Raw genomic sequence first — 56522 nt, 5'->3', positions numbered from 1 at the left:
AGGGCGTGCGGTCGCAGGCGGCACTCGCGGACGAACTGGTGGCGCGCAGCGGCCTGCGGGACCTGCAGCGGGTGCTGCACACCCAGTTCAGCGAGCGCCGCGACCTGCTGAAGGCCCGGTCCGCGCTGCTCGCGCTGGACCGGGTCGCGCGCACCTCCGGCGGCGGCCGCCTGGCCGGTGAGGTGGAACGGATCTTCGCGGCCACCCACGAGTTCACCGAACTGCGCCTGCTCTCGGCCCTGCGGTCCGGCGTCGTGTCCCTGCCTGCGCCGATGGTGGACGAAGCAGAACGCCTGCTGGGCGATTCCGGGATCGCCGCGGCCGCGCGACTGGGCCTCGCCCCGGACGCGGCGGCCGGCGAGGTGCGGCAGAGCGCGTTCGCGGCGCTGCGACGGTGGCAGGCGCACGCGGAGAACCCGATGCTGGGCCGCAAGTCGGCCGACGCCTGCCGCGTGCTGGTGCGGACGTGCGAGGGCCTGCTGGCGGAGCGGCGAGCCTGACTCACCGCTCCCCCACGTGTTGCTAGTGGGCGGCGTCGTCCCAGGAGCGGCCCACGCCCACCGAGACCTCCAGCGGCACCCGCAGCGGGTAGGCGTTGCCCATCTGGTCGCGGACCAGGGCTTCCACGGCCTCGCGCTCGCCGTCCGCGATCTCCAGCACCAGTTCGTCGTGGACCTGCAGCAGCATGCGGGAGCGCAGGCCCGAGGACTCCAGCGCGCGGTAGACGCCCAGCATGGCGACCTTGATGATGTCGGCCGCGCTGCCCTGGATCGGGGCGTTGAGAGCCATGCGTTCGGCCATCTCGCGGCGCTGGCGGTTGTCCGACGTCAGATCCGGCAGGTAGCGGCGGCGACCCAGGACGGTTTCGGTGTAGCCGTCCTTGCGGGCCTTCTCGACGATCTCGTTGAGGTAGTCGCGGACGCCGCCGAAACGGGCGAAGTAGGCCTCCATCTGCTCGCGGGCCTCTTCGGTCGGGATGCGCAGCTGCTGCGACAGGCCGAAGACGGACAGGCCGTAGGCCAGGCCGTACGACATGGCCTTGATGCGGCGGCGCATCTCGCCCGTCACCTCGGAGGTGGGGATCGAGAACGCCTGCGACGCCACGTAGGTGTGCAGGTCCTCGCCGCTGTTGAACGCCGCGATCAGGCCCTCGTCGCCGGACAACGTGGCCATGATGCGCATCTCGATCTGGCTGTAGTCCGCGGTCATCAGCTCCGCGTAGCCGTCGCCGACGACGAAGGCCTGGCGGATGCGGCGGCCCTCGTCGGTGCGGATCGGGATGTTCTGCAGGTTCGGGTCCGTCGAGGACAGCCGGCCGGTGGCGGCGATGGTCTGGTGGAACGTCGTGTGGATGCGGCCGTCGTCGGCCACCGACTTGAGCAGACCGTCCACAGTGGACTTCAGGCGCGTGACGTCGCGGTGCGCGAGCAGGTGCTGCAGGAACGGGTGCTCGGTCTGCTCGAACAGGTTCTGCAACGCGTCGGCGTCGGTGGTGTAGCCGGTCTTGGTCTTCTTCGTCTTCGGCATCTTCAGCTCGTCGAAGAGGACCGTCTGCAGCTGCTTCGGGCTGCCGAGGTTGATCTCCTTGCCGATCACCGAGTACGCGTCCTGCGCCGCCTGCTTCACGCCCGCCGCGAAGTGCGCCTCCAGCTCGGACAGGTGCTCGACGTCGATCGCGATGCCGACCGCCTCCACCTCGTCGAGGACGTTCATCAGCGGCAGTTCGAGGTTGGCCAGCAGGTCGGCGCCGCCGATGGTGACGAGCTCCGAGTCCAGGCGGTCGGCGAGCTCGGCCACGGCACGCGCGCGCAGGATCGCGCCGGTCGCGACCTTCTGCGCCTCCTCGGCCTCGTCGGTCAGCAGCGACAGCTGGCCGTCGCCGGACTCCTCGGCGCGCAGCTCGCGCTTGAGGTAGCGCAGCGCCAGGTCGTCGAGCGCGAACGACCGCTGGCCGGGACGCACCAGGTACGCCGCCAGCGCCGTGTCCGAGGTGAGGCCGCGCAGCTTCCACCCGCGGGCGCGCACGTGCCGCAACGGCAGCTTCAGGTCGTGGCCCGCCTTCGCCGCGCTCTCGTCGGCCAGCCACGCGGCCAGCGCGTTCTCGTCGGCCTCGGTCAGCTCCGCGACGTCGACGTAACCGCCCTCACCGGTGGCCGTGCACAGCGCCACGCCCTCCAGCTCCTTGCCGATGCGCAACGCCACGCCGACCCGCGTCTTGCGCGCGTTCGCGTCGAGCCACTTGCCGAGCGTGCCCGCGGGGATCGCGCCGCCGGACACCTCGAAACCCTCCTCGGCCTCGGGCTCGGCGGTGCTGAGCGTCTGGAACAGCCGGTCGCGCAGCACCCGGAACTCCAGCTCGTCGAACAGCCGGTGCACGGCGTCGCGGTCCCACGCCTGCGCTTCGAGACCGTCGATCGTGTACGGCAGCTCGACGTCCTTGATCAGCTCGGTGAGCTGGCGGTTCATGATGATGTTCGCCAGGTTGCCGCGCAGCGCCTCGCCGACCTTGCCCGGCACCTCGTCGATGCGGTCGACCAGCTCGTTCAGCCCGCCGAACTGGTTGAGCAGCTTGATGATCGTCTTCGGACCGACACCCGGCGTGTTCGGGAGGTTGTCCGACGAGTCGCCGCGCACCGCCGCGTAGTCCGCGTACTGGTCGGGCCGCACGCCGTGCTTCTCCTCGACGTACGCGGGGGTGAAGCGGCCCATCTCCGAGACGCCCTTGACCGGGTACAGCACCGTGACCTGGTCGTTGACCAGCTGGAACGCGTCGCGGTCGCCGGTGACGATCTCCACCTGGAAGCCCTGGGCCACGGCCTGCGTGGTCAGGGTGGCGATGATGTCGTCCGCCTCGTAGTTCTCCTTCTCCATCGTGGGGATCCGGAGCGTGGCCAGCACGTCCTGGATCAGGGAGACCTGGCTGCGGAACTCGTCCGGCGTCTTGGAGCGACCGGCCTTGTACTCGGGGTACTGCTCGGAGCGGAACGTCTTGCGCGAGACGTCGAACGCCACCGCCACGTGCGTCGGCTTCTCGTCCCGCAGGATGTTGATCAACATGGACGTGAACCCGTACACGGCGTTCGTGACCTGGCCCGTCTTCGTCACGAAGTTCTCTGCGGGCAGGGCGTAGAACGCTCGGTAGGCCATCGAGTGACCGTCGATGAGCAGGAGCCGCTTCACGTCTGAGTTAGTCACGAGCCCGAGTCTAGGGTGGGGGTCTGACAGTTTCGCTTGAGCCCTACGCCCTGCGTCTAATCATTTTGGGAGCACGTGTGATCCCCGACCTGCCAGTGGAGTTCGCCGACGAGCAGTTGCACGTCCGCATGGGCATTGAAATCACCCAATGGGATGTCAACGAGATGATCGGGACGATGCCGGTCAAGGGCAACCGCCAACCGTTCGGGCTGCTGCACGGCGGCGCGAACGCGGTGCTCGCCGAACAGCTCGGCTCGCTCGGCTCCGCCCTGCACGCGGCGCAGCACGGCTCCATCGCAGTAGGACTCGAACTGTCCTGCACCCACCACCGGGCCGCGCGCGAAGGCGTCGTCACCGGTGTGGCCCGCCCCATCCACCTGGGTCGCAGCACCACGACGTACGAGATCGTCGTGACCGACGAGGAGGGCAAGCGCACCTGCACCGCCCGCCTCACCTGCATCCTGCGCCCCAAGGCACCCGGAGCCTGAAACGATGAACGGCGCATTTGTCCACGTGAGGTGAACAAATGCGCCGTTCATCAATCAAGCGGAGGCTAGTGCGCCTCGCCCAGGTACGCGTCCCGCACCCGCTGGTCGGCGAGCAGCGCGTGCCCCGGACCGTCCAAAGTGGTGCGGCCGAGGTCGATCACGTAGCCGTGGTCCGACAACGCGAGCGCCGCCAGCGCGTTCTGCTCCACCAGCAGAATGGTGGTGCCCAACGACTGCAGCTCCTTGATGGTGTCGAAGATCCGCTGCGTCATGATCGGCGAGAGACCCATCGAGGGCTCGTCGAGCATCAGCAGGCGGGGCTTGGACATCATCGCGCGGCCGATGGCGAGCATCTGCTGCTCACCACCGGAGAAGAGCCCGGCCTTGTTGTGCCGCCGCTCCCCCAGCACGGGGAAGAGGTCGTACACGCGCTGCATGTCGGCCGTGACCCCGTCGTCCTTGCGGACGTACGCGCCCAGCTGGAGGTTCTCCTCCACGGTCATCCGCGGGAAGAGCCGCCTGCCCTCGGGGCAGTGGGCGATGCCCTCGCCGAGGATGGCGTGCGCCGGGTCGTTGTGGATCGGCTTGCCCTGGAACAGGATCTCGCCGGACGACGGCCGCAGCAGACCGGAGATGGTGCGCAGGGTGGTGGTCTTGCCCGCACCGTTCGAGCCGATCAGCGACACGATCTGGCCGGCCTCGACGGTGAACGAGACGTCGCGGACGGCCTCGATCGCACCGTAGGAGACCGAGAGGTTGCGGACTTCGAGCAGCGCGGTCATGCCTGCTCCTCCTCAGCAGAAGCAGCGGCGGCCTCGACCTCGTGCTGGACTTCCTCCGGCGGCTTGCCGAGGTAGGCCTCGACGACCCGCGGGTCCGCCCGCACGACCTCGGGGCTGCCTTCGACGAGCAGCTCGCCCTGCACGAGCACGGAAACCGAGTCGCACAGCCCGAAGATGAACTTGATGTCGTGCTCGATGACGACGACGGACACGCCCGTCTCGCGGATGCGGAAGATCAGCTGCTGCGTCGCTTCCGTCTCCTGCGGGTTCATACCCGCCGTGGGCTCGTCCAGCAGCAGCACCGCCGGGTCCGTCGCCAACGCGCGCGCGATCTCCAGACGGCGCTGGTCGCCGTACGGGAGGTTGCGCGAGAGCTCGTCGTCGAGGTTGTTCAGGCCGACGAACGAGAGCAGCTCCCGCGACCGTTCGCGCGCCGCCTTCTCACCCCGCTGGTAGGCGGGGCCGTGGAACAGCGAGGCCAGCGGGCCCTGCTTCATCCGGACGTGGCGGCCCACCATGACGTTCTCCAGCACGGTCATGCTGGGGAACAGGCGGATGTTCTGGAACGTGCGGGCGACGCCCGCGTCCGTCACCTGCGCCGGGTCGCCCGGCAGGACGTTGCCCTTGAGCAGCACCTGGCCGGTCGTCGGCGTGTAGAGACCCGTCAGGCAGTTGAAGAACGTGGTCTTCCCCGCGCCGTTCGGGCCGATCAGGCCGACGATCTTGCCTTCGTCGAGCGTCAGCGTGACGCCCTTCAACGCCTTGAGGCCACCGAAGACCATCGAGACGTCACGCGCTTCCAAAACCGGCGTGCTCATGCCTTCTTCGCCTCCACGTGCGCCTCTTCGGCGTTCTCGTCGGCACGCTCGATCATCTCAGCGCGCCTGTGCGCATCGGGGATCAGGCCGACCGGCCGGAACCGCATGATCAGGATCAGCGCGAGGCCGAAGATCATGAGGCGGTAGTCCTCGAAGTCGCGCAGCTTCTCGGGCAGCACGAACAGCAGCGCCGCACCGAGCACGGCGCCCGGGATGGAGCCCATGCCGCCGAGGATGACCGCCGCGAGGAGCGTGACCGACTCGAGGAACTTGAACGACTCGTAGGACACGGTGCCGTTCTTGTGCGCGAACACCGCACCCGCGAGACCAGCGAGCATGGCGCCGATGAGGAACGCGAGGATCTTCATCTTGCCGGTGCGGATGCCCATCGCGCGGGCGGCGTCCTCGTCCTCGCGGATCGCGATCCAGGCCCGGCCGATGCGGCTGAACTTGAGGTTCGCGAACACCGTCATGACCGCGGCCACGAGCAGCACGATCAGGACGTAGTAGAGGACACCGGCGGGCAGCTTGACCGCGCCGAGCGAGAGCGACTTGTTGAACTCCGCGCCGAACAGCGACAGCGGCGGGATGCCGGGGATCGCGTTGGAGCCGTTGGTCAGGCCACCGATGTTGTTCTGCGCGGAACGGGTGAAGATCTCACCGAACGCCAGCGTCACGATCGCCAGGTAGTCACCGCGGACCCGCAGCGTCGGCGAACCGACCACCGCGCCGAAGAGGCCGGCGATGACCGCCGAGATCACCGCTGCGACCGGGAACGGCAGCGTGATGCCGATTTTCGCGGCGGCCGCACCGGAGAAGTTCGCCGCCACGAGGGCGCCGATGCCCATGAACGCCACGTACCCGAGGTCGAGCAGACCGGCGAGACCGACGACGATGTTCAGGCCGATGGCGGTGGCGGCGTAGATGCCGATGTTCGCCGCGACCGTCATCCAGTACTCGTTGCCCGCGTCGGTGAACGGCAGGGCCAGCGCGCACACCAGCAGCACGATCACGCTGAACACGCGGTGCTGCTCGGACAGCACCGAGATCCAGCGCACGTACCCGACGCCGCTCAGCGCGCCGAGCACACCGCCGGCGAACCCGAGGAACGACAGGAAGATCGCGCCCGCGTAGGGGTTCGAGGAACCGACACCGCCGGTGGTGAGCAGCGCGGCCACCGCGTACAGCACAGCCGCGAACGACGCCAGCAGCACCACGTACGCGACCGGGGTCGAGAGCTTGAACTTCCACACGCCGACCGGCTCGATGCCGATGCCGTAGCCCGCGAGGATCGCCAGCACACCGCCGACGAGACCGACGATGCTGCCGAACGCGAACTCGCCGTCGAGCGCGGTGATGGCGGCGAGGCCACCACCCTTGACCGTGATGTAGATGGCGTTGATGAGCGACACGGCGGTGAGACCCCAGCCGAGCGCGCGGACGACGCGTCCCTTGGACGGGGTCGGCGCGAACGCGGCGACGAGGATGAGGACGCCGAGCAGCAGCACGTGCCAGCGGAAGCCGGTGACGGCGAACGGAGCGTCGAAGAACTGCAGCGTCGACTTGTCCGGCCAGTTGCCGTCGTTGAGCTTGAACGTGACCCACGGCAGCAGGGCCGCCACGATGCCGAGCACACCACCGAGAGCGGCGAACGGCCTGCCCAGGGGTGCGAGTGCGGAAGGCTTTCGGTCGCTCATGCGCGCACCCTTTCCGGCTCACCGAACAGACCCTGCGGGCGGAAGACGAGCACGAGGATCAGCACGACGAAGATCCACACGTAGTCGTACTGGGTACCGCCCGGCATGTACTGACCGGCCAGGGTCTTGATCAGACCGATGATGAACGCGCCGATGACCGCACCGCGGATGCTGCCGACGCCGCCCAGCACGGCCGCCGTGAAGGCGAAGATGCCGGTCTGGAAACCCATGTCGATGTTGATGTTGTTCAGGTAGCCGCCGAACATGATGCCGGCGACACCGGCGAGCGCGGCGCCGATGATGAACGTCAGCACGATCACGCGGTCGGGGTTGACGCCCATCAGCTTCGCGGTGTCGGGGTCCTGCGCGGTGGCGCGCATCGCCCGTCCCATCCGGGACTTGTTGATGTAGGTCTGCAGGACGATCGAAAGGCCGACCGACAGCACGACGAGCAGCACACCGGTCCACTGCACGCTGATCGGGCCGAGCGTGAAGTTGCCTTCCGGGAAGACCTTCGGGTACGGCAGGTTCGCGGTGGCGTTGGGGTACCACACGCGGACGGCCTCCTGCAGGAACACGGAGACGCCGAGCGCGGTGATCAGCGGTGCCAGCCGGGGCGCGTTGCGCAGCGGCCGGTAGGCGAACCGTTCCATGATCACGGCGACCACGATCGCCACCAGAATGCCGCCCAGGAACATCAGCGGCAGGGCCACGGCAGGCGTCTTCTTGATGTCGTCAGGAAGAAGCGTGAACGTGGCGAGGCCCCCGTACGAGGACACCATGAAAACCTCGCCGTGGGCGAAGTTGATCAGCTGGATGATGCCGTACACCATCGTGTACCCCAGGGCGATCAGGGCGATCAGGGCGCCCTGCACGAGCCCGTTGGCCAGCTGTTGAAGCAGGACTGACACAACTACCTCCGTAAACAGCGGGGGCGAGCAAACAACGCCCGCCCCCGCCGTGGCTTCAATCAGTAATTAGGTAGTCGTCAGCCGGTGAACGTGCCGGTCTGAACGTCCTTCCACTTGCCAGAGGTCACCGAGTAGACGGTCAGGACCTTGTTGGTGCTGTCGCCGTACTGGTCGAACTTGACCTCACCCGTGGCACCGGAACCGCTGTACTTGCCGAGGTTGGTCAGCATGTCGTCGCGCTTCGAGTCGGACCAGTCACCACCGTTGAGCGTGGTGGCCAGCGCACCGATGATGGCGTTCGCGGCGTCGTAGGAGAACGCACCGTAGGCGGCGTAGTCCTCCTTGCCGTACTTCGCCTTGTACGCGTCGACGAAGGCCTTGGCCGTGGCCAGCGACTCGACCGGCGCGCCGACGGAGGTGGCGAGGTCGCCCTCCTTGCCGCCCAGGTCGATGAACTTCTGGTCGAAGATGCCGTCGCCGCCCATCAGCGGAACGTTGAGACCGGCGGACGCCATCTGCTTCGACAGCGGACCCGCGGCCGGGAACTCACCGCCGTAGTAGACGGCCTCCGGCGAGAGGGCCTTGATCTTGGAGACGACGCCGGAGAAGTCGGTGTCCTTCTCGCCGACCTTCTCGGAGCCGACGATCGTGCCGCCCTTCTTGGCGACCTGCTTCGACAGCTCGGCGGCGAGGCCCTCACCGTAGGTCTTGCCGTCGGTGATGATCGCGATCTTCTTCTTGCCGGCCTTCTCGACGAGGTAGTTGGCCGCGTACGGGCCCTGCAGGTCGTCGGTGGCGCAGACGCGGAAGTAGTTCTCGTACTGGCGCTTCGGAGCGGTCAGGAAGTCGTTGCCCCTGGTCAGCGTGGGGTTCGTGTTGGCGGGCGACACCTGAGGGATCTTCTTCTCCTTCAGGATCGGCTGCACCGTCTGGGCGACCGACGAGTTCAGCGTGCCGACGACGCCGATGACGGTCGGGTCGGTCGACAGCTTCGAGGCGGCCTGGCCACCCTTGGCGGGGTTGGCCTCGTCGTCCTGCGGGGACAGGGCCAGCTTGTAGCCCTTGACCGTGCACTTCTTGTTGGCCTCTTCCACCGCGAGATCGGCGGACTGCTTGATGCCGATGCCGAGAGCGGACAGGTTCCCGGACAGCGGGGCGACAACACCGATGGTCAGAGTGCCCTTCGACGTGTCGCAGCTGCCCCCGTTGTTGCCGCCTGCCTCGTTCTTGTTCGAGCTGCAGGCCGCAAGAACAAGCAGCGCTGCGCCGACAATCGCTGCGGACTTCACAGAGTGCTTACGCACGTGATGTCCCTCCTCTATCCCTGCTCCCGGCGACGCGAGTTCTCCGCGCACCGCTCCATCACCCTCTCCTGAGGGATGCCGGGAACCTAGGCGATGACTGTGACCCCAGTCATCAAAGCCAATGGGCTCGTGACCATAACGCAACGCGGCGTTATGTTTCTCTTGAGCAACGTCACATAAAGTAACCTTCGTTCACTCTTTGGACGGCTGTCATAACGTGAACGTATGACTCCGCGTCGTCGGGTGATCGCCGGTGTCGGCGCCGCCGCTGTTCTGGTCGCGGCGGTTCTCATCCTGCGCGAAACCGACGACCGTGGTAATAGGACCAGCTCAGAGCCTGTTCGGCTGACCCGGTACGCGGCGGATTTCGTCAACTTGCCGTCTCAATCGGCTCCGCCACCACCGCCGTCCACCGTATGGAGCAGTGGCGGCCGGATCCAGTGGGCGCCTGTGTCCGGTGCGGCCGGGTACGAGGTGTCCGGCAGGCTGGTGGCCTCGCCCGAGATCGCGGGCTCCGGACGTCCCGACGTGCGCACCGTGGACGCGTTCGGCCAGCGCTCGATCCCGGTTCGCGCCGTAGAACGCCCTGGAGACGACACGTGGCGCCGGGCGTACGCCGGATCGCTGGACGACTTCGACGACCCGTTCCTGGCACGCCGCTACCACCTGAGCGGCCGGACTGGCTGCGTGAACCCCAGCTCCGGGTCCAACGGCCGGTTGGTGATCGACATGCCGTGCGGGAACGACACTGCGGTGTTGCGCGCACGGTCGCTGCTGCGGCTGGACGAGGCGGACGAGCTGGGCCGGGTGGCCGTCGTGACGGACGCGGCCGGGCCGCACGGGAAGCTGGAGCTCGACCTCGTGCCTGGAACCCCGGACCACGTCGGGCCGGTCCCTCCCGCCGACGCGATCCGAGTGGTGGTGGACGACTCCGTGGCGCCCGGCACGCGTGGTGCGGGCATTCTGCATCGATTTGAAGTGGTGCTGACACGCGCCGGTGTGCGTGTTCTGCAGGATGGCGCGCAAATCGCCGTGTCGTCTGTCGTGCCGCGGTGGCGCGAGGCGAGCGTGCTGGTCGGGATGACGCCGCCGCCCGCCTATCCCGGCCGCGTGGTGGTCGACGCGCTCGGCCTGAGCGGGTCGAAGCCGCCGGTGGACGAGGTGATCGAGACACAGCTCGTGGCCGGGACGCTGCGCGTGCTGGGGCCGGACGAGGAGGCGCCGGGCATCGGCGTGGCGCGCACACCGTTGCGTGACGCTTCCTCGGCGCGGGTACGGGCAACGATCCGGATCGGCGCCGGCGGTGACGTGAACGGCCTGGTCGCGCAGCTCGGCTCGGAGCGGGTGCCGTTGCGGCCGGTGGTGAGCGGCTGGTCCGGTGCCCGGGACAGCGAGCTGACCGTGGCCGGGGACGTGCCGGCGTCGTTGCTCGGGCAGGCGGGACCGGACGCGTTGACGCCGTTCGTGCTGCGGATGCCCGGCGCGTCGCAGGCCCAGGTGCTGGAGAGCTACCTGGAGGTGCCGGGCCGGTCGCCGGTGAAGCTGGAGACCGCCCCGGACGAGCCCGCGCCCGTTCTGCCGGTGATGACGGCCGAGTTCACCGCTGTGACCGTGAACGAGGCGACGCTGGTGGTCACGCTCGACGGCTCCGCGGCTCGATCACTGGCCCGGGCAGCGGGCTTCGAGGTGTACATCGACAGCGGTCACGTGGCGACGATGCCGATGCCCGGCGGCGTCGGTGGCAGGCACGAGCTGCGGATCTCGCTGAAAGGCAGCCACAACGTCGAAGTCCGCCTGCGCCCGGAGGATCCTCGGGCGCAGGCGGACTCTCGATGGCTGGACCTCAGCCGAAGTTCTCGATGACGGCCTCGGCGACGGCCTTCATCGTCGTGCGGCGGTCCATGGCGGTGCGCTGCACCCACCGGAACGCCTCCGGCTCGCTCAGACCCTGCTTGGTCATGAGGATGCCCTTGGCCCGTTCCACCACCTTGCGCGTCTCCAGCCGCTCGGTGAGCCCGGCGACCTCCTGCTCCAGCGCGGCCAGCTCGTTGAACCGGCTGATCGCCAGCTCGATCGCGGGCACGAGGTCCCGCTTGGCGAACGGCTTGACCAGGTAGGCCATCGCACCGGCGTCGCGGGCGCGTTCGACCAGGTCGCGCTGGCTGAACGCGGTGAGGATCACGACCGGCGCGATCCGGTTGCCCGCGATGTGCTGCGCGGCCTCGATCCCGTCGACCTTGGGCATCTTCACGTCCAGGATCACCAGGTCGGGGTTGAGCTCGGTCGCGAGCTTGATGGCCTCTTCACCGTCTGCGGCCTCACCCGCCACGTCGTAGCCCTCTTCGCGCAGCATCTCGACGAGGTCGAGACGGATCAGCGCCTCGTCCTCGGCGACCAGTACGCGCGGGGCCTTGCGCGTGGCTTCGGACTGGGCCTCGGCAGCCTGCTGGGTCACCGGGGTCCTCCTGACGATCGTTCCTGCGGGCGAAAGCGCAGTCTACCGGCGGGCAGGCCCCTGATCAGGCTCACCAGCCGTGACGGCAGACACGAACTCCTCGGGCCACGGATAGGTCCGCAGGCCCTCCTCCACGTCCTGCGCGGGCGCTTCGATGCGGCGGAGCGTGATCTCACGGCCGGTCCCGAAGTCCGGGTGGGCGAGCTTCGCCCTGATCTCGCTCTCCTCCGGGCCGCCAGGCCACTCGACGAACCACCCGGTGCCCATCGGAAGTGCTCGCAGCCAGTTCGCGTCATGCCACAGGTGTACTCGGCGCAGTAGAGCGCTCCCAGTGGCCGCTTCGGCGATTTCCTCATCTGTGCCGCCGCCATCCGTGTACTCGATGCCGCGGAAGTCGTGCATCCAGCGCACGTACCGCATGCCGATGTCCCAGGCGTGCTCGTCGACGCCGACGAGCACCACCCCGGCGGCACCGGTGGTCAGCTCGGCCGACCGCCGGTACTGCCGGTGCGCCAGCCCCGCGACGCCCGTGCCGTAGCCGCCCTCGGTGCGCGGCAGCAGCTCGAACAGCAACGGGCCGAGTGCCCGTTCGGTCAGGTGCAGCTTGAGGGTCTCCCCCGGTTCGACCGTCCGGAACGCGTGGGCGGGCCTGACGATGCTCGCCGGCGGCATCAGCTGGAGCATGCTCGCCGCGGTGCACCCCGCGAGCAGCACCCTGGCTTCCAGTTGCTGCTGCGCCGCGGTGGTCGCGTCGGGCAGCAACCACCCGTCGCGCACGGCGGGCACCGCCTGGGACAGGTTCTCGCCCGTGTAAGCGCGCCGCAGATCGGCCAGCTGGTCCGTGATGGACAGACGTGCCATGACAGCAGTCCTCGTTTCCGCCGCCCGGCTCGGCACGACAAGGACGCATGTGTCACGCGTCTACGTGGTCGGTTCGCTTCGGTGAGCAGGAGTTCCTGAACACTGCGGCGGAGTGTGCCGCTCACTGCCGGGGAGCGGCTCCAGCCTCACGTCTGCTCGGACGCCACGGACCACACTACCTTTTCTAGTCCGCGCCCACGATCAGTTTGTACTTGACGTCGACCTGTCTGCCGTCGGCCGCACCGCGGATCAGCAGCTCGTGCTCGCCGGCCGCGGGCGGACCGATCCACGCGTACAGGCCGCAGCCGACCGAGTTGATCCGGCCGACCTGGGAGCCGAAGGGGTTGCCCGCGCGTGCTTCGTAGGTGAACGGCGTGGCGGACACCCTGGTCAACGCCTGCGTCGAACCGTCCAGCAGCACCTCGCCCTGAGCTCCCTTCATGAACCTCTCGCAGTCGGCGACCTCGCCCGCCAGGTTCACGACGGGGGCCAGCAGCGGCTTGGCGGCCGGGACCCGGCACTGCCGTTCCACCGGACCGTCGCCGAGCGACCCGGCGAGCAGCCAGACCTCGACGGGCTGGTCGCGCATGCAGAACCGCCCGGAGGTGTCGGACACCGGATTGCTGTTGGAGGGCTGCGACGCCCAGGTCCACCAGCGCGACTGGAACTCACCCGGCGTCAGCTTGTCCGAAGTGGACGTCTGGGGGGCTGTGGGTGGGGCCGCCGGCTGCGCGTTACCTCCGCAACCGGCCAGCAGAACAACTAAGAACAGCAGGACTTTCCTCACTGGTTCTCGCGTCCCTTGCGTCGTTGTTCCTCCGCGCGCTCACGGCAGCGGCGCAGGAACTCCTCGTCGTCGTCAGGATTGGTGGCCGCGAACCGCCCCGGCCGGTTGTACTCGGGAAAAGCAGAGGCATCGCGCTCGTACGCACCGAGGCGCGCGCGTCCGGTCCCCACCACCGGGCGCCCCGCCACGAGCCACGCGATCGAGCCCACCAACGGAAACAGCAGGACCAGGAGAAGCCACACCAGCTTCGGCAGATTGCGAACCGAACCGTCGTCGGTCGTGATCACGTCCACGACAGCGAAGATCGTCAGGCACAGCGTCACCACTCCGAACAGCCCACTGAAGTACAGCATCTCCTACCCCCAGGTCGTGCGGTCGCGCACATGGTGACACAACGGTCACGCTCTGAACATGGTTTACCCTTCAATCACCTGGCGCCATTCGCAAAGTGGTCACGCTTGCGTAAACAAATCCCTCACTTCTTCTTCGCCGGAGAGGTGGCCGACGACGTCCCAGCAGGTCGGAGCGGGATGCAACCTCACTTCCGATTCCGCCGACAGGTCCATCACCATGGTCCGAACCGGGCAACCGATTCACTCTCAGGGGTGAAGCAGTCGAACGCGGAGCCTGAATTCCGCACACGCCGCGACGTTGACGCAGATTACATTTCCCACGAATCCACACGGGATTTCACCGACCACTCCGCGACTTCGTCAACGCACAATGCACGAGCCCGGCCGCGGTGAGCCGTCCTGACGCTGAGCACCAGACCTGCTGCACACCCGTTGCCCAGACCGTAAGCGCGCCTTAGCGTCGAGACCATGCCCAACGGTGCCGAGAGGTTGCTGGAAGTGCTGGCCGCGCACGACGTCGAGGTGGTGTTCGGCCTGCCCGGTGTGCACAACCTCGCCATCTGGGAGGCGCTCGGGAAGCACAAGGGCATCCGCATGATCGGGGTGCGGCACGAGCAGACGGCGGTGTACGCGGCCGATGGTTACGCACGTGCCACGGGCAAGCTTGGCGTGGCAGTCGTGACGACCGGACCCGGTGCGGCCAACACGCTCGGAGCCACCGGTGAGGCGTGGGCGTCGGGCAGCCCGGTGCTCGTCATCGCCACGGACATCCCGAGCACGCTGCGGCAGCCCGGCGTGTACCGAGGTGTGCTGCACGAGACGCGTGACCAGAAGGCCATGTTCTTGCCGGTGACCAAGGCCTCGTTCGACGTTCCTGCCGCGCACGAGCTCGGTGCGTGCACCGACAAGGCGGTGCAGGCGGCGACGCGGAGTCCGCACGGGCCGGTTTACCTCGGTGTGCCAACGGATTTCCTGTCGGCCGAGGCACCCCACCACACGCCCGCGAAGATCGTGCGCGACCACCTGGTTCCCGACCTCGCCGACGCCGGACGACTGATCGCGCAGGCGCGGCGGCCGCTGATCTGGGCGGGCGGCGGCGCGGCGCGGTCGGGAGCGGGTCCAGCGGTAGGTGCGTTGGCGGACAAGCTGAGCGCGCCGATCATCACCACCTACGGGGCGCGCGGACTCACTGACAGCCCGTACGTCGTCAGAGGGCCGGTGCACGCGCCACCCGTCGGGAAGCTGTGGGACGAGGCCGACCTCGTGATCGCGATCGGCACCGACTTCGACGGCATGATGACGCAGAACTGGTTGCAGCCCAGGCCACCCGCGTTGCTGGCGGTGAACATCGACAAGGCCGACGCCGACAAGAACTACCCCGCGGACGTCACGGTCGAAGGCGACGCGGCGGCCGTCACGGAGGCGCTCGCGGCCGAGGTGAGCGCCAAGGACGGCGTGGTGGACGTCGACGCGGTCAACGCCGAGGTCAGAACTCTGGTCGAGGCGGACTCGCCGGAAGCCGCGAAGTTGTTGCGGGCGCTCGAAGGCGAGACCGCCACGATCGTCGCGGACATGTGCATCCCCGGCTACTGGATCGGCGGCTTCCACCACGTCACCAAGCCGCGCGGGCTGGCCTACCCGGTCGGCTGGGGAACGCTCGGGTTCGGGTTCCCGGCGGCGATCGGCGCGGCACTCGACGGCCGGACGATCGCGGTCGTCGGTGACGGCGGGTTCCTGTTCGCGTGCGGGGACCTGGCGACGCTCAAGCAGGAAGGCCTGCCGCTGACGATCGTCCTCGTCGACGACGGCGGCTACGGCATGCTCCGGTACGACCAGCAGGTCGCCGACCACGCCATCAGCGGCGTGGACCTGACGCGGCCCGACTTCGCGAAGCTCGCCGAGAGCTTCGGCATCCCCGCGGTCACGCTCGACGGGTTCGACGGCCTGAAGGAGGCACTGGGCAACGCCGACGGGCCTGCCGTGATCGTGGTCAACGCGAGTCTCCAGCCGCCGGTCAACACCTCGCCCCGCTGGTACCGCAAAAACGCCACCTGATCATTCGCCTGCTGGGTACCGTCCGAGGCCATGAGACGTGGGCTGGGGATCGTGCTCGCCGTGCAGGCGGTGGTGCTGACCGCGTTGTCGGGACGGTACGGGTTCCACCGCGACGAGCTCTACTTCATCGCGGCGGGAAAACGGCCCGACTGGGGGTACGTCGACCAGCCGCCGATCACGCCGATCCTCGCGCGTCTCACCACGGCGGTGTTCGGCGAGACTCCCGTCGGTCTCCGGGTGATCTCCACCCTGCTCGCGCTCACCATCACGGTCGTGGTGGCGCTGACCGCGAAAGAACTGGGCGGTGGCGCGGTCTTCGCGGCCGCCGCGTCGGCCACGTCGACGTTCGTGCTCGCGGTGAGCCACATGCTGTCCACGGCCACGGTGGACCTGTTGATCTGGGTGCTCGTCGGGTACCTCTCGGTCAGGTTGCTGAAGACCCGCGACGGACGCTGGTGGCTCGCGATCGGTGCGACCGCCGGAGTCGGGCTCGCCAACAAGTGGTTGCTGCTCCTGCTGCTCGCCGCGCTGGCGATCGCGTTGCTCGTCACTGGCCCGCGGGATGTGCTGCGCACGTGGTGGCTGCCGGCCGGACTGGCGGTGTGCGCGGTGATCGCCGCGCCGGTCGTGGCGTGGCAGGCGATGCACGACTTCCCGTTGCTCACGGTCGCGCGCGGCATCAGCGAGGACGACGGCGCCGAGAACCGCATCATGTTCGTGCCCATGCAGATCCTGATGCTGTCGCCGTTCCTGGTGCCCGTGTGGGTGATCGGCTTCCGGAACCTGTGGCGCGACAGGACGTTCCGCTCGCTCGCACTCGCCTACCCGATCCTGTGCGTGCTTTGCCTGGTGACCGGCGGCAAGCCCTACTACGCCGTGCCGCTGCTCCTCGTGCTGGTGGCCGCGGGTGCGCGCCAGAGCCAGGAATGGCTGCTGCGCCGCAGGGTCCTCGGCGGCGTGCTGGTGACGCTGAGCGTCGTCCCCGCCCTCGTCGGCTCACTGCCGATCCTGCCGGCGAGCGCACTGGCACCGGTCATCGCCATCAACCCCGAACAGGGCGAGCAGGTCGGCTGGCCCGAGTTCGCGAACACGGTCCAGAAGGCGTGGCAGGCGAACGGCCGTCCCATCGTGATCACCCGCAACTACGGCCAGGCCGGCGCGATCGAGGCCTACACGAAGATCCCCGTCTACTCCGGACACATGTCGTTCTACGACTGGGGACCACCGCAGACGCTGGACAAGAAGGTGCTGCTCGTCGGATTCGACAGGCTGCCGTTCAACGGCTGCAAACGCGTTGGGCAGCACCACAACATCATCAAGAACGAAGAAGACGGCACACAACTGTGGACGTGCACCGCGCCGTCCGGGACATGGGAAGAAATCTGGCCGGCACTACGGCACTTCTACTGACCGCGCTGGCACACTCGCCCAGGTGACCCGAACCTGGCCGGCCAACCACGCCGCGGACGAAGGCGTCCTCGCCTGGCAGTTCCTCGACTTCCTGCGCCGGACCGCCGTGCTGAAGGTCGACGGGCTCACCCGCGACCGGGCAACGGCGGCCCCGATCGCCACCTCGCCGAAGCTGACCGCGCTCGGCGTGCTCAAGCACCTGGTCGCCGTCGAACGCCACTGGCTGTGCATCGCCGGCGCGGGCCTCGACCTGCCGTCGTTGTGGGAGGGCAGCCCGGACCCGTCGTGGGACCTCACCGACGACGACACGCCCGAGTCGCTCATCGAGGCGTACCAAGCGGAATGGACCAATGCCGAGGCTCTGAAGAAGTACGGCCCCGACGACAACGCGGCCGACGACAAGTTCACCGTGCGGTGGATCCTGGCCCACGTCGCCCAGGAAACCGCGCGACACGTGGGCCACCTGGATCTGCTCCGCGAGCTCGCGGACGGGCAGACCGGCGAATAGCCAGCCGTCGCCCCAGGCTCATTCTTCGCCGGGCCACAGAGGCACGAGCGGCGCCACCACACCGTCCAGAGCGTTGTCGACGATCGCACCGCCGAGTGGCATCAGCGTCGCCCGCGACCACACCAGACGATCGCGCAGGGCCGGAAGCGCCAGCACGGCGGCCGCCTGCTCGACGACCTCCTGGCGGTCGTCCTGCAGGCATCTGACCAGCGCCTCGGCCGCAGACCCGACCTGGACACCGGACCCCGCGAGGCGCCGGACCGCCGCAGCCGCCTCGCTGCGAACCCGCCACTTCGCGTCACGGAGACGCCCGATGACCGGCGGAAGAGCAGCCGGGTCGGCGGTGTCCCCCAGGGCGGTGACCGCGATCAGACGGCGGGTGGCGAGCCAGTGCGTCGCGTCCGGTGCGATGTGACCGATCGGGTCGGCGTTGCGCAGCCTGGTGATGCCGTAGAGCCACACCCACGGGCTGCGGTAGACCTCCCGGCCGAGCCGGCGGCGAACCGGACCGTCGGTCATCTCGTAGAAATGCCGCAGCGCGTACTGCGGGTCGCGGTACGGATCACGTTCCGCGAGCACACGGCAGAGCAGCGGGCGTGCCGGGCCCGCGTCGTCCAGGCTGTCGAGGATGATTTCCTCGACCAGCGGTTCGTTGCTGTCCATCAGAATTCTGATGTGGGCGCGCAGATCCGGCGATTCCCAGCCCCGGATCCCAGCCAGCGCCCCGTCGCTGCTGAGTTCCCCCATTTCTCCATCATGGCGGATTGATGTAGCCGCCCACAGCTTTTTGGCAAACTTCCTGGAGAGCGTTTACCGCGTCACGAAGCAACGGGTTCGTATTCGCGGTGCGGTGGACGACGTGCACGTGCCTGCGCAAGGGCTTGTGCCGCAACGGCATTGCGTGTGTGCCAGGTAGCGCTTTGTAACCGAGAGCAGGCACGAGCGCAACGCCGACACCAGCTGCGACAAGAGACTGCACGACCTCGTAGTCGTTGCTTCGGAAAGCAATTCTCGGGGCGAAACCCGATGCCGCGCACAACCGCGTCAGACAGGTGGCACCGGAAGTGCCGTCGCGCGAGGCGATCCAGCGTTCGTCTTTGAGATCTTCGAGTTTGACGTTGTTCTTCGCGGCCGGATGATCGACCGGCACCATGACCAGGAGAGATTCGTCCAGCAACGGCAGCACGGTCAGTTCTTCCGGCCAGGTCTGCGGCACGAGGTCGTAGGCGTAGACCAGCGCCAGGTCGAGCTCGCCGGTCAGCACGAGCGGCAGCACGTCCTCCGGCTCCGCCTCGTCCAGGCGGATCTCGGCGTCCGGCAGGTCCGCCGAGAGCTTCGCCAGCGCCCCCGGCACCACCCGCGCGCTCGCCGTCGGGAACGTGCCGATGCGCAGGCGACCGCGCAGACCCAGCACCATCGCCTTCACCTCGTGCTCGAAGCCGTCGAACGCGGCGAGCAGCTCGCCACCTCGATCGGCGATCAGCAGGGCCGCGCTGGCCGGCCTGATCGAGTGCGCCTCACGTTCGAAGAGCGACACACCGACAGCGCGTTCGAACGCCGAGATCTGCTGCGAGACGGCCGACGACGTGTAGCCGAGCCGACGAGCCGCCTCTGCGAACGACCCCGTCTTCACGACCTCGACGAGCGTGCGGAGGTGGACCGGATTGAGCACCAGGACAGCTTATGCTCGACGTCGCGAGGTTTCGTTCTGCCACCCCTGGCGGAACCACCGGGTAACTACCAGGGTGGGGTGCATGCCCTATGTCTCCACGAACCCGTCGAACACCTCCGACGTGGTCACCGCGATCGAGCTCGGGACCAGCCGCGCCTTCGTCGACGCAGCACAGCGGGCGAAAGCGGCACAACACGCCTGGGCCCGCGTGCCCGCGCCCGTGCGTGGACAGGTCATCGGCAACATCGGCCGGCTCGTCGAGGCGAACTTCGAGCCGCTCGCCCAGCTCGTGACCCGCGAGATCGGCAAGCCGATCGCGGAGGCCCGCGGCGAGGTGCAGGAGATCGTGGACACCTGCAACTTCTTCGTCGGCGAGGGCAGGCGCCTCTACGGGCACACCGTGCCGTCGGAGATGGCCGACAAGCAGCTCTTCACCTTCCGCAACCCGGTCGGCGTCGCGGCGATCATCACCGCCGGCAACTTCCCGGTCGCCGTGCCGTCCTGGTACATCGTGCCCGCGCTGCTGTGCGGCAACTCCGTCGTGTGGAAGCCCGCCGAGTACTCCGCCGCGTCGGCCCAGGCCTTCTACGACGTGTTCCAGGCAGCCGGCATCCCGGACGGGGTGTTCGAGATCGTCTTCGCCGAGGGGGCGGAGACGTTCGACGGCCTGGAGCAGGCGCTGCGGGAGGGTCTGGTCGACAAGGTCGGCTTCACCGGGTCCAGCGAGGTCGGTGTGCGCATCGGAGAACTCTGCGGACGCCACCTCCAGACGCCGTGCCTGGAGCTGGGCGGCAAGAACCCGATGGTCGTCACCGAGGACGCGGACCTCGACCTGGCCGTGCAGGGCGCGCTGTTCGCCGGCTTCGGCTCCGCGGGCCAGCGGTGCACCTCGCTCGGCACGGCGATCGTGCACGAGTCGGTGTACGACGAGTTCCTGTCCCGGTTCGTCGAGGCCGTCGCCACCGCCACCGTGGGCGACCCGACCGGCGATGTCCTCTATGGACCGTTGCTGGACGAGAAGTTCGCACTGGCGTACGAGAAGTACCTCGGCTGGATCGGCGAGCACCACAAGGTGCACGGCCCGACCGGCCGCATCACGGCTTCCAACCCGCGCAACGGTTTCACTGGTGAGAACGGCTTCTTCTACCACCCCGCAATCGTTTCCGGTGTGCGTGCCGACGACGAGCTGTTCCTGCAGGAGACGTTCGGCCCGATCGTCGGCGTCATGAAGTACTCGGACCTGGACGAGGCGATCGAGCTGGGCAACAAGCCGGGCTACGGCCTGTCGTGCTCGATCTACACCACGGACCCGAACAAGGCCTTCCGGTTCCGCGCCGGCATCTCCGCAGGCATGGTGAGCGTCAACAACTCGACGTCCGGGGCCGAAGCGCACCTGCCGTTCGGCGGAAACGGCAAGAGCGGCAACGGCTCCCGGCAGTCGGGCGTGTGGGTGCTCGATCAGTTCACCCGCTGGCAGTCCATGAACTGGGACTACTCGGGGAAGCTGCAGAAGGCGCAGATGGACACGCTCGAGATCGGGGCGAACCTTGACTTCCGCCTCGCCTGAGCTGCCTTCTCAAGCCGAGGTCGTCGTCATCGGCGGCGGGGTGATCGGCACATCCATCGCCTTTCACCTCGCCGAGGCAGGCGTCCGGGATGTCGTTGTCGTGGAGCGGGATGAGCTGGGGTCCGGCTCCACCTGCAAGGCAGCGGGTGGAGTGCGCGCCCAGTTCTCCGACGAACTGAACATCAGGCTCGGCGCCCGATCACTCGAAGCGTTCCAGCGCTTTCCGCAGCGGCCCGGGCAGGAGATCGATCTCCACCAGGTCGGCTACCTGTTCCTCCTTTCCTCTCGGGAACACGTCACGGCGTTCGAGCGCAACGTCGACCTCCAGAACTCCCTCGGCGTGCGCAGTCGAATGCTGACTGTCGAGGAAGCGCAACGGATGTCACCGCTGATCGAAACGGACGGCCTGCTCGCGGCGACCTTCTCGCCGGACGACGGACACTGCACGCCTGAGTCCGTGGTCCTCGGTTATGCCACCGCGGCCCGCCGGTTCGGTGTCCGTTTCCACACCAGAACCACCGTGAGATCGATCGTAGGGACGGGGTCTGACACTTTTCGCGTCCAGACCGACCGCGGCGAGGTCTCGACGGGGAACTTGGTCTGCGCGGCGGGTGCGTGGTCACGGTCGATCGGCGAGATGGTGGGCGTTGACCTGCCGGTTTCTCCTCTGCGACGGCAGGTCATGTTCACCGAGCCCATGCCCGAGCTACACGAACGGGTGACTCCCTTCACCATCGACTTCGGCAGCACCTTCTACTTCCACCGCGAGGGGCGCGGTCTGCTGTTCGGCATGTCCGACCCCGAGGAGACGCCGGGGTTCAAGCTCGACATGTCCGACGCGTGGCTGCCCAGGCTGACGGCCGCGATCGAACGGCGGGCGCCGCGGCTGCTGGACGTGGGGGTGCGCAACGGGTGGGCCGGGCTGTACGAGGTGACACCCGACCACAACGCGCTGATCGGCTCGGTCGGCCGCTTCTTCTACGCCACCGGCTTCTCCGGGCACGGGTTCCTGCAGGGCCCCGCGGTCGGCGAGGTCGTGCGCGACCTCGTGCTGGGGCGTGAACCCTTCGTCGACGTGTCCAGTCTGGACGCCGCCCGGTTCGCCGCCGACCGGGCACGGCCGGAACTCAACTGCGTGTGAGGGAATGCTGATGGACGTTCTCCAGCTCATGGACGAGTGGGGACCCGAGAAGGTCGTCTGCGTGTCCGACCGGCGCACCGGCATGAAAGGTGTGCTCGTCATCGACAACACCGCGCGCGGCATGGGCAAGGGCGGCACGCGGATGAGTCCCTCCGTCACCGTCGCGGAGATCGCCCGGCTCGCGCGCGTGATGACGTGGAAGTGGGCGGGTGTCGACCTGTTCTTCGGCGGGGCGAAGGCGGGCATCGTGTTCGATCCTTCCTCCCCCGGCAAGGAAGCCGCGCTGCGGGCGTTCGCGCGCAAGCTCTCGAACGAGGTGCCGCGCGAGTACGTGCTCGGGCTCGACATGGGCCTCACCGAACGGGACGCCGCGATCGTCCAGGACGAGCTGTCAGACCGCGGCGCTATGATGGGCGCACCGGCTCAACTCGGCGGTCTTCCGTACGACGAGCTGGGCGTCACCGGGTTTGGCGTGGCCGAGGTGGCGGACGAACTGATCGCACAGCGACGTTCCTCTTCGGCCGGAAAGCGCATCGCGATTCAGGGTTTCGGTGCGGTTGGTGCCGCAGCGGCTCGGCGCTTCGCCGAACTCGGCGCGGTCGTCGTGGCGGTGTCGTCGGTGCACGGCGCGTTGGTCGATCCCGACGGCCTGGACGTGACGCGGCTGCTGGACTTGCGGGCGTCGTTCGGTGATCTCGCGGTCAAGGAGTACGGGCCGGTGCAGGCGCTGGGTGCGGAGCTTCGCGCGTCGTGCGACGTGCTGGTGCCGGCCGCGATGCAGGACGTGATCGACGCGGATCTCGCGGGCGAGCTCGACACCACCCTGGTGGTGGAAGGGGCGAACCTGCCGACTTCCGTCGCGGCGCAGGAAGTGCTGGCCGCTCGTGGCATCACGGTCGTACCGGACTTCATCGCGAACGCGGGCGGCGTGGTCGCGGCGGCGTTCGGGATGGACGCGCGGTACTCGCCGTTCCCGGTGAACCCGGAGACGGTGCTGGACGCGGTGTCGTCGAAGCTGAGGGCGAACGCGGCGCACATCGTCGTGGAGGCCCGCAATCGCGGCACCACGACGCACGTGGCCGCGCGCGAGCTGGCACAGGAACGCGTGCTGGCGGCGATGAAGCTGCGGGGGCGGGTCGCATGAGCGCGCTCGACGGTGTCGTGATCGCGGACTTCAGCCGGGTGCTGGCCGCTCCGTACGCGACGATGATGCTGGGTGACCTCGGCGCCGAGGTGGTCAAGGTCGAGCAGCCCGGTCGCGGCGACGAGACCCGCACGTGGGGTCCGCCGCACTTCGAGGGCGAGGCGACGTACTTCCTTGCCGTCAACAGGAACAAGACGTCCGTGCAGATCGACCTGTCCACACGGGCAGGCCGTGAGCAGGCGCGCGAGCTGATCGCGCGTGCGGACGTGGTGGTCGAGAACTTCAAACCGGGAACCATGAAGAAGTTCGGGCTGGACTACGAGTCGCTGGGGCGTGACGACCTCGTCTACTGCTCGATCTCGGGGTTCGGTTCGGGCAAGGGCGCGGACCTGCCCGGCTACGACCTGCTCGCGCAGGCCGTCGGCGGGTTGATGAGCGTGACCGGGCCCGGTCCGGACGCGCCGGTGAAGACCGGGGTGGCGCTGGTCGACGTGCTGACCGGGTTGCACGCGTGCGTCGGCATTTTGGCGGCGTTGCGGCACCGGGACGCGACCGGGCAGGGACAGCTCGTCGAGCTGGACCTGTTGTCGGTGTTGCTGTCCAGCATGGTGAACCAGAGCGCGGGCTTCACGCTGGCGGGCTTCGTCCCGGAGCCGATGGGCAACCGTCATCCGTCGATCGCACCGTACGAGGTGTTCCCGACGGCCGATCAGCCGATCGTGCTCGCGGTGGGCAACGACCGGCAGTTCCGGCGGTTGTGCTCGGTGCTGGACGTGCCGGAGCTCGCCACGGACGAGCGGTTCGTGACGAACTCCGGGAGGGTCGAGCACGTCGACGAGCTGTTCGAGGTGCTGTCGGCACGGCTGCGGACGCGTCCGGCGCAGCACTGGTTCGAGACCCTGACACCGCTCGGGGTTCCGTGCGGTCCGGTGAACGACATCGCGCACGCGTTCGCGCTGGCGGAGTCGCTGGACCTCAACCCGACCGCGACGATCGGCGACATGACGCTCGTCGCGAACCCCATCCGCCTGTCGCGCACGCCGGTCACCTACCGGCTGCGCCCGCCGAAGCTGGAGCAGTGAAGTGCAGGACCCGTTGCAGTTGCTGGACATCCCGTCGTTGCTGAGCGACGAGGAGCGCGACATCCAGGCCACCGTCGCGACGTACCTGTCCGACCACGTCCGGCCGCACATCGCCTCCTGGTTCGAGGAGGGCATGCTGCCGCGCGAGCTCGCGCGGGAGCTCGGCAAGCTGGGTGTGCTCGGCATGCACCTGGAGGGCTACGGGTGCGCGGGAACGTCGGCGCTGGCGTACGGGCTCGCGTGCCTGGAGCTGGAGGCCGTGGACAGCGGCATCCGGAGCTTCGTGTCGGTGCAGGGCTCGCTGTCGATGTACTCGATCTGGAAGTACGGGTCGGAGGAGCAGAAGCGGGAGTGGCTGCCGCGGCTGGCCGCCGGTGAGGCGATCGGGTGCTTCGGGCTGACCGAACCCGACTTCGGCTCCAACCCGTCGGGGATGCGCACGCGGGCCGTCCGGGACGGTGCCGACTGGGTGCTCAACGGCACCAAGATGTGGATCACCAACGGTGGGCTGGCCGACGTGGCGACCGTGTGGGCCCAGACCGAGGAGGGAATCCGCGGATTCCTGGTCCCGCGCGGGACGCCCGGATTCTCGACGCAGGACATCAAGCACAAGCTGTCGATGCGGGCATCCGTCACCTCCGAACTGATCTTGACGGACGTGCGCCTCCCGGAAAGCGCGCGGCTGCCGCTCGCGACTTCCCTGCGCGCTCCTCTTTCGTGTCTGAACGAGGCGCGGTTCGGGATCGTGTTCGGTGCCGTGGGTGCCGCGCGGGATTCGTTGCAGGCGGCGCTCGGTTACTCCGGCACGCGCATCCAGTTCGACAAGCCGATCGCCGCGTTCCAGCTGACGCAGCGCAAGCTGGCGACGATGTCCGTTCAGGTCGGCAACGCGATGCTGCTCGCGTTGCACCTCGCGAAGCTCAAGGAGGCCGGCACGCTGAAGCCCGAGCAGATCAGCATGGGCAAGTACAACAACGTGGAGGCGGCCATCGCGATCGCGCGGGAAAGCCGGACGATCCTCGGCGCGAACGGCATCTCGTCGGAGTACTCGCCGTTGCGGCACGCCAACAACCTGGAATCCGTCCTCACCTACGAGGGCACGTCGGACATCCACCTGCTGTCCATCGGTCAGGCGTTGACCGGGATCTCCGCGTTCCGCTGATCCTGCTGAAGGCTGGACCAGACGAAAATCGCCGGACCACCTGACGACCAGGTGGCCCGGCGGCTCTCGGACGCGTTCTGCGGGTGAGCTAGCAGACCGTGACGCGCTTGAGCTCCGCCTTGAGGTTGGGGCGACCGTCCTGCGGGTTGTCGCCCGCGATTCCGCCGGCCGCGATCTTGTCGAGGGTCTTCAGGCCCTCCGGCAGGATCGTGCCGAACACCGTGTAGTTCGGGCGCAGGATCGAGTCGGTCTGCACGAGGAAGAACTGGCTGCCGTTCGTGTCCGGGCCGGCGTTGGCCATCGCGAGCGTGCCGCGCGGGTAGATGCGGCGCAGGCCGGTCGGGTCGTTCGGCGCGGGCTTCAGGTCCGTCGGCAGCTCGTCCTTGTACTTGTAGCCGGGGCCGCCCTCACCGGTGCCGGTCGGGTCACCGCACTGCAACACCTTCAGCGTCGAGTACGCGGTGAGGCGGTGGCACTCGGTCTTGTCGTAGAAGCGGTGCTCCGCCAGGTGAACGAAGCTGTGCACCGTGCACGGGGCCTTGTCGCGGTCCAGGATCATGGGGATGTCGCCCTGGTTCGTCCTGATGTGGACGAACACCTTTCCCTTGGTGTGCCTGGGGTCCTTCGGCACGGGCACCGGCCGGGCGGCAGGTTCCTCCGGCGTCGGCGTGATGCCGCAGTCGATCCGGGCCTGTGCGTCCTGGGCTTCGACGTCCGCCGATGCGGTTCCGGTGGTGATGAATCCAACGGCCAGTGCCGCCACTGCCAGACCAGCTGCGATTCGCCTCATGCGCGATTCCTAGTGGAGCCGGCGGTGTCCCGGCAAGGGTTAACGGATCACTCAGTTGTCGGTGTCCTCGGTGATCTCGTACTCACACGTCGTGTCCTTGCCCGAGTTCGAGATCTCCTTCTCCTTCTCGACGCGGAGCTTGCAGGTGACCTGGTTGTCCGACTTGACCTTCAGAGTGATCCTGCCGAGCGCGTTGGCGAGCATCGCGCGGTTCTTCACCGGCAGGTCAACGGTTTCGGACTGCGACGCGCCGCCGGGAACAGCCAGGGTGAGCTCAGCCTTGCCGCTGCCCTCGATGTCGTAGAACGCCTCGTAGGTGTAGCTCTTCTGGCCGCAGGCCGCGAGCGCCAGCACGGGAATCAGCAGGAGGAGTTTCTTCATGACTCGAATTCTGGTGATGGGCTGACGCCGCGGCTTCTGTCCTCGGAGGGGTCGTGGTCCTACTTTTGGCCGACCAAACGGGACTCCCAGGCCCAAGCGGCGATCTCGACGCGGTTGCGAGCGTCCAGTTTGGCCTGAACGCTCGCCAGGTGCGTCTTCACCGTGCCGACGGAGATGAACAACTCTTGCGCGATCTCCGCGTTCGTCCGGCCTACGGCAGCGAGCTTCACGACATCGAGCTCACGCGCGGAGAGGTTGTGCGGCTGTTGCGATGTCCGCGTGTTCATGTGCTGCAACAGCCTGACCGTGATTGACGGGCTGATGAGCGCATCGCCCGTGACGGCCGCACGGACCGCTTCGATGAGCAGGTTGGGCCCGGCATCCTTCAGAAGGAAGCCGCACGCGCCGTTCTTGAGCGCTGTGTGTACGTACTCGTCGTGGTCGAACGTCGTGCACACGACTACGTTGACGTCATTCGCGATCTGTTTGAGCGCTTCGAGTCCGTCCATGCGCGGCATGCGGATGTCCATCAACGCGACATCAGGCTTGGTGCGGCGTGCCTCGGCCACAGCCTCAACGCCGTCCTGAGCCTCCGCCACGACCTCGATGTCGGACTCGGCGCCCAGAATCATGCCGAAGCCCGTGCGCACCATCGCCTGGTCGTCCGCGACGAGAACCCTGATCACGCGGTCGCCTTTCCGGTCGGGAGTGCGGCGTCGACGACCCAGCCGCCGTCGACGCCCGGCCCCGCCTTGATCCTGCCCCCGAGCGCCTGCACGCGCTCGGTGAGCCCGATGAGGCCGAAGCCGTTGCCCTGTCTCCCGGGCCTGCCGTCGTCGACGACCCGGACGATGACCCAGTCCGGTGCAGCCTGGATCTGGACGTCCACTTTGGTCGCTTCCTGCGCGTGTTTCCTGATGTTGGTCAACGACTCCATGACCACGCGGTGGACGGAGCCGGCGATCTCCAAGGGCAGGTTCCCGGTGTCGCCGTGGACTTCGAGGGTGGCGCGCGGCTCGGCCTCGATGAGCGGCTCGATGTCGACGATGCCCGCCACCGGTGCGACGGGAACGTCGTCGCGGAGCATGCCGACCATGCGGCGCATGGCGGTCATGGCTTCACCACCGGCCTCCTCGATGCGTTCGAGGGCCTGCCTGGCCTGCTGCGGGTTGCGTTCGACGATCCGGCTCGCGCCCTGGGCGAGCACGACCATGCCGGTGATGTGGTGGCCCACGAAGTCGTGCAGGTCCCTGGCGAACTCGGCGCGCTGCTCGGCCTGCACGGCGGCGACCTGCTTCTCGCGGGCGTTGTTCAGCAGGCGCAGGTAACCGACCAGCGCGAGCACGCCGATGGCGACGACGAGCAGGCCCATCGCCAACGTCAGCTCGGTGGGACCGAGTGGGAACCGCACGGGCTGGGTGACCAGCGCGATCACGATCCCGGCGAGCAGCGGCGCGTCCCAGCCCGACTTCGCCCGGTGGGCGGTGATCGCCAGCACACCGGTCAACGCCAGGGTCTCGGCCAGGCCGAACTCCTTGTCCAACGGGTTGACCAGCGTGAACGTGACGGACAGGAGGACGGACAGTGCAACCAGCGCCCGGTTGGGCCGCAGCCAGGCGAACGCGGCCAGCACGATGCACGCCAACGCGGCCCAGCCGGTCCAGGGGTAGAGGCCGGGCGACTTGAACAGGCCGTAGTAGGCGTCCACGAACGCGGCAGCGACCAGTGCGGCGATCGCGCCGTACTTCCAGAGCATGGCCATGACCTTATGCACCGGGACGCGGCCCGCAGATCGGCCGAAAGACAGAGGCGAGCCCTGCCCTGGACGGAGGTTCCCGCCTCCGTGCCGCACTTTGCTGGCCATGTGAACAACTACGCTTCCGCCGCGGTCGACCTCGTGAAGGTGTACGGCTCCGGCGACGCCGCGGTTCGAGCGCTCGACGGGGTGACGGTCGGGTTCCGCCCCGCCTCCTTCAGCGCGATCACGGGACCGTCCGGCTCCGGCAAGTCCACCCTGATGCACTGCCTGGCCGGGCTCGACACGGCCACGTCCGGCGCGGCGCTGCTGGGCGGCAAGGACCTGACCCGGCTCTCCGACAACGCGCTGACGAAGGTGCGGCGGGACCGGATCGGATTCGTCTTCCAGGCGTTCAACCTGCTGCCGACGCTGACCGCGGAGCAGAACGTCCTGCTGCCGTTGAACCTGGCCGGGCGGCGTCCCGACCGCGCCTGGTTCACGCAGCTCGTCGAGGTGCTGGGGCTGTCGTCACGGCTGGCGCACCGGCCGTCGGAGATGTCCGGCGGGCAGCAGCAGCGCGTGGCGCTGGCACGTGCGCTCGTCACGCGGCCTGACGTCATCTTCGCCGACGAGCCGACCGGAAACCTCGACTCCACGTCGTCCGCGGACGTCCTCAACCTGCTGCGGCAGGCCGTGCGCGAGTTCGGTCAGACGATCGTGATGGTCACGCACGACGACCGTGCGGCGTCGTACGCCGACACCGTCGTGCACATGGCCGACGGACGCGTTGTGCAGGCGGTCACGGCGTGAAGAGGTTCCTGCCCGTTCTGTCGATCCTGATCGCCGCGTTCTTCGCCTGCTCGACGGTGCTCGCCAAGGACATCGCCGAACGCTCGCTCGCGGTGAGAGCCGCCCGGCTGGTCGAGGTGTTCGCGCTGCTCGGCGCGTTCGTCACGGTCGCCATGATCGTGGCCGCGCTGGTCTCCACCTCGACGTTCCGGATCGTCTTCGCGCAACGGATGCGCGAGCTGGCGTTGCTGCGGGCCGTCGGTGCCACACGCGGCCGGCTGGCGCGACGGCTGGTGGTCGAGGGGACCGCGGTCGGACTGCTCGCGTCGATCGCCGGGGTGGGGCTGGCGGTGGGCGCGGGGCAGCTCGTGCCGCTGGCGGGCCTGGCTGCGCCTGGACTTCCGCTGACGCCGGCACTGGTCGTGGTCGCGGGGTCGTTCGTCCTGACGACGCTCGCCGTGCTGGCGCCGGCGTGGTCCGCGGCGAAGGTCTCGCCGCTGGAGGCGCTGCGCACGTCGGCCGTCCAGGACAGCAGAAGCGGGATCGGCAGGCCGCGCTGGGTGCTCGGCATCCTGATGGCCGCGAGCGCGGGCGTGCTCCTGATCAACGTCGCGGTGGACGGTCTGGCCACCAAGCAACGGCCGGCCGGGATGACCGACGAGCTGCTGCTGCGCACCACCATCAGCGGTGCGCTGGCGTTCGGCGCGTTGATCACGCTGGGGCCCGCGTTGATCTCACCGGTGCTGCGGCTGATCAGCATTCCGTTGCGGCGCAGCACGATCGGAACGCTGGCGGTCAGCGGTGTGGGTGGTGCGCCACGCCGAGCCGCCTCGGTCACCGCGGTGGTGGCGCTGGGGGTCAGCCTGATCATCGCGACGCTGACGGGCGCGAACACGTTGCGGGGGCTCGGAAAGGCCGAATTGGCCGGCGCGTACCCCGCTGACCTGGAGATCACCGGGCCGGTCGACGTCCAGGCGCTCACCGCGGCCGGGCTCACCGACGTGCTCCCCTACCGGCGTACCGAGATCACCGTCAACGGGCGGCTCACCATGCGCGCCACCGATCTCGACCTGACCAAGCTCCGCGACCTCGCGGACTTCGAGGTCGACACCGGTTCGCTCGCCGACATGGGGCCGCACAAGATCGTCCTGTCGACCTGCACCGCGAACGGGCTCGGGGTCACGGCGGGATCGCAGGTCGACGTCAACGGCGTGCGGATGACCGTGGCGGCGACGGTGTTCGGCGGTGTGCCGCTCGGCAGCGCACTGCTGCATCCATCCGATGTGGACAGTGAACCGGTCGGCGCACTCGCCAACGGTGCCGCGGAACGAGTTCCGGCCGGGTACGACGTCGAGTCGCTCGCCGACCACCGGCTCGCCCAGGAGAACTGGTTCACCACATTGGTGGCAATCGCGATCGGACTGCTGTTCCTGACCATGTTGATCGCCGTGGTGGGAGTAGGATCGACCACGGCGTTGTCGGTGCTCGAGCGGACCCGCGAGTCCGGACTCCTGCGCGCGATCGGCTTGACCCGCAAGGAACTCGGGCGTCTCATCACGACCGAGGCAGGCCTCTACGGGATCGTCGGCGCGCTGATCGGCCTCGCCATCGGGGTTCCCTACGCGTGGCTCGCGATCATCTCGCTCGGCGTCGAATGGCCGTTGCAGGTACCGGTCGTCGCCGTCGGCGTGGTGGTGCTCGTCCTGGCCGCACTCACCGCAGGTGCGGGCTTGCTGCCCGCCCGCCGTGCGGCGCGAGTGAGCCCGGTGGCGGCACTTCACTCCATCCAGTGACGTGTGCCGGATCCGAGACGGGGTATCCGAACTGCATCGGGAGGTGATGCAGTCATGGGCTTCGATGAGCTCAAGAACAAGGCGAAGGACCTGATCGGCGAGCACGGGGACAAGGTCGACCAGGGTGTCGAGCGCGCGGGGCAGATCGCCGACGAGAAGACCGGCGGCAAGCACAGCGAGCACATCGACAAGGGTGAGGAGAAACTCAAGGAGGGCTTGCGGAAGTTCGGTGGCGGGCAATGAGCCTGCGGAACCACCGCAACGACGGATCCCACTGGTGATGGGACATACCCAGGGTGTGCCCGTGGGGGCTGGTTGTGCCGTTGGTTCGCCTGTGAGTTACGGCGGATTGGACTATCAGTGCCTGCGGGCGCACACGTTGATCGTGACTTGGGAACCGCCGAACGCGGCATCTCTGCGGCAACGCGTCTGAGTCACTTCCGCGATCCCGGCGGCCCGGTTACCGTCGTTCGCCGGGATCGCGGAGGTGAAGGTGGATCCGAGCGGGGTGACGAGAGCTGCACGGCTGACCGCATTGGCCGCGTTGTGCCTGGTCACCGTCGTCTTGTTGCTCCCGGCGGCGATCAGCGTGAGCACCGGCGGGGCCGTTCCGGCGTTCCTCGGGGAGTTCGGCCGCTGGTTGTGGCCCGCCGTCGGCCTCATGGTGCTCGTCGCGATCGGTCTCGCGATCTGGGAGCGCGTGCGCGGTCACGAGACGAGCAACCGCGCCGCTGCGCTCGGCCGGGTCGAGTCGCGGGTGAAGGCGTTGCTGGCCTCTTCCCTGGCCGCGCAGACCCAGATCAAAGTCGGCGTGCTGCGGCAGCCGCGGCTCTCGGTCCGCGCCGAGGGCGAGGAAGTCTCGTCTTCTGACCTCGAAGCCGTCTACGACCGCATGGGCCGCACCATGGTTCTCGTCGGACCGGTCGGCAGCGGACGGTCGACGCTGTTGCGCGAGCTTTGCCTGGTGCTGGTCGAGCGGGCGCGCAACGATCCGGACGCGCCGATTCCCGTGGTCGCGGACCTGGCGACGTGGCGGGCGTACGGCACCCGCAAGCCGACCGAGTTCACCGCGTGGCTGTTGCGCGAGATGAACCGCAGCTACGGCATCAGCCGTTCGGCGGGCACGATCTGGCTGCGCCGCGGGCGGGTGGCCGTGCTCATCGACGGCCTTGACGAGGTGCCGCAGATCGACCGCGCGCACTGCGAGTCCGAGCTCGCGCCGTTCGCGTCGGTGGTGTGCTCGACCACGCCGATCGAGAACCTGCCCTCCGTGTACGTCGAACCGTTGTCACGCGGGCAGGTGCTGGAGTACATCGCCTCGGTCAGTCCTCGTCTCGACGGCCTGGAATCAGCTCTCACACCCCAGATCTGGGAGCGACTGGACTCGCCGCTGGCCCTGAACCTGCTGGCGTTGACGCACCTCGATCGCCAGGTCGACACCATCGGCACCGATTTCGTGGGCTCCTTCGTCGTGGAGCGGCTTTCCGCCCAACGCGCTGCGGGCCCGACCATCCGCGCGTTGAAGTTCTTGGCGCGGTTGGGACGACCAGACCTCGGTGCGCCCGTGCACATGCCTCACCGCAGTGCATGGCTCCCACTGCTGCCGACGCGCCCGTTGTGGTTGTTGTTCGTGCGCGCGGTGCCTGCCGCATATGCCGGTGGTGTGTGTGCCGTGGCGTTTCTGACGGGCCTGCAGCTCGGGTTGTGGCCGGCATTGGTGTTCGTCGTCGCGGCTTCTTCGTTGCTCGTGCTGGTGAACAAAGTGCCGAACGTCTTCCACCCGCCCGGACGGGCGCACGGAATCATCACCGCCGCCTTGGGATTCCTGGCAGGTGCGTTCGCCGGATTGCTGGTCGGCCTCGCCGGATTGTGGCTCGGTGGCATTGGTGCGCCGTGGCCGTACGCGGTCGCGTATGTGTTCGTTGTGGTGGCGTCCTTCTTCCTGGCATTGGGCTTCGTGCCGGGCGACGCCCCCGTGGCGTGGTCCGTGCTGACCGCGGCCGCACCGGCCGTGTCGATGATCTGGACCGGCCCGTACGTGGTGTTGACCGGGATGGGGATGGGCTTCTCCGCGGGCGTGGCAGGCGGAGTGTTCGCTGCTGCGGTGGGACGTGTGTGGCGCACGGTGCGCACGGGACAACAACAACGCATGCGACTCGGCCGACCGTGGTGGGTGCAGCCGGCCGTCCCGGCGCTCGGATTGATCGGTGCTCTGGGCGGTCTCGGAACGTTCGGTTCCTGGGGCACCGCACTCGGAGTGGCGTTGGGCTTGCTTGTGACACCCACCGCGGCCCGCGACTACGTCTGGCCGTTCGACGCACTCGCCGAAGTAGCCGCGGAGGGTCTCACCCGTCCACTGTCGCTGGGCGAGTTGTCCTTCCGCCGCAAGGCTTTGCTGCACCTCGCGCAGGACCGGCTGCTGCTCACCCGCGTCGACGGCGAGTACCGCTTCGCGCACGTGGCCCTTCGGGATCACCTCGCCGCATGTGACCCAACCGCAATGCTTCGCGCCACGCGCCGTTGAACCTTCCCGATGTGTGAGACGTACGGCCTGAAAGAAAGGTCGGGTGTTGCACATGCGCTGGTCGAAAGGCTGGATCGCGAGCGCCGGGGTGTTCTCGGTCATCGCGGCCATCGGGGGCACGGCCTTCGCCCTGGCCGGATCTGGGTCTCCCGCAGCGCAACCGGGCGTGGCGGGCAAGGAGGTGTGCTCCGGACAGCAGGTCACCCTCGTCGACAACACCGGTTCGGCCGGGGTGTTCTCGGATCAGCTGCCGGTGGGAACTTCCCTGCGGATCACGAACACCGCCAACGGGCGGGCCGCGACGGTTGCGGTTGCCGGGGTTTCCGCCGGGTGTGCCGCGGTCAACACCGCGGCTTTCGATTTGTTGCGGTCGCCGGGTTCGGCCCGGGGCGGGGAGGAAAGCGTTCTCCGGCGGGTCCGGGTGGAGATCGTGGGGAATGCTCCCGCACCGGTTCAGACGGCCGCGCCGCGAATTCGGGCCACCGGGGTGGTGGGGCAGGTTGTTTGTGACGGGGCCACTGTCGGGTTGTCGGCGGTGGGTGGGGCGCCGGAGGCTTTCTCTTCCACGTTGCCGGTGGGGACTTCGGTTCGGGTCACCAATCTGGACAACGGAAAGCAGGCCACGGTTCGGATTGTCGGGGTTGGACCGGCTTGTGTGGTGTTGAACAGTGCGGCTTTCGGGTTGGTGGGGGAGCCGGGGAAGAGTTCGATCAAGCGGGTTCAGATTGAGAAGGTGGTCTGAGGGGACGGTCATGTCGCCCTGCGTTGGTGGTTGCGGTCTGGGCCGGGATTGGGCATGTCGGGCTTGCCTGCGGCTTCGCGGATGAGTGAATGCCCATCCTCATGGCGCGCTGGCGATTCGCCAGCGGATATCCGGACCGCGAGGTTGATGACCGCTCGCATCAAGCTGCCGTGCCGTGCCACCGCGGCCCACTCAGTGGCGGGTGGCGGGAGTGGGCGCGGGGGTCACCAGTCCATCGGCTCGTCTGGTTCTTCTGGGGCCGGCCACTCGTCGTCTGCGGTGCTGGAGCCCCAGGCTGCGCCGCCCTGGGGCGTGGTTTTCGGCCTGGGCTTGGCTTTCGGGGCGTCCGGGGCGGTGGCTGGTGGGGCTGTGGTCGGGGCGGTGCCCGCCACTACTTCCAGGATTTGGTCGCCGTACTTGGTCAGTTTGGCTTGGCCCACACCGCTCACCGCGCCCAAGGCCGTCAGGGTGGTGGGGCGGGTGGCTGCGATGGATTTCAGGGTGGCGTCGTGGAAGATCACGTAGGCCGGGACGCCTTGTTCGCGGGCTTGGGCGGCTCGCCACTCGCGCAGTGACTCGAAGAGGCCGGTTGCCTCCGCGGGGAGGTCCACCTTCTGCTTCGTGGCGGTGGTGGCGGTGGTGGCTCGGGTGGTCGAGCGGGCTGGGGCCGGGTCCTTGCGGAGGTGGACCTCGCGTTTGCGGGCCAGGACGTCGGCGCTCGCCTCGGTCAGGACGAGGGTGGAGTACTCGCCTTCCACGGCGAGCAGGCCTTGGGCCAGGAGCTGGCGGACTACGCCTCGCCACTCGCTTTCGTTCAGGTCCTCGCCTATGCCGAACGTGCTGAGCTGGTCGTGGTCGAACTGGATGACCTTGGCGGTCTTGCGGCCCAGGAGGATGTCGATGGCCTGGCCCGCGCCGAACTTCTGGTTTCGCTCCTTGCGGAGGCGCCAGACGGTGGAGAGGAGCTTCTGGGCCGCCACGGTGCCGTCCCAGGACTCCGGCGGGGTCAGGCAGGTGTCGCAGTTGTTGCAGGGGACGCCGGACTGGCCGAAGTAGTCCAGGAGCATCGTGCGGCGGCACGTGATGGTCTCGCAGAGGGCGAGCATCGCGTCGAGGTGGGCTTGAGAGCGGCGGCGGAAGGCGAGGTCACCTTCGGACGACTCGATCATCTTGCGCTGTTGGACCACGTCGCTGAGGCCGTAGGCCAGCCAGGCGGTGGAGGGCAGGCCGTCCCGGCCCGCCCGGCCCGTTTCCTGGTAGTAGCCCTCGACCGACTTCGGGAGGTCGAGGTGGGCCACGAAGCGGACGTCCGGCTTGTCGATGCCCATGCCGAACGCGATCGTGGCGACCATGATCAGGCCGTCCTCGCGCAGGAAGCGGGCCTGGTTGCGCTGGCGGGTCTGGGCGTCGAGGCCCGCGTGGTACGGCAGGGCCTCGACGCCGTTGGCCACCAGGAACTCGGCGGTCTTCTCGACGGAGGCGCGGGAGAGGCAGTAGACGATGCCCGCGTCGCCCTGGTGCTCGCCGCGGAGCAGGTCGAGGAGCTGCTTCTTCGGTTCCTTCTTGGCGACGATGCGGTACTGGATGTTCGGGCGGTCGAAGCTGGAGACGAACTGGCGGCCTTCGGAGAGGTCGAGGCGCGTGAGGATCTCCTCGCGCGTGGCCTCGGTCGCGGTCGCGGTGAGGGCGATGCGCGGGACCTTGGGCCAGCGTTCGTGCAGCTGGGCCAGGGAGAGGTAGTCGGGGCGGAAGTCGTGGCCCCACTGGGAGACGCAGTGCGCCTCGTCGATCGCGAACAGGGCGATGTCGCCCTGGTCGAGCAGACGCAGGGTGGCCTCGGACGTCAGGCGTTCCGGGGCCAGGTAGAGCAGGTCGAGCTCGCCCTGGACGAACTCGGCCTCGACGACGCGGCGTTCGTCCCAGGACAGGGACGAGTTCAGGAAGCCCGCGCGGACGCCGAGGGCGCGCAGAGCGTCGACCTGGTCCTGCATCAGGGCGATCAACGGCGAGATCACCACGCCGGTGCCGGGGCGGACCAGGGCGGGGACCTGGTAGCACAACGACTTGCCACCGCCGGTCGGCATCAGCACGAGCGCGTCGCCGCCGGCGATCACGTGCTCGACGATGTCGGCCTGGTCGCCTCGGAACTCGGGGTACCCGAAGACGCGCTGCAGGACCTGCAACGCGTCTTCGAGGACGACACCGTCGGTTGAACCCATGCCGCCGATGCTAGCGAGCTGCACCGACAGTCCCGGCCGCTAGCCCAGTGTGCTTTGCGTACCTGCGGAAACGCTCGTGGCGATGATCGGATCAGCGGACGCCGACGGCACCGAGCCGCGCAACGGGATCCGCACCGAGGTGTCCGCCAGGTCGACCGTCAGGCGGGGAAGCCGGCTCGGTCGCACGATCATGCTCGAGTCGGTGCCGCCGATCAGCAGGCCCAGCCGGTGCCCCGCGGGGATGACGTGGTCCGTTGTGGACAGTCGGAACGTCATGCGGTACTTGGTTCCCGGGGTGATCGTGCGCGGGGCGGAGAGCGACGCGTAGTTCGCCAGGTCCGCCCATCCACGCGCGATGATCTGCGCGTCGACGTCGCCCGCCGTTGCTTCCGTGTCGCGGTAACAGGCGTCATCGCCCGTACGGCTCTCGCCCCAGCACGACTCCGTGGTCAGGGTCCGGATGCCCTCACCGGTCCGCACCCGAGCCGGGCCGTAGTCGATCAGGTAAGCCGTCAGGTGCGCGGTCGGCGTCGACGACGACACGCCCACCGTGATCGAGGACGTGCCCGCCACGCGCAAGTCGGAGGTCAACGGTGCCGTCGAGTAGGTCACGCGGCCGGTGTTGGAGCCGGAGAGCCAGGTGGCCGGCGTGGCGTTGCCGTTGTCGGTGAACGCGGCCGTGCCGGTGCCAGGCGTTGTGCCGAAGCCCGAAGAAGAAGGCCGCAGCACGGTGCTGACGGTGCCGGCCGGCGGCCACGTCTGATCGTCCTCCCACTGGTCCGGCGCGCGCTCTGCGGACACCTGGGGCTCGTTCTCGATGCCGTTCGGGACGTTCAGCAGCCAGCGGTCGAACCACCGGTGCAGCGTCGCGACCCACTCGGCGCGCCGGAAGTCGAACGGGTCGACGTGCGCGGTCTGCGAGAACCACAGCTTCTTCGGCACCGATGCGGGCACCGCGTCCCAGAACTGGCCGAACTGCACCGTCTTCACGTTGAGGTCGTTCTGCCCGTGGATCGCGAAGATCGACGCCTTCACGCGCGAGGCGTTGCGCACGAAGTCACGTGCCTGCCACATCGCCGTGTAGTCGCCGTTGGCCGGAGAACCGTTGGTCATCTGCGTGCGCACGGCACCGCACCGCGAGCGCGCGTTGGCGTTCTCGAACTGCGTGCCCAGCCCGGTCGGTGAGCTGTAGCTGGTGTACGCGACGCCGTCCGAGCGGAACCAGTCGTACCACGAGCTGATGCCCGCGATCGGCACGATGGTCTTCAACCCGTCGACACCGGTGGCCGCCACACCGTTCGCGATCGAGCCGTCCCACGACTTGCCGATCATGCCGACGGCGCCGGTCGACCAGGAGGCGGTCTTCGTCGTCGTGCCGGTCATGGTCGTGTAACCGGTGCGACGACCGTTCAGCCAGTCGATCACGGCGGTGCCGGAGGTGATCTCCGACTGACCGCCGACGTCGACGCAGCCGCGCGACCGGTTCGTGCCGAGGAAGTCGACCAGCACGACGGCGTAGCCGCGCGGCACGAAGTAGTTGTCGTAGAAGAGCGGGAACTTCACGGGCACGCCGGCGGAGTCGTAGGTCTTGACCTCGCTCTCGTTCCCGCGGCCCGCGCTCTCGTAGTACGGGCTGGCCTCCATGATCACCGGCACGCGCCCGGTCGTGGAAGGTCTGATGATGTCCGCGGTCACCCGGTCGGGACTGCCGTCACCGTCCGCGTCGAGGCCGGTGTCGACGTAGACGGTCTCGCGGACCGCGTCGGCCATCGAGTGGATCGGTGCGGACACGCCGCCGGACAGGGAGAACGCCGGTGTCGCCGCTGTGGCAGGGATTGGCGTCAGGGTCAGGGCCCCTGCTAACGCCACTACAACACGAACACGCTTCATGAAGATTCACGCTAAGGAGTGACGATGTCACTCGTCAGAGCCGAAAGGATTGATCCTCAGCGGTTGCGGCAACTACGGCGAGTGCCGAATATTCGTCCCCCGTGAGCTTCACCTTCGAACCGGCCCGCACCCGCGTCGTCTTCGGGCGCGGCACCGCTGCCTCGGTGCGCGCCGAGGCCGAGCGTCTTGGCGCGTCACGGGTCCTGCTGCTCGCCCGGCACGGCGGCGACAAGGTGGCGGCGGAGCTCGGCCCCCTGCTCGCGGCCCGGTTCACCGGCGCGACGATGCACACGCCGGTCGAGGTCACGGAGCGCGCGCTCGCACTGTTGCGTGAGCACAGCGCGGACTGCGTGGTATCGGTCGGGGGCGGGTCGAGCACGGGACTGTCGAAGGCGCTCTCGGTGCGCGCGGGCGTGCCGCAGATCGTCCTGCCGACGACCTACGCGGGTTCCGAGGTCACCCCGGTGCTCGGCGAGACGGAGTCGGGGCTGAAGAAGACGCGGCGCGATGCCGCGATCCAGCCGGACACGGTGATCTACGACGTCGAACTGACGTTGGACCTGCCGTTGGACGTCACGGTGACAAGCGCGCTCAACGCTCTCGCGCACGCCGTCACCGCCAGAGGCAACGAGAACCCGTTGATCGACGCCATCGCGTCCAAGGCGATCGACGGCATTTTGCACGCTTTGAGCGGAAATCCCTCCACCGTGGACGCACGGACCGAGCTCCTGCACTCCGCCTGGCTCGCGGGGACGTGCCTCGCCAGCGTCCCCATGGGACTGCACCACAAGCTCGCGCACGTTCTGGGCGGTTCGTTCGGTTTGCCGCACGCCGCCACACACACGGCGTTGCTCTCTCACACAGCTCCGACTGACCTCGCCAAACGGATACACGACACGGCCACCAGGTTCGGCGCGGCGACCTCACTGCGCGAACTGGGCATGACGGAGTCCGATTTGTCCCGCGCCGCGGAGATTTCGGAGCACCCCGACGCACTGCGGGTGCTGACGAACGCGTGGCGCGACGTACCAACGGGCTGATGGGTTGTCATTCAAAAGGCTGATGTTCACAGCTGTGAATCACAACCAACCTCCGATGTGATCCTGAAGATCTGCTGATGAAATAGAGGCATGCTCAGCCCCCTGGATCTGTCGTTGGTAAACGGACCGATCCCCGCCGCCGCGACCGTCGCTGCCGCCGTCGCGCTGACGTATCTGGCGATCAGGAAGAACCGGACCTGGTGGACCAGGGTGCTGCCGATCGTGGTGTCGGCGTGCGCCGTGGTCGTGCTCGGGCTGAGCTACGTGGTCGACCACGTGTGGAAACCCTGGCCAGAGCCGTTGCCGGTGATCCTGACGGTCTGGGTGGGCGCCGCTCTCACCGCGCTGGCCCTGGCAGCCGTGCGGCTGGGCACCGGACGATGGTACGGCCGCGTGTTCGGCGTGTTGCTGGCGCTGGGTGTCACCACGAGCGCGATGGTCGCCACGAACGCGCACTTCAGCCAGTACCCCACCATGCGCGCGGTGCTGGACGTCTTCCGGAACGACCGCGTCGACCTCAACGAGGCAGCCCCCTCCCCGTCCCGCGTGGTCGACGTCCCCGCCGGCAAGAAGCTCGCCGACGTGTGGACGAAACCCGACGACATGCCGGACAAGGGCACGGTCTCCGAGTCGACGATCCCCGGCGACTTCCCGGCCCGGCCGGCGTGGATCTACCTGCCACCCGCCTATCACACGATGCCGCGGCCGAAGCTGCCGGTCATCGTGCTGCTGGCGGGTCAGCCGGGCAACCCGCGCGACTGGTTCGACGGCGGCCGGATCACCGACAACATGGACGCGTACGCGGCCCAGCACGAAGGGCTCGCGCCGATCGTGGTGGTGGCCGACCAGCTCGGCACGCCGACGGCGAACCCGCTGTGCCTCGACTCCGCGCTGGGCAAGTCGGAGACGTACCTGGCGCGCGACCTGCCCAAGTGGATCAAGCAACGACTGACCGTCGACGAGCGCCGCGAGGCGTGGACCATCGCGGGCTTCTCCCAAGGCGCCACGTGCTCGGTGCAGCTCGCCGTGCGCGCGCCGGACGTGTACGGCAACTTCGTCGCCCTCGCTCCTCAGCGCGAGCCCACGCTCAGCACGCGGCACGAGACGGTCAAAGCGGCGTTCGGCGGCGACGAGGCCGCGTTCGTGCGGGTCAACCCGATGGACATCCTCGCGCGCCAGACCTTCCCGCGAACCGCGGGCATCATCGTCGCGGGCCGCGACGACGCCACGTACCGCAAAGCGGACGCGGAGGTGTTCGAGGCCTGCCGCAAGGCTGGAATGGACGTGTTGTGGAAAGAACTGCCGTACGGCCACGACTGGAACATGGCACGGGAAGGCCTCTTCGGTTCGCTGCCGTGGCTCGCGGGGCGGACAGGGCTGGCCTGATGATCGTCCGGTTCTTCCGGACCGCACCGCTCACGTCCACGTTTCTGATCGTCTTCTGGACGGTCGGGGCGTTGACCGGCGCCATCGGCGACCAGAACGACCAGCTGCTCGCGCGGATCGGGTTCGGCACCGACAGTGCGCCGTGGACCGTGTTCAGCTCGGCGCTGTGGTCGATGGACCTGTTGGGCTACGTGGCGACCACGGTGCTGTTGCTGGTGGTCGGCCCGCTGGCGGAGCGGTCGTTCGGCGTGCCGCGCACGGCGGCGGTCTTCCTGTCGGCGCACGTGGTCGGCTCGTTCCTGGGCCTCGGGCTGGTGCTGATCGGGCGGGACGTGCACTGGTCGTGGCTCGACTCGCTGGTGGGCGAGGTCGCCGCCGGACCGTCGATCGGCGGGGTGGGGCTCCTGCTCGCGCTGACGTTCCGGATGCCGCCGCTGTGGAGGCGCCGCGTCCGGCTGCTGACGATCTTGTCGGTGCTGGTGCTTACCCTGTACTCAGGTTGGCTCGAAGATCTGCTCCGACTGTCCGGTGGCGTGTCCGGACTGGTGATCGGGGCGTTGTTCCTGAAGAGCGGGGCGGTGCACAAGCCGCGCACGTTCCAGGACACGCGGGTGCTGGTGGCGCTGTTGCTCGCCGCATCAGCTTTGGGGCCGGTGGTGGCGATGATGTCGCCGTACCCCAACGGTCCGCTGTTGTGGTTCGCGGACGCCGTGGCGGTCACACAGCCGTCGCAGGAGTACTACGACGCGGTGTGCAGCTCCGACCAGGTCGACCTGTGCCGGACGATGACGATCCAGTTGTCGTACGGCCGGTTCCCCGCGCTGGTGATGTCGCTGCTGCCCGCGTTGCTGCTGCTCGTGCTGGCGGAAGGGCTGCGCCGCGGCCGGCGGTTCGCGTGGTGGTCCGCGCTGGTGTGCAACGTGGCGTACGCCGCGTTCATCGGGTGGTACGTCGTGGAGGCCGCGCGGATTCCGGACGCCGGTGCGGCGGAGATGGCGTTCTCCTTCGGCGTCCCGATGCTCGCACCGCTCGCGATCACCATCGTGCTGCTGTTGACGCGCAAGCACTTCGCCGTGCGTCTGCCTCGGCACGCCGTCAGGAAGTTCTGGCGGTTCACGGCGGGCAGCGTGGCGTTGCTGTCGGCGCTGTACGTCTTCGGCGGGTATCTGGTCCGCGACCAGTTCACGCCGGAGCCGGGCTTCGCGCGGCTGCTGGCGGACCTGCCGACGCGGTTCCTGCCGCCGGGGTACCTCGACCTGGTGCCGCTGCAGTTCTCGGCGGAGGGCTTCGTCGGCACGGTGCTGTTCGAGTACACCGGCGTGGTGTTCTGGCTGATCGTGCTGGCCGGTCTGCTGATGGCGTCGTGGCGTTCGTGGCCGTCGTCGTGCGAGAAGGAGGCTGCGCACGCTCGGGAGCTGATGCAGCGCTACGGCGGTTCGTCGTTGTCGTACATGACGACGTGGCGTGGCAACCAGTACTGGTTCACGCCCGACGGTGAGAACGCCATCGCGTACCGGGTGGTGGCCACGATCGCCCTGACGGTCGGTGATCCGATCGGCCCGGCGCGGGTCGAGGCCGTGCGCGGGTTCACCGAGTTCTGCGCGAGCAACGGGTGGACGCCGTGTCTGTACAGCGTGGGAACGGAGACGAGGGAGGCGGTAGCCGGTCTCGGGTGGTCCGCGGTGCAGGTCGCCGAGGACACCGTGATCGAACTGGACAAGCTGAGCTTCACCGGCAAGAAGTGGCAGGACGTGCGCACGGCCCTGAACAAGGCCGCCAAGGCCGGCATCACGGCCGAGTGGTGCGCGTTCGGCGACGCGCCGTTCGCGATCACCGACCAGATCAGGTCGATCTCGGCGGAGTGGGTCGCCGACAAGGGCCTGCCGGAGATGGGCTTCACGCTGGGCGGCCTGGAAGAGCTGACCGGCGAGGGTGTCCGCTGCCTGCTGGCGGTCGACGGTGACCGGACGGTGCACGGCGTCACGAGCTGGCTGCCCGTGTACCAGGACGGCGAGATCGTCGGCTACACGCTCGACTTCATGCGCCGCCGCGCCAACGGTTTCCGCGGCTCGATGGAGTTCCTGATCGCTTCGGCCGCACTACAACTTCAGACCGAAGGCGTCCGGTTCCTGAGCCTGTCCGGCGCGCCGCTGGCCCGCCTGGACCGCGGTGAGCGACCCAGGGCGCTGCAGCGCGTCCTCGACTTCACCGGGCAGGTGCTGGAGCCGGTGTACGGGTTCCGCTCGCTGTTCGCGTTCAAGGCGAAGTTCCAGCCGACGTACCGGCCGATGTTCATGGCCTACCCGGACTCGGCCGCCCTGCCACGCATCGCGAACGCCGTGAGTCGCGCGTACCTGCCGCACCTCAACGCGCGCCAGGGACTTCGCCTCGCAACCAAGATGCTCATCCGCACTCGCGGGCGCGCGACCCTGCACGGTCGATCCCAGTAGTCCGAAAGGGTGGTGAGGTCATCCTCATCATCACCGCCGACCGTCGCTGAGCGAAGATGCGCCGATGACCGTGCGGGGCAATCTGCCTGCCCAGACCACGACGTTCATCGGCCGGCGGGCGGTGCTCGCCGAAACCCGGGCACTCCTCGGCACAGCCCGGCTGGTCACGCTGGTGGGCACCGGCGGGATCGGCAAGACGCGCATCGCCGTGGAGGTAGGACGCGGCGCCGCGCAGACGTCGGTGTTCCAGCACGGGGTCTGGGTGGTGCCGCTCGCAGGTCTCAAGGATCCGGCGCTGCTGCTGCGCACGGTCGCGGCCGAGCTCCGGATCGTCGACAACTCACCGGATGCGTGCCTTTGGCGGCTCGTGGAGTCGTTGTACGACAAGCACTTGATGCTCGTGCTGGACGGTTGCGAGCACCTGCTGGAGTCGGTGCGCCACCTCGTGCACCACCTGTTGCGGGACTGCGAAGGGCTGACGATCCTCACGACGTCGCGGGAGCAGCTCGGTGTATACGGCGAGCGTCTGGTTCGGGTGCCGCCGTTGGACGAGGACGCGGTCCAGTTGTTGCGGGAACGGGCGGCCGATGACGACGTGCCCGAGGCCGCGGCGCTGTGCCGGGCGGTGAACGGGCTGCCGCTCGCGATCGAGTTGGTGGCGGCGCGGCCGGCCGAGACGTCGCCGGCCGGCGTGCTCGACCAGCTCGACGGCCAGGTCGCGCTGGAGCGGGTGTTCGAGTGGGCGACGCGGCAGTGCACGGACGAGGAACGGCGGCTGTGGGCGACGCTGTCGGTGTTCCCGGCGGACTTCGACCTCGCCGCGGCCGAGTCGGTGGCCGGCGAGGACGTGTCGGTGCCGTTGGCGGCGCTGGTCCGCAGGTCGATCGTGGTGGCGACGACGAGCCCGGTCACGCGGCAGACGCGCTACCGGTTGCTGGACACCGTGTCGCAGTTCGGTGCTCGCATGCTCACGAGTGCTGACGAGCCGTTACGGCGGCATGTGCTGCACTACAGCGCATTCGTGGACGAGGCGGCACGTTCGTGGTGCTCGCCGGACGAGAGGTTGTGGCTGGGCAGGCTGCGGGAGGAGTGGCCGAACATCCGTGCCGCGGTCGGGTACGCGCTGGAGACTCCCGACCTGGCCGAGACCGGCACCGTCATGGCGATGAACCTGCAGCGCAGCCGGTTCACGTCGGTCGCGGGACTGCTCGGCCAGGCACGCGACCTGCTCGCGGCGGCGCGCAAAGTGGTCACCGAGCCCCCGTTGCTCACGTCGTTGCTGGCGCACTGCGCGTGTCTGGCGCTGGCGCAGGGCGACGTGGCGGCGGCGATCCCGTTGATGAACGAGGCCCGTGCGTTGCCACGGATGCCGACGGTGGACAGGCATCTGGTGCTGGCCGAGGCCACGCACCTCTTCCTGGTGGCGGGCTCACCGGACTGCGTGCCGCTGTACGCGCACGTCGTCGAGTTGTGTCGTGAGCACGCGTCGGCGGGTGACACGTACATCGCCGAGCTGATGCACGCGACGGCCGTGTGTTCCCTGATGGACGCCGACACGGCCAGGACCGGTCTGATCGGGCTGGAGACCAACGGCGTGAACGCGTGGGGGCTCTGGCTTCGGGCGCTGTACGAGCTCCTGCACGGCGACCCGGCGCAGGCGCATCCGCCGGCGTTGGAGGCGTTGCGGATGCAGCTGACCGACGGCGACACGTGGGGACCCGCGTTCAGCCTGTGGTTGCTCGCCTGCACGTGCGCCGAGCTGGGCGCCCACGACCGCGCGGCCCGGTTGCTGGGAGCGTTGCGGTCGCAGGAACGGGCCGCGCGGATCTCGTTCACGAACCTGAGCCCGTTCCACCGGCTGCTGGAACGCGCGGACCGGACCGTCCGCCGCGTGCTCGGCGACGACTACCAGATGATCACGACGCTCGGCCAGGACCTGCGGCAGGAGCAGGCGATGGAGTTCGCGCTCGAACCGGTGCCGGCCTCGGAGCGCCGTCCGAGCAGGGGCGTCAGCGGGCGTCCGCCGCGGTTTTGAGACCGAACGCGATGAGCGCCGAGGCGGACAGGCGGTCCAGCACGGTTCGCTGGCGCAGCAGGAAAGCACGCGCCCGGCCGGCCGCGGTGATCAGGATCGGGAACCACAGCAGGCCGATGCCCAGGTGGATCGCCACCAGCACCGCACCCCACGTCGGCTGACCCACGGGGAGGAACTGCGGCAGCAGGGAGATGTAGAAGACGCCCGGCTTGGGGTTGAGGAGGTTGGTGAGGAGACCGACCCGGACGGCGGCACGTGCGGACGGCACCGGGGCGGGCTCGTCGGGCTCGGCCGGGCGGCGCGAGCCCCACAACGCCTTGACGCCCAGGTAGATCAGGTAGGCGGCACCGAGCCAGCGGACGATGTCGTAGGCCAGCTCGGACGCCTGCAGCAGAGCGGTCAGACCCACCAGGCCCGCGGTCGCCCACACCAGGCAGCCCAGGGTGCTGCCGACCACGACGCCCAGCGCGGTGCGGCGGCCCACCAGCACGGCGGTTCGCAGCACCAGCAGGGTCTCCAGGCCCGGCGTGATGACGGTGAGCAGCGCGACGAGCGTGAAGCTCAGGAGCGCGGTGGTCGACATGTCGTCATGAGAACACGGAAAAGCCGGGCCGCGGGAAGAGTTAACACGGCCGACACCCCGCGCGGTAGGTTCGGAGCTGCGATGACCGGACCGTTCCACCTCGTGTTGCGCAACGCGATCCGTGAGCGCGGGCTGCCGCTGGACCGCCTGCGGTCGCGCCTCGCCGAGCGCGGGATCGACGTCGGGCTCGCGAGCCTGAGCGACTGGCAGCACGGACGGGCGTGGCCGCGGCGGCCGAAGTCGTTGCAGGCCATCGCCGCGCTGGAGGAGATCCTCGGCCTGCCGGAGCGGACGCTGACGAGCCTGCTCTGCTCGCACCGGCCGCCACCGTTCCGGCCGCGTCAGGGCGTGGACGAGTACACCGGACCGATGGCGGAGCTCCTCGACGCGCTGCCCGGCGCACGGGCGTGGCGGCTGGAAGTCCTGACGTCCGAACAGGTCGTGCACGTCGGTCCGGACCGCTGCCCCTCACGCCTTTGCAGCCGTTCGGTCGCGCGGGCCCGTCGCGACGGCGTGGACCGGACGGTGGTCCGCTACTACGGCGGACCGGGATGCGAGATCGACGGGGTCGAGGTCGTGCCACGGCGCAACTGCACGCTCGGCAGGGTGCTGCGGCACCACGACGGACGCGTGCTCGCCGCGGAACTCCTTTTCGGCCAACCACTTCAGTCCGGTGACACGTGGGTGTGGGAGACCGAGCTGCACGACCCGGCCGCCTCGCGCACCGACTGCGCGCACGGGTTCCGGCGGCCGGAGGGCACCTGCCTGATGGAGGTGCGGTTCCACCCGGAGGCGCTGCCCCGGCGCGTGTTCGAGTACTTCCGCGCCGACCTGCACGTGGAGCAGCACGTGCTGACCGAGCTGCCGTTGAACGTCCACAACGCGGTGCACGTGACGACGACCGGCATGACCTCCGGCGTGGTCGGCATCAACTGGGAGTGGCCTACAGGATCTGGGTGATGTTGGGTTCGACGCCCAGCAACGCGCGGCCGCACGCCTCCATGTTCCACGGCGGGTTGATCATCGCGTGCCGCAACGCGGTCTGCATGTCGCGCAGCAGGACGCTGAGCGGACTGGACTCCGCCACCGCCGACGCGCCGTGTACGGCGACCAGTGCGTCGAGCGCTTCGCCGCACTGCCGGACCGCGTGGGTGACGTGCAGGCGGTGCCGCGCCCGCGTCCGGTAGTCGGGAAACGTGCCGGCCATCGCGTGGCTGTCGATCACCTCGGCGCTCGACCGGACCAGCAGCCGCGCGACGTCGATCTTGGCGGTCGCCTCGGCGACGGCGATCTGGAACGGCGGGGCGTCGCTCTGCCGCTGGTAGGTGGTGAACGCGACGGGGCGGCTCGCCTTCGCCGTCACGTGGTCCAGCGCGGCCGAAGCCATTCCCAGGTACGGACCCGCCATGTAGCTGAGCACGGTCGGGATCAACGCCGACCGGAACCGCGGTGAGGACCCGTTCGCGCTGGAGATCGCGTCGTTCAGCCGCAGCACGCGGTGGTCCGGCACGAACACGTCCTGTCCGGACACCAGGTTGCTGCCGGTGGCGCGCATGCCGACGGTGTGCCAGGTGTCCTTGATCCGCAGCTCGCCCATCGGGACGGCCGCGACACCGACCTGGCCCGGCGCGACCGGGAACCCGAACACGCCCCACGACGCGTGCAGACAGCCGGAGGCCGGGAACCACTCGCCGGACATCCGCCAGCCGCCGTCGACGCGTTCAGCCGTGGCGTGCGGGGTGAGCACGACGCAGACGTGCGTGTCCGGGCCGTCCGCGTAGATCTCCCGCTGCGCCTCGGACGACAGCTGGGCTACCACCAGATCGGCCGCGCCGAGGATCATCACGACCCAGCTGGCCGACGGATCGCCGTGCGCCAGCTCGGCCAGCGCGTCCACCGCGGACCCCAGACCCAGTTCGAGACCACCGAACTCGGCGGGCACGAACATGCGGAACATGCCGGCGTCCCGCATCGCCGTCATCGTCTCGTCGGGCAGCCGGCGGTCCCGGTCCCCCGCCGCCTGACCACTCGCCAGCACCGGCCTCAATGCGGCCGCCGCCTCCACCAGCTCCGCTGATTCGCGCATGACGTCCCCCTGTTCGCCGAGGCTAACAAGGGGACGCGCCCTGCGACGGGCCGCTTGGCTCCATGAACCCGAAGAGCGGAATATAGTTGACATCAACTAGCTAGGATCGGATAGTTGAGATTGACCAAGGAGGACGGATGACCCGCCGGAAGGTGTCGAACCCGCTGGCGCTGGCGGTGCTGGCGTTTCTCGTGATGCGGCCGATGCACCCGTACGAGCTGGGCAAACAGCTCAAGGACACGGGCAAGGACCGGGACATCAAGTTCAACCGCGGTTCGCTCTACATGGTCGTCGAGCAGCTGCGGAAGGCCGGGTTCGTCGCCGAGCAGGAGACCGTCAAGGACACCCAGCGGCCCGAACGCACGATCTACGCACTGACCGATGCCGGGCGCGACGAGCTGTACGACTGGATGCGCGAGCTCGTCCGCGAACCGGCGCACGAGTACCCGCAGTTCGGTGTGGCGCTGTCGTTGATCTCGGTGCTGGACCCGGTGGAGGCCGTGGACCTGCTCGGCGCCAGGGCCGGCGCGCTCACGAGGACGATCGACGCCTCCCGCACGATGATCGACAAGGCGACCGCCGACGGGGTCGAGTGGATCTTCCTCGTCGAGGAGGAGTACCGGATCGCGTTGCTGGAGGCCGAACTGCGGCTGGTCGAGAAGCTCACGGGGGAAATGGCGAAAGCCGAGTACCAGGACGCATGGCGGCAACACTTCGGAGGGGAACAGTGAAGGCACTGGTCATCGGCGGCGGGATCGCGGGTCCCGTCACCGCGCTCGCCCTGCAGAAGGCGGGCATCGACTCGGTCGTGTTCGAGGCGTACGACACCACGGCGGACGGGGTGGGCGGCATGTTGTCCGTGGCACCCAACGGACTCGCCGCGCTGAAGACCGTCGGGCTCGAACCGGACTTCGGCGAACCGTTGCGCCACATGGTGATGGCCGACGCCCAGGGCCGCACGCTGGGCCGCATCAGCGGCGAGATGAGCCGGGTCGTGCCGCGGGCCGCGCTCTACCAGCGGCTGCGCGAGCTGACCACCGCCCAACGGATCAAGGTCGAGCACGGCAAGCGCCTCGTCGACGTGCACGGCGAAAACGGTGTCACCGCAACGTTCTCCGACGGCAGCACCGAACACGGCGACGTGCTGGTCGGCGCCGACGGCATCCGGTCGACGGTCCGGACGATCATCGATCCCAGGGCACCACAACCGGAGTACGTGGGTCTGCTCGGCATGGGCTCCTACGCCGAGAACAGCGGCGTGCACGGCGATCCGGAGACGATGTACTTCGTCTTCGGCAGCTCGTTCCTGGGCTACTGGGAACAAGCCGACGGCACCATCGCCTGGTTCAACAACCTCGCGGTCGATGATCCGGACGAGCAGACCACCGTGCCGTGGCTCGAACGCCTCCGCGAGGCGTACGGCGACGACATGCCCGCGAAACAACTGCTGGCGCACAGCGAGGAAGTCATCTCCGCCGGTCCGTTGGAGATCATGCCGAGCGTGCCGCACTGGTACCGCGACCGCATGGTCCTGGTCGGCGACTCCGCTCACGCTCCGAGCCCCAGCTCCGGTCAGGGCGCCTCGCTGGCGGCGGAGTCGGCCGTGCAGCTGGCCAGGTGCCTGCGCGACATCCCGGACATCCCCGCGGCTTTCGCCACCTACGAGCGGATGCGCAGGCCGAGGGTCGAACGGATCGCGGCGCGCGCGGCCCGCACCAACAGCAAGAAGCGCGGAATCGGCCCGATCACCCGGCTGCTGATGCCGTTGGCGATGAAGACCTTCGGGGCCAAGGCCTTCGCCAAGGAGCAGAACTACCGCATCGACTGGGGCGCCCAGGTCACCAGGTAGCGGTCTTTCTGCTGACAGCAGAACCGTGATTTGCGGTGCTCCCGGTGCTGTCACCATGAGGAAATGGCGGAGATCCTGGACTTCAAACGCGCACCCGAACCGCTGTGGCGTGAGGCCTTGGGCCGCAAGCTGCGCGAGACCAGGGAGGCACGCGGTGACCGCCTGGTCGACGTGGCCGAACGCGCGGGCATCTCGGTGCAGTACCTGTCCGAGATCGAACGCGGCCGCAAGGAACCGTCCAGCGAGATGATCGCGGCGGTCACCGGTGCGCTGGGCATCGACCTGGCCGATCTGCTGATCGGTGTCGCCGGCCAGGTCCGTCTCTTCCAGAGCACTCAGCACTTCCACACGTCGCGGCCCATCGGCCGCCCGTCCGGCCCGGTGCTCATGGCGGTCGCCTAACGCTGCTCCAGCACCTGGTCCGCGAGCCCGTACTCGACGGCGCCCGCCGCGTCGAACACGCGGTCCCGGTCGGTGTCGTGGCGCAGTTCGGCCACGCTCCGGCCGGTGTGCCGGGACAGGATCTCCTCCAGCTGCGTGCGCACCCTGACCACCTCGTCCGCCGCGAGGATCAGGTCGGGGATCGCGCCACGCCCCTGCGCCGCGGGCTGGTGCAGCACAACCCTGCTGTGCGGCAACACAGCACGCCGTCCCTCCGCGCCCGCGGCCAGCAGCACCGCACCCGCCGCGACGGCCTGGCCGACGCACGTCGTCGCCACCGGCGCCTTGATGTAGCGCATGGTGTCGTAGAGCGCGAGCATCGCCGAGGGATCGCCGCCCTCGCAGTTGATGTAGAGGTTGATCTCCAGGTCCGGGTTGTCCGACTCCAGGTGCAGCAACTGCGCGATCAACGCGTTGGCGACCCCGGAGTCGATCCCGGTGCCCAGGTAGACGATCCGCGAGCTCAGCAGGTGCGAGTAGACGTCCATGATCCGCTCGCCGCGCGCGTCCCGCGTGATGACGTTGGGAATCGTGTAGGTGCTCATGCGACAGCTCCCGCGTGCAGTCCCAGCTGATGCGTGCGCACGGGCACGACCTGCCCGAGATCACTGACGACGTGGTCGATGAACCCGTACTCGAGCGCCTGCGCGGTGGTGAACCACCTGTCGTGCAACGAGTCCGTGAAGATCCGGTCGAACGGCTGCCCGGTGTCCTCGGCGATCAGCCCGAGCACGGTGTCCCTGGTGTGCCGCAGGTCGTCCGCCTGCACCTCGACCTCCACCGCCGAACCGCCGATGCCGGCACTCCCCTGGTGCATGAGAATCCGCGCGTGCGGCAACGCGAACCGCTTCCCCTTGGCACCGGCGGAAAGCAGGAACTGACCGGCACTGCACGCCAGTCCCAGCGCCAGCGTCGCGACGTCGCACGGCACCAGCCGCATCACGTCCCGGATCGCCAGCATCGCGGGCACCGAACCGCCCGGCGAGTGGATCCACAGCGCGATGTCCTGCCGCGGGTCCTCACTCGCCAGCGACAGCATCTGGGTCGCCAGCACCGTCCCGTTGTCGTCGTCGAGCGCGCCGTCGAGAATCAGCACCCGCTGAGCGAAGAACCGTTCCCGCAGTCCTGGGCTGAAGAGCCTCTCGTTGTTCGTCATGGCACCGACGATGCCGGTCGGCCCGGCCGGTTCGCCGTTTTCTCTGCTGTGGGCAGATCAGCCCACAGCAGGGCTCGCCCGGCCGAGCGGTTTGTTGCCGATTCATCTCGCCACGCTCATTCGCCTGGACAAACACCCCGCTGACGATCGACAACTGCCAGGATGGCGCGGTACGAACTCGGGCGGGAGGGCAATCGTGGACAACTCGCTGATGGCGGCACTGGTGCCGGTGGTCGTCATCTGTGTCGGTTTCGCGGTCTACTGCGTGGCCGACGTGCTCCGAGCCGACCGGACGAAGCACCTGCCGAAGTGGGCGTGGCTGCTGATCTGCCTGGCCTCGATCCCCATGGGCGGCATCCTCTACCTCGTGCTGGGCAGGGTGCCCCGTGACCGTTGACGCCTACACCGCGACGGGCCTGCGCAAGGACTTCGGCGGCGTCGGCGTGCTCGGCGTCGACCTGGAGATCCCCACCGGCTCGGTGTTCGGACTGGTCGGCCCCAACGGTGCCGGCAAGACGACGTTGCTGTCGATGCTGGCCGGACTGTCCACACCGGACTCCGGAGAGATCGGCTTCGGCTCGGCCGAGGTCGCGCTGTGCACCGACGTGCCGGACTTCGAACCGTGGCTCACCGCCGAGGAGGTGCTCGACCTGGGCATCCACCTCACCCGCCCCGAACTGCCACCCGCGGCCGCACGTTCGTTGCGCGACGAGGTCCTCGCGAAGGTGGGGCTGACCAGCTCCGCCCGCCGCGGGGTCGGCGGCTTCTCGCGGGGCATGCGCCAACGCCTCGGCGTCGGCGCCGCGCTGACCGCGGGCCGCCCGCTCGTGCTGCTCGACGAGCCGACGTCCGGCCTCGACCCTGACGGCCGCGCCATGATGCTGGACCTGGTGCAGGGCCTGCGCGGCGAGATGACGACGGTGTTCTCCAGCCACGTCCTCGCCGACGTGGAACGCGTGTGCGACCGGATAGCGGTGCTGCGCAACGGTGTCGTCGTGGCACAAGGCGCGACCGCCGACATCCTCAACGCCTCGGCGGAACGCACGTGGGACATCGACGTCGTCGACGAAGCCCCGCGACTGGCCGCCGAACTGGCCGCGCTGCCGTGGGTGGAACGCGCCGCGGCAACCGGGCAAACCAGAGTGAGCGTCACGGCGGTGACCCCGTCGGCAGGCCACACAGGTCTCGCGCGGGTGCTCACCGGTTTCCGCCTGGTGTCCCTGAAACCGCGCGACCGCGGTCTGGAAGACGTCTTCGACTCGCTGGTGTCCGAAGTGGGTGGTTCGCTCCGATGAGCCTGTGGCGACTGGAATGGCTGCGTCTGTCCCGCACCCGGCGACTGCTGGCGCTGGCCGCGGTGTTCGTGGTGTTCGGCCTGGGATCCCCTCTGCTGACCCGCTACCTGGCCGACGTGCTGGCGTCCAGCGCACCGGGCGGCATCAAGATCGTGGCGCCCACCCCGACCCCGGCCGACGGCATCGCCTCGTACCAGAAGAACGTCCAGCAACTGGGCGCCGTCCTGCTGGCCTTCATCGCCGCAGCGGCGTTCCGCGGCAAGGCGGAAGTGTTCCTGCGCACCAGAATCACCCGCCGCCGCGACCACGTGCTGCCCGGCCTGGTCGTGACGACGCTGGCGGCCTGGGCCTGCTACCTGGCGGGCCTGCTGGGCGCCTGGTACGAGACCGCAGTGCTGCTCGGCGCCCCCGGTACCACCGCGATGCTCGCCACCGCGGCATTCACCATGCTGTACCTGGCCTTCGCCGTGGCACTGACCCTGGCGATCGCCTCGTTCACCCGAACCGCCGTCCCCGCAGGCTTCGCCTCCACCGCACTGCTGCTCCTCGTGCTCCCCCTGCTCTCCGGCGTGCGCACCCTCGGCAACTACCTGCCACCCGACCTACCGGGTTCGGCGTTGTCCTTGATAGCAGGCACTTCCACCCCCACCGACCACTGGCGCGCAACCGCAGTGACCCTGGCCGCCACCGCCGCCTTCGTGTCCGTAGGCCTCAGCCGCGCACCCCGCACGCGCCCAGCACCTCAACGTCATCCGGCGTGAGTGACAGTCAACAGTTGCAGATCGGTTGGTTGTCTCATCGAAGGGTGGCGGCTGGGCGCTCCCGCTGGGGGCGGAGCACCACCTCGCTGCCGACAGGGGTGAATCCGCAGGCGAGAAAGGCGCGCAGGGAGCGGGCGTTGCCCGGCGCGACGGCAGCGAAGACCGGTTCGCCTTCGGGGACCAGAGAGAGGGCGTCGGTGAGCAGGGACCGGCCGTGGCCTCGGCTGTCGTTGTGGGAGTGGAGTTCGATGCTCAGCTCTCGTCGGCCTGCCAGGCCGTCGGCCAGAGTGACGAGGCCGCGTTCGTCACCATGAATCGTGACGTTGCTCCGGAGCTCCCGGGCGTGCCGCACGCGCGGATGATCGTCTGCGTCGGTGAGCGGCTGCAGGCGCGGTGAGCCGCCGGTGCCGCGGGCGGTGAGCGTGGCATCGGTGACGCCGATCCAACCGTTGGGGCCGGCGAGATAACGCAAGAAATCCGGAGAGAGTGACGCGCCGAAGCCGTCCGGCTTCCGGTCGTGGACGGCCCGGTCCGTCAGGGCGGTGGCGACGACTGCGTGGCCGGTGAAGGCGACCGAGCACTCAAGCCCTGCGGGCAGGGGCGGCAGGACGGTCACCCGGCCGTCGACGCGTGGGAATCGGCCGTCGGCCGCGTCGAGGAAGAACGTCAGGAGCGGGTGCGGTTCACCCATGATCGGTCATCCGTCCATTGAGGAGAGCTCTGGCGGGAAGGAGCGCGGCTTTCAGCCGGGTTCTCCATGCTCATGGTGTCTGGACCGCGTCGTAGAACGACTTCGCGAGTTCACGCAGCGGCCCCCGGCACTCCTGCGACCTCGGCGCGGGCTTGTCCGCAGGTTTGTTCTCGAGAATCAGCACGGCGTTCGCGTCGAGGATCATCAGCATGCAGCTGTCCCTGTCCTTCGGTGTCAGCCACTTCGCCTTCTCGCCCACCGTCACTTCGTCGGCCGTACCGTCGTCGGCCGGATCAGCGCCTGGTTTGGATGTCACGTCGTACACTTCACGGGCCTTGATCGCGCCGCGGCCTGCACCGGCAGGGCCCGAGATGTCGCTCTTCTCGTCTCGCCAGGCCGACACCTGCAGGTTCACCCGTGGCCAGTCCGGGATGCGCTGGAACTCACATCCGGTCAGCATGTCGGACACCGAGGGGTCCTCGTTGCCGGACCGGAACGGCGGCAGCCCCGGCACCCTCTGCGTCACCTGCCGACAGGTCGGCAACGCCGTGTACTTGGCGCGGACGGGCGCAGGCGATGCCGGTGGCGTGATGGAGATGCCCTCCGGCCCGCCACTCAACGGGTCGCCACCGTTGCACGCCGCACTCAACGCGAGCACCGTCAGGCCCAGGATTCCAGCAGCTCGATTCACCGCGCCCCCAGCGCCTTCCGCAGATCCTGTTTCCTCGGCACGAGGCCGACTCCTGGACGGACTCGCCGATGTCCTACCACGACCCGAGGTGAGCCCGGCATCGTTGAACACCTCCCGCAGATCCCGCTGCAGCCGCCCGACGTTCGCCAGAGAGACCGCCGCGGCGTTTGCCGTCAGGCCGACCAGCGCTCCGTTGCCGATGTGCAGTGTCACCAGGCGATGTGGACTCTGCAGGGCGAACCCGCACAGGGAACCGTTGATTCCGAAGTGGATGCTCGACGCTGACGAGGTCGAGCGAAGCGAGACCTGGGGGCCCGGGGCGCAGCCCCGGCTGGGGGTCTGGGGGCTCGGCCCCCAGAAAACACTCGGGCGGCCTCCGGTTCGCGCTTTCCGCGAACAGAGACCGCCCGGTCGAACGATGCCCCCGGCGCGCCTCGTACAACATCTACACGCTCGCGCACCCGCCGTGAACTGCAGGTTTCCGCCACCGTGGAGGTCCCACGTGGCCGCCGCCGCCGCGCTGGCGGTGATGCGTGATGAGCCCGAACGAGATCATTCATGGCCTGACAAACCTGCAAGCTGACGGTCTGGCCTGCCCAGTGTGCGGAGCGAACTACCTACAGGTCGTGGCTGCGTCGGTGCCCGTTGGGTGCTCGGTGACCGGCTCCCAGGTCCACGCCTGCGTCGGGCAGTGTGCCGAGTCAGCCAGGGCAGCGATCGAGGCTGGGCACGGAGTAGGTGGTGCGCGATGACCACCACCGCCGGTCGCGATCGCTCGTTGTGGGTGCAATGCGCATGCACGGCTCTGGTCGCGCTCGGCGCGGCGTACGCCTCGTACCGGCACGGGCGTGAGTTCGCGCTCCGCTTCGGCGCGGACGAGACAACCGCGGCGATCTGGCCGCTGATCGTGGATGGCTTGTTGACCACGGCGACGGTGGAGCTGTGGAAGACCGGTCGCGGCGGCGGGCGCTGGAAGGCTTGGCTGGCGTTCGTGTTCGGCATCGTGCTCTCGCTTTGCGCCAACGTAGCCGCTGCTCCGGAGTTGAGCGTGTTCGCCGTAGCGGTCGCGGCGTGCCCGCCGCTGGCACTTCTCCTCGCGGTCGAGCTGCTCAACCATGCGCTGAAACGCCGACGCGCCGAGAGTGTGAACGAGACCGGAACCGAGAGCAACGCGAACAGTGACGAGGACGGCGGCGTGATACGTCTCGCGGCGGTCTCGGACGACTCCCTACCGTCAGCAGAACAGACCGCCGAGCAGCGGATGTGGACGTACTTCCATGCGCAGGTCGCACGCGGCCGTATGCCATCTGGCGCGGAATTGGATCGAGCAGCGGGAACCAACAACTATGGTCGCCGGGTATTGCGTCAGTGGCACGAGAAGGGCCGAATCAGCTCCACGGCTACTCAGCTTCGCCAGCAAGGCACGTCGAACTGTGACACAACGATGCATCGATCTTGAGAATGCGGAGTCGGCGGCGTGCGAGTCCCGTGGGACAAGCTCGCCACGGTCGTGTATGGATCAATCCATGACACCAGAGCAGGCGGCACAGTTGATCGACATGATCGATGACTACGCGATCTGTTCGGATCTTCGCGCGTATGCATGGGGACGACGTCGCTGGCTGCAGGAAACGGGCGCGTCCAGCGACATGATCAAGTACGCGCGCGAAGTCGAACAGAGCAAGGCGCAACACGCGCAAGATGCCTTCGACGGAGTGCGCGAGTTTGTCGAGGCACTGGTCCGTGGCGAATCTCCCGCTCTGCGTGCTGATCGTGATGATGCGCGCGAGGTGCTGAGCG

The 56522-nt window shown here is 68.6% G+C and carries 54 protein-coding genes (2 of these 54 cut by a window edge); 30 read left to right on the top strand and 24 right to left on the bottom strand.

Annotated elements, in window-relative coordinates:
• Positions 1-500, top strand: partial view of a dynamin family protein gene (locus ABZV40_RS05315; RefSeq protein WP_355436132.1) — the 3' end only. 925 nt of this gene lie to the left of the window's left edge; only the last 500 of its 1425 coding nucleotides appear in the window; its start codon lies off the left edge, out of view; it ends in the stop codon at positions 498-500.
• A 22-nt stretch (positions 501-522) separates the two neighbouring features.
• Here the strand turns inward: ABZV40_RS05315 and polA are convergent, their stop codons facing one another.
• Positions 523-3195: a DNA polymerase I gene (gene polA / locus ABZV40_RS05310; protein ID WP_355436129.1), complete on the bottom strand. Its 2673-nt coding sequence runs from the start codon at positions 3193-3195 to the stop codon at positions 523-525.
• Between the two features lie 128 nt (positions 3196-3323).
• Here polA and ABZV40_RS05305 point away from each other — a divergent pair, with 128 nt between their 5' ends.
• Positions 3324-3683, top strand: coding sequence for a hotdog fold thioesterase (locus tag ABZV40_RS05305; RefSeq protein ID WP_355436589.1), 360 nt, complete (start codon positions 3324-3326; stop codon positions 3681-3683).
• 65 nt (positions 3684-3748) lie between these two features.
• On the opposite strand, the gene ABZV40_RS05300 is transcribed toward ABZV40_RS05305, so the two are convergent.
• The 5 genes from ABZV40_RS05300 to ABZV40_RS05280 form a co-directional block, all read right to left on the bottom strand.
• Positions 3749-4465 carry an ABC transporter ATP-binding protein gene (locus ABZV40_RS05300; protein ID WP_355436126.1) on the bottom strand — a complete coding sequence of 239 codons (717 nt, stop codon included), beginning with the start codon at positions 4463-4465 and terminating at the stop codon, positions 3749-3751.
• Positions 4462-5283: an ABC transporter ATP-binding protein gene (locus ABZV40_RS05295; protein WP_355436123.1), complete on the bottom strand. Its 822-nt coding sequence runs from the start codon at positions 5281-5283 to the stop codon at positions 4462-4464. The genes ABZV40_RS05300 and ABZV40_RS05295 overlap by 4 nt, the downstream gene beginning before the upstream one ends.
• The gene (locus tag ABZV40_RS05290; protein ID WP_355436121.1) at positions 5280-6980 is read right to left on the bottom strand and encodes a hypothetical protein; all 1701 of its coding nucleotides are present in this window, start codon (positions 6978-6980) and stop codon (positions 5280-5282) included. Before ABZV40_RS05290 ends, ABZV40_RS05295 begins: the two co-directional genes overlap by 4 nt.
• Complete coding sequence (locus ABZV40_RS05285) at positions 6977-7891, bottom strand: branched-chain amino acid ABC transporter permease (protein ID WP_355436117.1); 915 nt, start codon at positions 7889-7891, stop codon at positions 6977-6979. The genes ABZV40_RS05290 and ABZV40_RS05285 overlap by 4 nt, the downstream gene beginning before the upstream one ends.
• A gap of 77 nt (positions 7892-7968) precedes the next feature.
• On the bottom strand, positions 7969-9195 hold the full coding sequence (locus ABZV40_RS05280; protein WP_355436114.1) for a branched-chain amino acid ABC transporter substrate-binding protein: 1227 nt from the start codon (positions 9193-9195) through the stop codon (positions 7969-7971).
• Between the two features lie 450 nt (positions 9196-9645).
• Between ABZV40_RS05280 and ABZV40_RS05275 the strand changes: the two genes are divergently transcribed.
• Positions 9646-11058, top strand: a complete 1413-nt coding sequence (locus tag ABZV40_RS05275; protein WP_355436111.1) for a hypothetical protein — start codon at positions 9646-9648, stop codon at positions 11056-11058.
• Here ABZV40_RS05275 and ABZV40_RS05270 read toward each other — a convergent pair.
• From ABZV40_RS05270 to ABZV40_RS05255, 4 genes are all read right to left on the bottom strand, one after another.
• Positions 11039-11650, bottom strand: coding sequence for a response regulator (locus ABZV40_RS05270; RefSeq protein WP_355436108.1), 612 nt, complete (start codon positions 11648-11650; stop codon positions 11039-11041). The two genes, ABZV40_RS05275 and ABZV40_RS05270, sit on opposite strands and share 20 nt — an antisense overlap.
• A 42-nt stretch (positions 11651-11692) precedes the next feature.
• Complete coding sequence (locus tag ABZV40_RS05265) at positions 11693-12511, bottom strand: hypothetical protein (protein WP_355436105.1); 819 nt, start codon at positions 12509-12511, stop codon at positions 11693-11695.
• A gap of 184 nt (positions 12512-12695) precedes the next feature.
• A complete protein-coding gene (locus ABZV40_RS05260) occupies positions 12696-13298 on the bottom strand; it encodes a hypothetical protein (RefSeq protein ID WP_355436102.1) in 603 nt (200 codons plus the stop codon).
• On the bottom strand, positions 13295-13651 hold the full coding sequence (locus ABZV40_RS05255) for a PLDc N-terminal domain-containing protein (protein ID WP_355436099.1): 357 nt from the start codon (positions 13649-13651) through the stop codon (positions 13295-13297). Before ABZV40_RS05255 ends, ABZV40_RS05260 begins: the two co-directional genes overlap by 4 nt.
• Positions 13652-14119: 468 nt before the next feature.
• Here ABZV40_RS05255 and ABZV40_RS05250 point away from each other — a divergent pair, with 468 nt between their 5' ends.
• Genes ABZV40_RS05250 through ABZV40_RS05240 form a run of 3 tightly spaced genes read left to right on the top strand, consistent with a single transcriptional unit; the run spans position 14120 to position 17624 of the window.
• Positions 14120-15706 carry a thiamine pyrophosphate-binding protein gene (locus ABZV40_RS05250; protein WP_355436096.1) on the top strand — a complete coding sequence of 529 codons (1587 nt, stop codon included), beginning with the start codon at positions 14120-14122 and terminating at the stop codon, positions 15704-15706.
• A 30-nt stretch (positions 15707-15736) separates the two neighbouring features.
• Entirely contained in the window at positions 15737-17116 is a 1380-nt protein-coding gene (locus ABZV40_RS05245) for a glycosyltransferase family 39 protein (RefSeq protein ID WP_355436093.1), read from the top strand.
• A 22-nt stretch (positions 17117-17138) separates the two neighbouring features.
• Positions 17139-17624, top strand: coding sequence for a DUF664 domain-containing protein (locus tag ABZV40_RS05240; RefSeq protein ID WP_355436090.1), 486 nt, complete (start codon positions 17139-17141; stop codon positions 17622-17624).
• Positions 17625-17642: 18 nt separating this feature from the next.
• Here ABZV40_RS05240 and ABZV40_RS05235 read toward each other — a convergent pair whose 3' ends face one another.
• Together ABZV40_RS05235 and ABZV40_RS05230 are read right to left on the bottom strand one after the other, a co-directional pair.
• Positions 17643-18371, bottom strand: coding sequence for a HEAT repeat domain-containing protein (locus tag ABZV40_RS05235; protein WP_355436087.1), 729 nt, complete (start codon positions 18369-18371; stop codon positions 17643-17645).
• Positions 18372-18378: 7 nt separating this feature from the next.
• The gene (locus tag ABZV40_RS05230) at positions 18379-19296 is read right to left on the bottom strand and encodes a LysR family transcriptional regulator (protein WP_355436084.1); all 918 of its coding nucleotides are present in this window, start codon (positions 19294-19296) and stop codon (positions 18379-18381) included.
• An 82-nt stretch (positions 19297-19378) separates the two neighbouring features.
• Here ABZV40_RS05230 and ABZV40_RS05225 point away from each other — a divergent pair, with 82 nt between their 5' ends.
• Genes ABZV40_RS05225 through ABZV40_RS05205 form a run of 5 tightly spaced genes read left to right on the top strand, consistent with a single transcriptional unit; the run spans position 19379 to position 25392 of the window.
• On the top strand, positions 19379-20863 hold the full coding sequence (locus ABZV40_RS05225) for an aldehyde dehydrogenase family protein (protein ID WP_355436082.1): 1485 nt from the start codon (positions 19379-19381) through the stop codon (positions 20861-20863).
• Entirely contained in the window at positions 20844-22004 is a 1161-nt protein-coding gene (locus ABZV40_RS05220; RefSeq protein ID WP_355436079.1) for an FAD-binding oxidoreductase, read from the top strand. The genes ABZV40_RS05225 and ABZV40_RS05220 overlap by 20 nt, the downstream gene beginning before the upstream one ends.
• Positions 22005-22014: 10 nt before the next feature.
• Positions 22015-23148, top strand: a complete 1134-nt coding sequence (locus ABZV40_RS05215; protein WP_355436077.1) for a Glu/Leu/Phe/Val dehydrogenase dimerization domain-containing protein — start codon at positions 22015-22017, stop codon at positions 23146-23148.
• Positions 23145-24230: a CoA transferase gene (locus tag ABZV40_RS05210; RefSeq protein ID WP_355436074.1), complete on the top strand. Its 1086-nt coding sequence runs from the start codon at positions 23145-23147 to the stop codon at positions 24228-24230. The genes ABZV40_RS05215 and ABZV40_RS05210 overlap by 4 nt, the downstream gene beginning before the upstream one ends.
• A 1-nt stretch (position 24231) precedes the next feature.
• Positions 24232-25392: an acyl-CoA dehydrogenase family protein gene (locus ABZV40_RS05205; protein WP_355436071.1), complete on the top strand. Its 1161-nt coding sequence runs from the start codon at positions 24232-24234 to the stop codon at positions 25390-25392.
• A gap of 88 nt (positions 25393-25480) precedes the next feature.
• Here the strand turns inward: ABZV40_RS05205 and ABZV40_RS05200 are convergent, their stop codons facing one another.
• Genes ABZV40_RS05200 through ABZV40_RS05185 form a run of 4 tightly spaced genes read right to left on the bottom strand, consistent with a single transcriptional unit; the run spans position 25481 to position 28319 of the window.
• On the bottom strand, positions 25481-26182 hold the full coding sequence (locus tag ABZV40_RS05200; protein ID WP_355436068.1) for a peptidylprolyl isomerase: 702 nt from the start codon (positions 26180-26182) through the stop codon (positions 25481-25483).
• A gap of 51 nt (positions 26183-26233) precedes the next feature.
• Positions 26234-26563 (bottom strand): lipoprotein, encoded by a 330-nt coding sequence (locus ABZV40_RS05195; RefSeq protein WP_355436064.1) that lies wholly within the window; start codon positions 26561-26563, stop codon positions 26234-26236.
• A 59-nt stretch (positions 26564-26622) separates the two neighbouring features.
• Positions 26623-27249: a response regulator transcription factor gene (locus tag ABZV40_RS05190; RefSeq protein ID WP_355436062.1), complete on the bottom strand. Its 627-nt coding sequence runs from the start codon at positions 27247-27249 to the stop codon at positions 26623-26625.
• Positions 27246-28319, bottom strand: a complete 1074-nt coding sequence (locus ABZV40_RS05185; RefSeq protein ID WP_355436059.1) for a histidine kinase — start codon at positions 28317-28319, stop codon at positions 27246-27248. The genes ABZV40_RS05190 and ABZV40_RS05185 overlap by 4 nt, the downstream gene beginning before the upstream one ends.
• Positions 28320-28427: 108 nt before the next feature.
• Between ABZV40_RS05185 and ABZV40_RS05180 the strand changes: the two genes are divergently transcribed.
• The 6 genes from ABZV40_RS05180 to ABZV40_RS05155 all read left to right on the top strand — a co-directional run bounded on the left by ABZV40_RS05180 (position 28428) and on the right by ABZV40_RS05155 (position 34149).
• Positions 28428-29111 (top strand): ABC transporter ATP-binding protein, encoded by a 684-nt coding sequence (locus ABZV40_RS05180; RefSeq protein WP_355436056.1) that lies wholly within the window; start codon positions 28428-28430, stop codon positions 29109-29111.
• On the top strand, positions 29108-30883 hold the full coding sequence (locus ABZV40_RS05175) for an FtsX-like permease family protein (protein WP_355436053.1): 1776 nt from the start codon (positions 29108-29110) through the stop codon (positions 30881-30883). Before ABZV40_RS05180 ends, ABZV40_RS05175 begins: the two co-directional genes overlap by 4 nt.
• Positions 30884-30937: 54 nt before the next feature.
• Positions 30938-31126 (top strand): antitoxin, encoded by a 189-nt coding sequence (locus ABZV40_RS05170; protein ID WP_355436050.1) that lies wholly within the window; start codon positions 30938-30940, stop codon positions 31124-31126.
• A gap of 37 nt (positions 31127-31163) precedes the next feature.
• Positions 31164-31316 (top strand): carbohydrate-binding protein, encoded by a 153-nt coding sequence (locus ABZV40_RS05165; protein ID WP_355436586.1) that lies wholly within the window; start codon positions 31164-31166, stop codon positions 31314-31316.
• A 75-nt stretch (positions 31317-31391) separates the two neighbouring features.
• Positions 31392-33407 carry a hypothetical protein gene (locus ABZV40_RS05160; RefSeq protein WP_355436047.1) on the top strand — a complete coding sequence of 672 codons (2016 nt, stop codon included), beginning with the start codon at positions 31392-31394 and terminating at the stop codon, positions 33405-33407.
• Positions 33408-33459: 52 nt separating this feature from the next.
• Positions 33460-34149 carry a hypothetical protein gene (locus tag ABZV40_RS05155; RefSeq protein ID WP_355436044.1) on the top strand — a complete coding sequence of 230 codons (690 nt, stop codon included), beginning with the start codon at positions 33460-33462 and terminating at the stop codon, positions 34147-34149.
• Positions 34150-34373: 224 nt separating this feature from the next.
• On the opposite strand, the gene recQ is transcribed toward ABZV40_RS05155, so the two are convergent.
• Positions 34374-36368, bottom strand: a complete 1995-nt coding sequence (gene recQ, locus ABZV40_RS05150) for a DNA helicase RecQ (RefSeq protein WP_355436042.1) — start codon at positions 36366-36368, stop codon at positions 34374-34376.
• Positions 36369-36407: 39 nt separating this feature from the next.
• The gene (locus ABZV40_RS05145) at positions 36408-38258 is read right to left on the bottom strand and encodes a Xaa-Pro dipeptidyl-peptidase (protein ID WP_355436039.1); all 1851 of its coding nucleotides are present in this window, start codon (positions 38256-38258) and stop codon (positions 36408-36410) included.
• A 101-nt stretch (positions 38259-38359) separates the two neighbouring features.
• Between ABZV40_RS05145 and ABZV40_RS05140 the strand changes: the two genes are divergently transcribed.
• From ABZV40_RS05140 to ABZV40_RS05125, 4 genes are all read left to right on the top strand, one after another.
• Positions 38360-39298: a maleylacetate reductase gene (locus ABZV40_RS05140; protein ID WP_355436035.1), complete on the top strand. Its 939-nt coding sequence runs from the start codon at positions 38360-38362 to the stop codon at positions 39296-39298.
• Between the two features lie 90 nt (positions 39299-39388).
• Positions 39389-40684, top strand: coding sequence for an alpha/beta hydrolase-fold protein (locus ABZV40_RS05135; RefSeq protein WP_355436031.1), 1296 nt, complete (start codon positions 39389-39391; stop codon positions 40682-40684).
• Positions 40684-43134 (top strand): phosphatidylglycerol lysyltransferase domain-containing protein, encoded by a 2451-nt coding sequence (locus ABZV40_RS05130; protein ID WP_355436028.1) that lies wholly within the window; start codon positions 40684-40686, stop codon positions 43132-43134. Before ABZV40_RS05135 ends, ABZV40_RS05130 begins: the two co-directional genes overlap by 1 nt.
• Positions 43135-43198: 64 nt before the next feature.
• Positions 43199-45169 (top strand): hypothetical protein, encoded by a 1971-nt coding sequence (locus ABZV40_RS05125; protein WP_355436025.1) that lies wholly within the window; start codon positions 43199-43201, stop codon positions 45167-45169.
• On the opposite strand, the gene ABZV40_RS05120 is transcribed toward ABZV40_RS05125, so the two are convergent.
• Positions 45144-45752, bottom strand: coding sequence for a LysE family translocator (locus ABZV40_RS05120; RefSeq protein ID WP_355436021.1), 609 nt, complete (start codon positions 45750-45752; stop codon positions 45144-45146). The two genes, ABZV40_RS05125 and ABZV40_RS05120, sit on opposite strands and share 26 nt — an antisense overlap.
• Before the next feature lie 81 nt (positions 45753-45833).
• Here ABZV40_RS05120 and ABZV40_RS05115 point away from each other — a divergent pair, with 81 nt between their 5' ends.
• The gene (locus ABZV40_RS05115) at positions 45834-46712 is read left to right on the top strand and encodes a hypothetical protein (protein WP_355436018.1); all 879 of its coding nucleotides are present in this window, start codon (positions 45834-45836) and stop codon (positions 46710-46712) included.
• Here the strand turns inward: ABZV40_RS05115 and ABZV40_RS05110 are convergent.
• Positions 46696-47838 (bottom strand): acyl-CoA dehydrogenase family protein, encoded by a 1143-nt coding sequence (locus ABZV40_RS05110; RefSeq protein WP_355436015.1) that lies wholly within the window; start codon positions 47836-47838, stop codon positions 46696-46698. The genes ABZV40_RS05115 and ABZV40_RS05110 overlap by 17 nt on opposite strands.
• Before the next feature lie 137 nt (positions 47839-47975).
• On the opposite strand from ABZV40_RS05110, the gene ABZV40_RS05105 reads away from it, so the two are divergent.
• The 3 genes from ABZV40_RS05105 (at position 47976) to ABZV40_RS05095 (ending at position 50089) form a co-directional block, all read left to right on the top strand.
• On the top strand, positions 47976-48569 hold the full coding sequence (locus ABZV40_RS05105) for a PadR family transcriptional regulator (protein WP_355436012.1): 594 nt from the start codon (positions 47976-47978) through the stop codon (positions 48567-48569).
• Positions 48566-49687: an NAD(P)/FAD-dependent oxidoreductase gene (locus ABZV40_RS05100; protein ID WP_355436009.1), complete on the top strand. Its 1122-nt coding sequence runs from the start codon at positions 48566-48568 to the stop codon at positions 49685-49687. The genes ABZV40_RS05105 and ABZV40_RS05100 overlap by 4 nt, the downstream gene beginning before the upstream one ends.
• A gap of 63 nt (positions 49688-49750) precedes the next feature.
• On the top strand, positions 49751-50089 hold the full coding sequence (locus ABZV40_RS05095; RefSeq protein ID WP_355436006.1) for a helix-turn-helix transcriptional regulator: 339 nt from the start codon (positions 49751-49753) through the stop codon (positions 50087-50089).
• On the opposite strand, the gene ABZV40_RS05090 is transcribed toward ABZV40_RS05095, so the two are convergent.
• Both ABZV40_RS05090 and ABZV40_RS05085 read right to left on the bottom strand, forming a co-directional pair.
• Positions 50086-50673, bottom strand: a complete 588-nt coding sequence (locus ABZV40_RS05090) for an ATP-dependent Clp protease proteolytic subunit (RefSeq protein WP_355436003.1) — start codon at positions 50671-50673, stop codon at positions 50086-50088. The genes ABZV40_RS05095 and ABZV40_RS05090 overlap by 4 nt on opposite strands.
• Positions 50670-51284: an ATP-dependent Clp protease proteolytic subunit gene (locus tag ABZV40_RS05085; protein WP_355436000.1), complete on the bottom strand. Its 615-nt coding sequence runs from the start codon at positions 51282-51284 to the stop codon at positions 50670-50672. Before ABZV40_RS05085 ends, ABZV40_RS05090 begins: the two co-directional genes overlap by 4 nt.
• Positions 51285-51480: 196 nt before the next feature.
• Here ABZV40_RS05085 and ABZV40_RS05080 point away from each other — a divergent pair, with 196 nt between their 5' ends.
• The 3 genes from ABZV40_RS05080 to ABZV40_RS05070 are packed head-to-tail and all read left to right on the top strand — an operon-like array spanning position 51481 to position 53340.
• Positions 51481-51681: a PLD nuclease N-terminal domain-containing protein gene (locus ABZV40_RS05080; protein ID WP_355435997.1), complete on the top strand. Its 201-nt coding sequence runs from the start codon at positions 51481-51483 to the stop codon at positions 51679-51681.
• Entirely contained in the window at positions 51671-52579 is a 909-nt protein-coding gene (locus ABZV40_RS05075) for an ABC transporter ATP-binding protein (RefSeq protein WP_355435994.1), read from the top strand. The genes ABZV40_RS05080 and ABZV40_RS05075 overlap by 11 nt, the downstream gene beginning before the upstream one ends.
• Positions 52576-53340, top strand: coding sequence for a hypothetical protein (locus ABZV40_RS05070; protein WP_355435991.1), 765 nt, complete (start codon positions 52576-52578; stop codon positions 53338-53340). Before ABZV40_RS05075 ends, ABZV40_RS05070 begins: the two co-directional genes overlap by 4 nt.
• Before the next feature lie 34 nt (positions 53341-53374).
• Here ABZV40_RS05070 and ABZV40_RS05065 read toward each other — a convergent pair whose 3' ends face one another.
• A complete protein-coding gene (locus ABZV40_RS05065) occupies positions 53375-54031 on the bottom strand; it encodes an N-acetyltransferase (RefSeq protein ID WP_355435988.1) in 657 nt (218 codons plus the stop codon).
• 70 nt (positions 54032-54101) lie between these two features.
• Entirely contained in the window at positions 54102-54500 is a 399-nt protein-coding gene (locus tag ABZV40_RS05060) for a hypothetical protein (protein WP_355435985.1), read from the bottom strand.
• Positions 54501-55470: 970 nt separating this feature from the next.
• Here ABZV40_RS05060 and ABZV40_RS05055 point away from each other — a divergent pair.
• Positions 55471-56181, top strand: a complete 711-nt coding sequence (locus ABZV40_RS05055) for a DUF2637 domain-containing protein (RefSeq protein ID WP_355435983.1) — start codon at positions 55471-55473, stop codon at positions 56179-56181.
• A 67-nt stretch (positions 56182-56248) separates the two neighbouring features.
• Positions 56249-56522 carry the start of a hypothetical protein gene (locus ABZV40_RS05050; protein ID WP_355435980.1) on the top strand. 572 nt of this gene lie beyond the right edge of the window, so only the first 274 of its 846 coding nucleotides appear in the window; it begins with the start codon at positions 56249-56251; its stop codon lies off the right edge, out of view.

This window comes from Lentzea sp. NPDC004782 (genome assembly GCF_040609115.1).
In the GTDB taxonomy this organism is placed as follows: domain Bacteria; phylum Actinomycetota; class Actinomycetes; order Mycobacteriales; family Pseudonocardiaceae; genus Lentzea.
The sequence above is the reverse complement of the archived record's forward strand: the minus strand, read 5'-3'. Positions and strand labels throughout refer to the sequence as shown.

Coding starts and splice junctions, on each gene's coding strand:
- ABZV40_RS05245 (WP_355436093.1), top strand. CDS start 15,737: ATGAGACGTGGGCTGGGGATCGTGCTCGCCGTGCAGGCGGTGGTGCTG.
- ABZV40_RS05135 (WP_355436031.1), top strand. CDS start 39,389: ATGCTCAGCCCCCTGGATCTGTCGTTGGTAAACGGACCGATCCCCGCC.
- ABZV40_RS05225 (WP_355436082.1), top strand. CDS start 19,379: ATGCCCTATGTCTCCACGAACCCGTCGAACACCTCCGACGTGGTCACC.
- ABZV40_RS05145 (WP_355436039.1), bottom strand. CDS start 38,258: ATGAAGCGTGTTCGTGTTGTAGTGGCGTTAGCAGGGGCCCTGACCCTG.
- ABZV40_RS05125 (WP_355436025.1), top strand. CDS start 43,199: ATGACCGTGCGGGGCAATCTGCCTGCCCAGACCACGACGTTCATCGGC.
- ABZV40_RS05065 (WP_355435988.1), bottom strand. CDS start 54,031: ATGGGTGAACCGCACCCGCTCCTGACGTTCTTCCTCGACGCGGCCGAC.
- ABZV40_RS05200 (WP_355436068.1), bottom strand. CDS start 26,182: ATGAGGCGAATCGCAGCTGGTCTGGCAGTGGCGGCACTGGCCGTTGGA.
- ABZV40_RS05115 (WP_355436018.1), top strand. CDS start 45,834: ATGACCGGACCGTTCCACCTCGTGTTGCGCAACGCGATCCGTGAGCGC.
- ABZV40_RS05055 (WP_355435983.1), top strand. CDS start 55,471: ATGACCACCACCGCCGGTCGCGATCGCTCGTTGTGGGTGCAATGCGCA.
- ABZV40_RS05085 (WP_355436000.1), bottom strand. CDS start 51,284: ATGACGAACAACGAGAGGCTCTTCAGCCCAGGACTGCGGGAACGGTTC.
- ABZV40_RS05130 (WP_355436028.1), top strand. CDS start 40,684: ATGATCGTCCGGTTCTTCCGGACCGCACCGCTCACGTCCACGTTTCTG.
- ABZV40_RS05265 (WP_355436105.1), bottom strand. CDS start 12,511: ATGGCACGTCTGTCCATCACGGACCAGCTGGCCGATCTGCGGCGCGCT.
- ABZV40_RS05210 (WP_355436074.1), top strand. CDS start 23,145: ATGAGCGCGCTCGACGGTGTCGTGATCGCGGACTTCAGCCGGGTGCTG.
- ABZV40_RS05110 (WP_355436015.1), bottom strand. CDS start 47,838: ATGCGCGAATCAGCGGAGCTGGTGGAGGCGGCGGCCGCATTGAGGCCG.
- ABZV40_RS05255 (WP_355436099.1), bottom strand. CDS start 13,651: ATGCTGTACTTCAGTGGGCTGTTCGGAGTGGTGACGCTGTGCCTGACG.
- ABZV40_RS05095 (WP_355436006.1), top strand. CDS start 49,751: ATGGCGGAGATCCTGGACTTCAAACGCGCACCCGAACCGCTGTGGCGT.
- ABZV40_RS05295 (WP_355436123.1), bottom strand. CDS start 5,283: ATGAGCACGCCGGTTTTGGAAGCGCGTGACGTCTCGATGGTCTTCGGT.
- recQ (WP_355436042.1), bottom strand. CDS start 36,368: ATGGGTTCAACCGACGGTGTCGTCCTCGAAGACGCGTTGCAGGTCCTG.
- ABZV40_RS05155 (WP_355436044.1), top strand. CDS start 33,460: ATGCGCTGGTCGAAAGGCTGGATCGCGAGCGCCGGGGTGTTCTCGGTC.
- ABZV40_RS05235 (WP_355436087.1), bottom strand. CDS start 18,371: ATGGGGGAACTCAGCAGCGACGGGGCGCTGGCTGGGATCCGGGGCTGG.
- ABZV40_RS05090 (WP_355436003.1), bottom strand. CDS start 50,673: ATGAGCACCTACACGATTCCCAACGTCATCACGCGGGACGCGCGCGGC.
- ABZV40_RS05165 (WP_355436586.1), top strand. CDS start 31,164: ATGGGACATACCCAGGGTGTGCCCGTGGGGGCTGGTTGTGCCGTTGGT.
- ABZV40_RS05070 (WP_355435991.1), top strand. CDS start 52,576: ATGAGCCTGTGGCGACTGGAATGGCTGCGTCTGTCCCGCACCCGGCGA.
- ABZV40_RS05170 (WP_355436050.1), top strand. CDS start 30,938: ATGGGCTTCGATGAGCTCAAGAACAAGGCGAAGGACCTGATCGGCGAG.
- ABZV40_RS05215 (WP_355436077.1), top strand. CDS start 22,015: ATGGACGTTCTCCAGCTCATGGACGAGTGGGGACCCGAGAAGGTCGTC.
- ABZV40_RS05250 (WP_355436096.1), top strand. CDS start 14,120: ATGCCCAACGGTGCCGAGAGGTTGCTGGAAGTGCTGGCCGCGCACGAC.
- ABZV40_RS05300 (WP_355436126.1), bottom strand. CDS start 4,465: ATGACCGCGCTGCTCGAAGTCCGCAACCTCTCGGTCTCCTACGGTGCG.
- ABZV40_RS05195 (WP_355436064.1), bottom strand. CDS start 26,563: ATGAAGAAACTCCTCCTGCTGATTCCCGTGCTGGCGCTCGCGGCCTGC.
- ABZV40_RS05105 (WP_355436012.1), top strand. CDS start 47,976: ATGACCCGCCGGAAGGTGTCGAACCCGCTGGCGCTGGCGGTGCTGGCG.
- ABZV40_RS05120 (WP_355436021.1), bottom strand. CDS start 45,752: ATGTCGACCACCGCGCTCCTGAGCTTCACGCTCGTCGCGCTGCTCACC.
- ABZV40_RS05290 (WP_355436121.1), bottom strand. CDS start 6,980: ATGAGCGACCGAAAGCCTTCCGCACTCGCACCCCTGGGCAGGCCGTTC.
- ABZV40_RS05305 (WP_355436589.1), top strand. CDS start 3,324: ATGGGCATTGAAATCACCCAATGGGATGTCAACGAGATGATCGGGACG.
- ABZV40_RS05185 (WP_355436059.1), bottom strand. CDS start 28,319: ATGCTCTGGAAGTACGGCGCGATCGCCGCACTGGTCGCTGCCGCGTTC.